This window comes from uncultured Chloroflexus sp. (assembly GCF_937951745.1).
Classification (GTDB): Bacteria; Chloroflexota; Chloroflexia; order Chloroflexales; family Chloroflexaceae; genus Chloroflexus.
In genome coordinates, this window is record NZ_CALFBQ010000051.1 from 1 (window position 1) to 42,946 (window position 42,946).

Annotated in this window: 34 protein-coding genes and 1 riboswitch; of the genes, 16 read left to right on the forward strand and 18 right to left on the reverse strand. The window is 60.2% G+C overall.

Going from position 1 to position 42,946, the window contains the following annotated elements; genetic code table 11:
- From cobI to ltaE, 17 genes are all read right to left on the reverse strand, one after another.
- Nucleotides 1-546, reverse strand: a 546-nt coding sequence (gene cobI, locus Q1A59_RS12745) for a precorrin-2 C(20)-methyltransferase (protein WP_299645086.1), incomplete at its 3' end; no start/stop codon positions are given.
- Between the two features lie 309 nt (nt 547-855).
- Entirely contained in the window at nt 856-2,073 is a 1,218-nt protein-coding gene (gene cbiE / locus Q1A59_RS12750; RefSeq protein ID WP_298406431.1) for a precorrin-6y C5,15-methyltransferase (decarboxylating) subunit CbiE, read from the reverse strand.
- On the reverse strand, nt 2,070-3,305 hold the full coding sequence (locus tag Q1A59_RS12755) for a cobalt-precorrin-5B (C(1))-methyltransferase (protein ID WP_298406429.1): 1,236 nt from the start codon (nt 3,303-3,305) through the stop codon (nt 2,070-2,072). Before Q1A59_RS12755 ends, cbiE begins: the two co-directional genes overlap by 4 nt.
- Nucleotides 3,306-3,517: 212 nt before the next feature.
- Nucleotides 3,518-4,177, reverse strand: a complete 660-nt coding sequence (locus Q1A59_RS12760; RefSeq protein ID WP_298406427.1) for a precorrin-8X methylmutase — start codon at nt 4,175-4,177, stop codon at nt 3,518-3,520.
- Nucleotides 4,174-4,698, reverse strand: coding sequence for an NAD(P)H-dependent oxidoreductase (locus Q1A59_RS12765; protein WP_298406425.1), 525 nt, complete (start codon nt 4,696-4,698; stop codon nt 4,174-4,176). The genes Q1A59_RS12760 and Q1A59_RS12765 overlap by 4 nt, the downstream gene beginning before the upstream one ends.
- Nucleotides 4,695-6,092, reverse strand: a complete 1,398-nt coding sequence (locus tag Q1A59_RS12770) for a sirohydrochlorin chelatase (protein ID WP_298406424.1) — start codon at nt 6,090-6,092, stop codon at nt 4,695-4,697. The genes Q1A59_RS12765 and Q1A59_RS12770 overlap by 4 nt, the downstream gene beginning before the upstream one ends.
- Nucleotides 6,089-7,033 (reverse strand): adenosylcobinamide-phosphate synthase CbiB, encoded by a 945-nt coding sequence (gene cbiB, locus Q1A59_RS12775; protein ID WP_298406423.1) that lies wholly within the window; start codon nt 7,031-7,033, stop codon nt 6,089-6,091. Before cbiB ends, Q1A59_RS12770 begins: the two co-directional genes overlap by 4 nt.
- Nucleotides 7,034-7,317: 284 nt before the next feature.
- Nucleotides 7,318-8,061, reverse strand: coding sequence for an energy-coupling factor ABC transporter ATP-binding protein (locus tag Q1A59_RS12780; protein WP_298490536.1), 744 nt, complete (start codon nt 8,059-8,061; stop codon nt 7,318-7,320).
- On the reverse strand, nt 8,058-8,831 hold the full coding sequence (cbiQ, locus tag Q1A59_RS12785) for a cobalt ECF transporter T component CbiQ (protein ID WP_298406420.1): 774 nt from the start codon (nt 8,829-8,831) through the stop codon (nt 8,058-8,060). Before cbiQ ends, Q1A59_RS12780 begins: the two co-directional genes overlap by 4 nt.
- 3 nt (nt 8,832-8,834) lie before the next feature.
- The gene (locus tag Q1A59_RS12790; RefSeq protein WP_298406417.1) at nt 8,835-9,134 is read right to left on the reverse strand and encodes an energy-coupling factor ABC transporter substrate-binding protein; all 300 of its coding nucleotides are present in this window, start codon (nt 9,132-9,134) and stop codon (nt 8,835-8,837) included.
- Nucleotides 9,131-9,871 (reverse strand): energy-coupling factor ABC transporter permease, encoded by a 741-nt coding sequence (locus Q1A59_RS12795; RefSeq protein WP_298406415.1) that lies wholly within the window; start codon nt 9,869-9,871, stop codon nt 9,131-9,133. The genes Q1A59_RS12790 and Q1A59_RS12795 overlap by 4 nt, the downstream gene beginning before the upstream one ends.
- Before the next feature lie 72 nt (nt 9,872-9,943).
- Entirely contained in the window at nt 9,944-10,999 is a 1,056-nt protein-coding gene (cobT, locus tag Q1A59_RS12800; protein WP_298406414.1) for a nicotinate-nucleotide--dimethylbenzimidazole phosphoribosyltransferase, read from the reverse strand.
- An 84-nt stretch (nt 11,000-11,083) separates the two neighbouring features.
- Nucleotides 11,084-15,316, reverse strand: a complete 4,233-nt coding sequence (gene cobN / locus Q1A59_RS12805; RefSeq protein ID WP_298406413.1) for a cobaltochelatase subunit CobN — start codon at nt 15,314-15,316, stop codon at nt 11,084-11,086.
- 169 nt (nt 15,317-15,485) lie between these two features.
- On the reverse strand, nt 15,486-16,094 hold the full coding sequence (gene cobO / locus Q1A59_RS12810) for a cob(I)yrinic acid a,c-diamide adenosyltransferase (RefSeq protein WP_298406411.1): 609 nt from the start codon (nt 16,092-16,094) through the stop codon (nt 15,486-15,488).
- Between the two features lie 117 nt (nt 16,095-16,211).
- A riboswitch (cobalamin riboswitch) is annotated at nt 16,212-16,357 on the reverse strand.
- Between the two features lie 76 nt (nt 16,358-16,433).
- Entirely contained in the window at nt 16,434-17,951 is a 1,518-nt protein-coding gene (gene ilvA, locus Q1A59_RS12815; RefSeq protein ID WP_298406409.1) for a threonine ammonia-lyase, biosynthetic, read from the reverse strand.
- Nucleotides 17,938-19,713, reverse strand: coding sequence for a sensor domain-containing diguanylate cyclase (locus Q1A59_RS12820; RefSeq protein WP_298406407.1), 1,776 nt, complete (start codon nt 19,711-19,713; stop codon nt 17,938-17,940). Before Q1A59_RS12820 ends, ilvA begins: the two co-directional genes overlap by 14 nt.
- Nucleotides 19,714-19,734: 21 nt before the next feature.
- The gene (gene ltaE / locus Q1A59_RS12825; protein ID WP_298406406.1) at nt 19,735-20,808 is read right to left on the reverse strand and encodes a low-specificity L-threonine aldolase; all 1,074 of its coding nucleotides are present in this window, start codon (nt 20,806-20,808) and stop codon (nt 19,735-19,737) included.
- 484 nt (nt 20,809-21,292) lie between these two features.
- On the opposite strand from ltaE, the gene bchM reads away from it, so the two are divergent.
- The 16 genes from bchM (at nt 21,293) to bchL (ending at nt 42,285) form a co-directional block, all read left to right on the forward strand.
- The gene (gene bchM, locus Q1A59_RS12830) at nt 21,293-21,973 is read left to right on the forward strand and encodes a magnesium protoporphyrin IX methyltransferase (RefSeq protein WP_298406403.1); all 681 of its coding nucleotides are present in this window, start codon (nt 21,293-21,295) and stop codon (nt 21,971-21,973) included.
- 44 nt (nt 21,974-22,017) lie between these two features.
- Nucleotides 22,018-22,353: a hypothetical protein gene (locus tag Q1A59_RS12835; protein ID WP_066789123.1), complete on the forward strand. Its 336-nt coding sequence runs from the start codon at nt 22,018-22,020 to the stop codon at nt 22,351-22,353.
- Nucleotides 22,354-22,415: 62 nt separating this feature from the next.
- Nucleotides 22,416-23,543, forward strand: a complete 1,128-nt coding sequence (gene acsF, locus Q1A59_RS12840; protein WP_298406399.1) for a magnesium-protoporphyrin IX monomethyl ester (oxidative) cyclase — start codon at nt 22,416-22,418, stop codon at nt 23,541-23,543.
- Between the two features lie 127 nt (nt 23,544-23,670).
- Nucleotides 23,671-27,408, forward strand: a complete 3,738-nt coding sequence (locus Q1A59_RS12845) for a magnesium chelatase subunit H (protein ID WP_298406398.1) — start codon at nt 23,671-23,673, stop codon at nt 27,406-27,408.
- Nucleotides 27,405-28,703 carry a BCD family MFS transporter gene (locus tag Q1A59_RS12850; protein ID WP_298406397.1) on the forward strand — a complete coding sequence of 433 codons (1,299 nt, stop codon included), beginning with the start codon at nt 27,405-27,407 and terminating at the stop codon, nt 28,701-28,703. Before Q1A59_RS12845 ends, Q1A59_RS12850 begins: the two co-directional genes overlap by 4 nt.
- Nucleotides 28,704-28,880: 177 nt before the next feature.
- Nucleotides 28,881-30,230 (forward strand): glutamyl-tRNA reductase, encoded by a 1,350-nt coding sequence (gene hemA / locus Q1A59_RS12855; protein ID WP_298406396.1) that lies wholly within the window; start codon nt 28,881-28,883, stop codon nt 30,228-30,230.
- A gap of 208 nt (nt 30,231-30,438) precedes the next feature.
- Nucleotides 30,439-31,413, forward strand: a complete 975-nt coding sequence (hemC, locus tag Q1A59_RS12860) for a hydroxymethylbilane synthase (protein WP_298406395.1) — start codon at nt 30,439-30,441, stop codon at nt 31,411-31,413.
- Nucleotides 31,410-32,165 (forward strand): uroporphyrinogen-III synthase, encoded by a 756-nt coding sequence (locus tag Q1A59_RS12865; protein WP_298406394.1) that lies wholly within the window; start codon nt 31,410-31,412, stop codon nt 32,163-32,165. Before hemC ends, Q1A59_RS12865 begins: the two co-directional genes overlap by 4 nt.
- Nucleotides 32,166-32,303: 138 nt before the next feature.
- Nucleotides 32,304-33,362 (forward strand): porphobilinogen synthase, encoded by a 1,059-nt coding sequence (gene hemB, locus Q1A59_RS12870; RefSeq protein WP_298406393.1) that lies wholly within the window; start codon nt 32,304-32,306, stop codon nt 33,360-33,362.
- A 61-nt stretch (nt 33,363-33,423) separates the two neighbouring features.
- Nucleotides 33,424-34,494 (forward strand): uroporphyrinogen decarboxylase, encoded by a 1,071-nt coding sequence (gene hemE, locus Q1A59_RS12875; RefSeq protein WP_298406392.1) that lies wholly within the window; start codon nt 33,424-33,426, stop codon nt 34,492-34,494.
- Nucleotides 34,491-35,807 carry a glutamate-1-semialdehyde 2,1-aminomutase gene (gene hemL / locus Q1A59_RS12880; protein ID WP_298406390.1) on the forward strand — a complete coding sequence of 439 codons (1,317 nt, stop codon included), beginning with the start codon at nt 34,491-34,493 and terminating at the stop codon, nt 35,805-35,807. The genes hemE and hemL overlap by 4 nt, the downstream gene beginning before the upstream one ends.
- A 166-nt stretch (nt 35,808-35,973) precedes the next feature.
- Nucleotides 35,974-36,882 carry an oxygen-dependent coproporphyrinogen oxidase gene (hemF, locus tag Q1A59_RS12885; RefSeq protein WP_298406388.1) on the forward strand — a complete coding sequence of 303 codons (909 nt, stop codon included), beginning with the start codon at nt 35,974-35,976 and terminating at the stop codon, nt 36,880-36,882.
- A gap of 209 nt (nt 36,883-37,091) precedes the next feature.
- Nucleotides 37,092-38,369: a ferredoxin:protochlorophyllide reductase (ATP-dependent) subunit N gene (bchN, locus tag Q1A59_RS12890; protein WP_298406386.1), complete on the forward strand. Its 1,278-nt coding sequence runs from the start codon at nt 37,092-37,094 to the stop codon at nt 38,367-38,369.
- A gap of 12 nt (nt 38,370-38,381) precedes the next feature.
- Nucleotides 38,382-40,019 (forward strand): ferredoxin:protochlorophyllide reductase (ATP-dependent) subunit B, encoded by a 1,638-nt coding sequence (locus tag Q1A59_RS12895; RefSeq protein WP_298482503.1) that lies wholly within the window; start codon nt 38,382-38,384, stop codon nt 40,017-40,019.
- Nucleotides 40,016-41,302 (forward strand): Coenzyme F420 hydrogenase/dehydrogenase, beta subunit C-terminal domain, encoded by a 1,287-nt coding sequence (locus tag Q1A59_RS12900; RefSeq protein WP_298405969.1) that lies wholly within the window; start codon nt 40,016-40,018, stop codon nt 41,300-41,302. The genes Q1A59_RS12895 and Q1A59_RS12900 overlap by 4 nt, the downstream gene beginning before the upstream one ends.
- Before the next feature lie 164 nt (nt 41,303-41,466).
- A complete protein-coding gene (gene bchL, locus Q1A59_RS12905) occupies nt 41,467-42,285 on the forward strand; it encodes a ferredoxin:protochlorophyllide reductase (ATP-dependent) iron-sulfur ATP-binding protein (RefSeq protein WP_298405967.1) in 819 nt (272 codons plus the stop codon).
- A 177-nt stretch (nt 42,286-42,462) separates the two neighbouring features.
- On the opposite strand, the gene pgl is transcribed toward bchL, so the two are convergent.
- Nucleotides 42,463-42,946, reverse strand: a 484-nt coding sequence (pgl, locus tag Q1A59_RS12910; protein ID WP_299645087.1) for a 6-phosphogluconolactonase, incomplete at its 5' end; no start/stop codon positions are given.

A 42,946-nucleotide genomic window follows, 5' to 3' on the forward strand; every position in this document is an offset into this window, starting at 1 on the left:
ACCGGCCTTCATCAACACCACCGTAGCAAACTCGGCGAGCAGACGTTGCAAGGCGGCAGCATCAGTCTCGTAGCTGGCCGGCAGCACAATCAGCCGCTCATCGGCCATAGCGAGCGGCACGCCAGCGGCGGCGGCAGCGGCAGCAAATGAGGTGACGCCGGGAATAACTTTGACCAGCAGCGCAGGCGCGCGCACGCGCAACTCGCGCCACAGGTAGAAAAAGGTACCATAGAGCAGCGGATCGCCGAGCAAGAGGTAGACACCGCGCCGATCAGCGCCGAGAGTCGCGGCCATTACTTCAGCGGCGGCTCGCCATGCAGGACGCAGTTGGCCAGAATCGCGTGTCATTGGCAGCGGCAACGTCACCACCGCTTGGCGGGATGGATCGATCCACGGCGTCGCGATGCGGAGGGCAATACTCGCATCGCCGTCACGGCTTTGGGGCGCGAAGATGACATCAGCGGTCTGCAAGGCGCGCAGGCCTTTGAGCGTGATCAATTCGGGGTCGCCGGGGCCAAGCCCGACCGCAGTGAGTTCAGCATTCATACCAATACCTAGCTGTAAGACGCGACGCAAGCAAAGGAGCAGAGTGTTTTAACGCAAAGGTGCGCAGAGCGCGAAGGGCGCAAAGATATTTTTGATTTTGCAACAAAAGTCATGTGATAACCATGGTCATCTAAATCTTGGCTACTTAGCATTTCTGTGTTTAGCAAATTATTCACAAAAACACGAATATGCACAACAAGTTCGAGATATGGTACAACCATACTGCGGCCAAACCACAAACAAATTTTGCGATCTTTGCGCCTTTGCGTTTGAAATCTGAGCGTTTTTGCGTTTGAACCATTAGCGTTTTTACTCACTTTGCGCCTTCAGCCATACCACGATAAACACCGGATTCAGCGCGGCGAAGCGCAGATCAGATTGGATCGGCGTGCCGCGGTTAACCTGAACTTGTACCATCCGCGCTGGAGGTAACAAGGCGAGTGTTTCAGCGAGATGGCCGGCAGTCACCAAATTAAGCACTAATCGACCACCGGGACGTAGTCGTTGCTGCGCTAGCATGATCAGCTCACGCAAATGACCACCGCTGCCACCGACGAAGATTGCGTCTGGATCGGGCCAATCAGCGCACGCTGCCGGCGCTTCGCCGTGGATTACCCGGACATTGGGAGCGGGGAAGCGATGCAGATTCACGTGAATATGTTCGATAAATTCAGCTCGCCGTTCAACCGCATAGACTTGTGCCAAAGGACAAGCACGGGCCGCTTCGATCGCCACCGCGCCACTGCCGGCCCCGATGTCCCACAACACTTCGCCGGGTTGCAAGGCTAGTTCGGCTAGACTGAGCAAGCGCACCTCGCGCTTGGTAATCTGTCCGGCCTCGGTGCTAAAGGCCTCGTCGGGCAAACCGGGAGGGATCGGACGCACAGGATGGTTGTTCCAGACCACCAGCACATTGAGCGGATCAAACGCGGCGGTGACGAGATCGGCAAGAGTCGCGCGTACTGTGCGCTGGCGTGGCCCGCCAAGCTGTTCACAGACCGCGCAACGGCTGGTGGGTTCCATACCGGCGGCGATTAACGTTTGCGCAATTATGGCTGGCGTCTGCTGGCGGTCGGTGAGAATAGCCACTTTGGATGCAGTCAACACTGCTGAAATGATAGCTGCTAATGGCCGGCCATGAGCACTGAGCAGCACAGCATCGTGCCACGGTTCAGCTAGCGCGGCAAAGGCGAGTTGGGCTGAGGTTGGCGCCGGCACAATCTCAAGCGCCGCTGGCGGAAACACCCGGCGCAAACTGGTGCCAATGCCGTACCAGAGCGGATCACCCGACGCCAGCACCACCGCCGTCTGGCCGGCTTCCCACGCCCGTTGCAACCGGGCCAACGCCGGCTCCACACTCGCTTCGACCACCAACCGCTCGGCGACCACTTCAGGAAATGCGGCCAGATGGCGCTTCCCACCTACCAGCAGATCGGCGCGGGCAATGCGTTGCAGAAGATTAGCCGGCAAACCATCTGCACCGGCATCGGTCAAACCTACCACCAGAATTGGTGTTCGCCGGCTCATAGTTCGTCCTCCACCGCTGTATCATCTTCAGGCAACGGATCAGTGGGTAGCCGCTCGATCAACGGCGGCGGCAGAGGCGATGGATGCAGGTGATCGGCAGCAACGGCGGCGGCGCGAGCTAGCACCGTGCCATCAAAATCGACCAGAATGGTCTCGAAATCCATCGTCCCGCCTTGGGCGGCAATGAAGCGCAGACACTGCTCAAGGGCTAAATCAACGATCCGCTGCAATGGCGCTTGCAGGCCATACTGCTGGCACAACTCGAGAAAATAGCGGCCAGTATGAGCCTGCTCCACCGCCTGCACCAACGCATCCGGCGCACCTACCTCACGGCAGACCTGCGCCAGAAAGGCGAAATCGACCTGATTACCAGCGACGTGAGTCTGCATATAGCCCTGCGCCGTCTTGATCATCTTGCCGATCATGCCCACAAACACGGCTGACGGCACCCCGTGCTCAACACACGTCTTCAACGCATCGCCGGTAAAAACGCTCAATTCAACAAAGGCGATCTCCGGCAGATCGGGAAAGATGCGCATCGCAAACTTCTCAGAACGGGCGCCGGTGCAAAGGATCATCTTCTGCACGCCATTGCGGGCTGCCATTTCGACCGCTTGGATCACGCTGGCCCGCCACGCGGCGGTGCTGTAGGGAAAGACCTTACCGGTAGTGCCGAGAATGCTGATCCCGCCAAGAATGCCAAGGCGCGGGTTGAGCGTCTTTTGCGCGATCTGCTCACCGCCGGGAACGCTGATGATCACCTCGATCCCGGCCTGTTCGAGAAACGTCTCGCCGCCGGGAGCGTATTCGCGTACCGCATCGATCACGTTGGCGGTAATTTGCTGGCGCGGCACCGGATTGATCGCCGGCCCGCCGATCGGCAGGCCCAAACCGGGCAGCGTCACCCGCCCCACCCCCTCGCCACCTTCAAGATGGATGCCCGGCGTATCAATTATCCGCACCAATGCACAGATTAACGCACCGTGTGTTACATCGGGGTCATCACCGGCATCTTTACGCATACAACAGTAGGCGCCTTCGGCATCGAGACGAGTAATGGTCGGTGTCATTGTGGCGGTTTCGCCAATCGGCAAGGTGATCGTCACCTGCGCCGGCCACTGCCCGCTGAAGAGAGCGATCGTCGCTGCCTTGGCCGCAGCCGCAGCGTTGCTGCCGGTGGTATAGCCGGTACGCGAACCGCGTTTGTTGCGAGGAGGAACCATATCAGCCATAGGTTACTCTATTTCAACACCCTAGACGCAAAGCGAGCAAAGACGCAAGGGGTTCAAACGCAAAAGTGCGAAGACGCGAAGTTTTTTACGGGTGGCGATAACGCCGCTTGTACCCTTGAACCAAACAAACCCTTTGCGTACTCTGCGCCTTTGTGGTAGAACCCTTCGCTCCCTTTGCATACTCTGTGCCTTTGCCCCTGTGCGCCTCCAAGCTACACTTCAGAGTTATCCTCGCCAGCCGCCAACCGCAGCAGCGCATTAACAATCGCCGCCGCCACCGGCGAACCGCCTTTGCGACCAACTGTCACGATCCACGGTACCTCAGAACGCGCCATCAGCGCCGCCTTACTCTCGACGGTGTTGACGAAGCCAACCGGCACGCCGATGATCAACGCCGGCTGCGCGCCATTATCGAGCAAATCAAGCAGCTCGAATAAAGCGGTCGGCGCATTGCCAACTGCGACAATCGCACCGGTAAGGTAGCCCTGATCGTGCGCCCACCGCAGTGCCGCAGCACTGCGAGTAAGCCCGGTCGCAACCGCGAGGTGGGTGACGTCCGGCAGGTCGTTGAAGCAATACACCGTGCCGCCGCAGCGGTGCAGCCGCCGCTGGTCAATGCCAACCCGTACCATCTGCACATCAGTAATGACCGCACAGCCGCGTTGCAGCGCAGCAACGCCGACTTCGATCGCACCGGAACTGGCTCTGGTAATCGTGGCGAACTCAAAGTCGGCGGTGGTGTGAATGATCCGCTCGATGACCGGCGCCAGCGGTTGCGGCAGTGTGATCCCGCCCTTGGTCAGCTCGGCACGAATAATCGCGAATGAGCGGGAGGCAATCTCGGCGCCAGCAACAGGCACGCGCTCATTCATAGGTTCGCTCCTCGGCGCAACTGTAAAGCGATCTGCGCCACCCGCCGGCCCAAAGCGCGCGCTTGCAGCAGATCGGCTTCGGTCAGGTCACCGACCGATGTCGCACCGTAATACGATCCTGCCTGCTCCATCAGCGGCGTCCACGGCAGCCCAACCACGATCATCCCGCTGCCAAGCATCCAGTGCAGCACTGAGAGCAGCGTAAACTCGGTGCCAGAATGGCGTCCGGCACTGCTAGTAAAGGCCGCGCCTACTTTGCCGGCTAAGCTTCCCTCTTCCCACAGATCGCCGGTGGTGTCGAGCCACCGCTTTAGCGTGCCCTTAATGCCCGTCCAGTTAGGCGTGCCGATAATGATCCCATCAGCTTCGAGCAGATCGGCTTTGGTGGCATGGTTGGGCTGACGCACCTTCACCTCGGCACCGGGAACGGTCGCTACACCGGCGGCGATGGCTTGGGCTAATTGGGCCACGTGATCACCCACATCGTGTAAGATAAAGATGCGGCACGTAACATCAGTCATTGGCGAATATGCTCCTTCCAGTAGTGGTAGGTCTTGGCGACGGCGGTCACGACATTCTTGATCTCGGCTGCGAGCCGGAACTGCGGCCCCGCCGGCAGCAGCAAGACCCGATCTTCACGCCGCACACTGACATTTTCCACGATAATTGCCCGCAACAGCCAGATCGCCATCTCTTCACTTTCGCAGACGAGGCCGATCCAACCGGGAGTAACATCGGTTTTAACCGGCAGATCGGTCACCATTGTCAACGCACGCGACAGTTCGGCGATCACGCGAGCGTAACCGGCAGGATCGGCCTGCACCGTAACCGGATCGACCGGCTCGAGCAGGGTGCCGCGGTGAGGCGGGCCACCGGCCAGCGCCAATTCGCAGAAAGGGTTATTGGGATCATCGCCACCCCACACCCGATTCCACGCTACTTGCCCATGCTCGTCGAACACCAGCGGCGCAGCGGTCATTGGCGCTGCGCTCACCGGACGGCCACTGCGGTAGCGTGGCGGCAAGATCGCCTCAAGTCCACGCGCCGGTGTCTCGCCGCGTAAGCCGTGCTCGTGATCGCTGGTTTGCGGACGGCCAAAATCGGCGCTAAAGCCGGGGAAGAGGCGACGGTACTTGCACACGTCGCAGTTGACCGCGACTTGGCCTTGCACCGCTTCGTGAAATCGCTGCTCGATAGCCGCGATCACCCCCTCGTGCAGACCAAGATGTTCGGTAAGCAAGAGATCGCGATCCGCGTACTTTCGCCGAGCGGCGTCAACCTGCTCCACAATCCGCTGCAAAATCCGTCCGGTAAAGAGGAGGTACGGAATAACTATCACGCGCCGCGCACCGAGTGCTATGCAGGCATCAATCGTTTCAGGCACACGCGGCGTTGTAATGCTGTAAAAGCCATACATGACACGTGCATAGCCACGCCCCTCCCACAGCAAGCGCGCCATCCGGGCTACGTCGGCATTGCTATCGGGATCACTACTACCACGACCGATGACGGCTAGTGCTGTCTCGGCGCGGGGTACCGGTGGGGCAGCCGCTTCAGCCGCGGCTAACCGGTCACCGAGGGCCTTGAGCAACGGATATTGGACGCCGAGCGGCGCACCATACTGGATGGTCAATTCTGACCAACGCGCACGCGCTTCACGCAGCGCAACCGGAATATCATTCTTCTGGTGGCCGGCAGCGCCAAGCAAGAGCGGCAAAGCGACAATGCGCTGATAACCGGCGCGAGCGCAAGCATCTATCGCTTGACCAATCGGCGGATCGGCCAATTCGAGAAAGCAGGGTTGGACAAAGACATCAAGCCGTTGTTGCACCAACGCGGCTAGTTGGCGGTATTCCTCTAAACCAGCAGTATCATCGGTACCATGACCAATCAGCAACAGCGCAGTAGCAGTCATTGTGGAGACCTCGATTCAGCGAAACGCGCGAACACCAAAGCGCCCAACAAACCGGCTGTTATCAGCGCCATAACCAACTGTCCCAACCGGCGTGCTTCGCCGATCATCGCGGCATTGGGCAGGCACTGGCCAGCGCCGAGCGCATAGTGATCGCGCTTGGTCAGAACGGTATCTAACGCGCCAGCCATTGCCGCCATTGGCCAGCCGGCGTTCGGCGAAGCGGTGCGGCGCGCGTCACGCCACGCCACCGCGAGCGCCGCCCTGCCGCGCCGGTTGGCAAGCTGCGCGGCCAGCGCAATCAGCAGGGCCGTCAACCGAGCCGGCGCCAGATTGAACACATCATCGCAACGGGCCACAACTTTCCCCAGATGTTCAAAACGCTCGGTGCGATAGCCCCACATCGCGTCGGCAGTGTTGGTGAAACGATAGATGACCATCGCCGGCAAACCACCGCTCAAGAATGCTAGCAGTGGCGCCACCACACTATCACTCAGATTCTCGGCCAGCGACTCGATCGCCGCACCGGCCACTTCAGGCGCGCTCAGATCATCGGTTGGCCGGCTCACTAAATGCCAACCGAGCAACCGGCGCGCTTCGGCTAGATCGCCAGCGGCTAAAGCCGCCTCCACCTCTGCCACTGCTCGATCAAGCCCGCGATAGGCCAACAATAACGACATTAGTACCCCTTGCGCCAGCCAATGACGCGGCGCAAGTGCACCAACGCCACCGAACGCCACCCAACCACCGGCTAGCCAAACCGCGCCCCATACCAATCGCGCCCCCGGCGAGGACGGCGCGAACTGTTCACCCCAGCGCAACCAGCGCCCCATTACCCCGACCGGATGCAGATGGTTGGGCGGATCGCCGAGGGCGGCATCTATGGCCAAGGCAGCTAACGCCGCTGCGGCGCGTTGTTGGATGAGGTTGGGTATAGGTGGCATAGATGATGTATCTATAGAATGCGTCAGTCAAACTGCCGCACTCCATCATATAGTTGCGACCAATTTCAAGAGATTCTCTGCGTCTTTGCGTTAACAACCCGTCCCTCCCCCAGCGGGAGAGGGGCAGAGGTGGGGGCCACCCCGCCAATTGCACCGATCCCTGACCGGCGACCCGCCACACCCTGATGCCCTACCATAACAAACTCCTACGCCCTTCACGCTCCTCTGCGTCTTCGCGTTAATCGCCCTCTGCGCCCTTAGCAGAGCCGGAGAGCCGTCTGGCGTTACGGCTCTTCCCACGCTTCCGGTGGCGCAATCAGTGCGCGCAACGCCGGATCGGCCCACACCTCCGCCGGTGGCGCAACCGCGACGATCCGGCCCTCGTGCAACACCACTACCAGATCGGCCCAGCGGCGAGCCAATACCAGATCATGGGTGGCCAGCACGACCGTTCCCCCTGCCACTACTAGTCGGTCAAACACGCGCACCACCTGTTGCCGCGCCCACAGATCGAGACCCGCCGTCACCTCATCAACCAGCAGGCACTGTGGACGCATCGCCAAGACGCCGGCCAGCGCCACCCGTGCCTTTTGCCCGCCGCTCAAGGCATGGGTGGGACGGTCGAGAAGATCGGTTACGTCACACAGCACTGCCGCTTCCTGCACCGCCTGCCGCGCTTCCTCGGCGCTCAGACCAAGATTGAGCGGGCCAAAGCTCATGTCTTGCCAAACGCTCGCGCTAAACAGTTGATCGTCTGGCGACTGCATCACCAACCCGACATGCTGGCGCAACCGACGGAGACCAGACCGCGAATAATCAACCGGCGCGCCATGTAGCCAGACCCGGCCCTGCTGTGGGCGAACGATACCGCTCGCCACGAGGAGCAGCGTGCTCTTCCCGGCACCGTTACGACCCAGTACAACGATACGCCGACCGGCAGAGATCGACAACGACACTGACTGCAAAGCTGGGGTTGGATGGCCCGGAAAGTGGTATGAAACTGCTTCCAGTGTGAGCACTGCGGTCATGTCCACCACCCCGCCACCACGAGACTGCCCCCGATCATCACGCCGATCAGCCAGAGCTGCCGGTCAACGGTATAGCTGAGCGGCAACACCCGCAGGTCGCCGGCAAAGCCGCGCGCCGTCAACGCCATCTCCAGCGCTTGGCTCCGCTGGTAGGCAACGATAAACAACCGGCTGCCCAGCAGCGCCGAGCTTCGCATCGTTGCGCGCCACGAAGCGTAACCTAACCGTGCCGTCTGCGCCGTGACCATCTGATCAAGCGTATCGAGCAAGACAAAGAGCGCGCGGTAGCTGAGCGCCATCAATTCGATCAACAACACCGGCGCGCGCAACCGGCGCAACAGCTCGATCAGATCAATCAGCGGCGTGGTCAGAATCAGACCATTGAGCGCCGCTGCCGAACCGAGCGCGCGGCCGAGCACGTGCAATGCCGTTTGCACCGATGCCCCGGTCGCACTCAGCCAGAGCGGCCCGAACGGGATCGCCAGCAGCGCCGCAGGCGGTGGTTCGCTCCCCACACTGACTGCGATTCCGATCACCGACAGCGCAAGAAAGACGCTTTCAGCCCCAATCACGGCGCCGACCACGCGCAGCGGTACCCGCGCATACCACACCATCACCGTCACCATCCATGCCAACGCCAACCACCCCACCAACGGTCGATCGAGGATCAGACAGAGCAGGATCGTCATACCGGCCAACGCAGCCTTGTGCAGCGGATCGACCGCGCGCAACCGATTGGCAAAGGCATACTGGTCAATGATGCGTAGCATGCCTCACCGATCACGTCGTTGCCGGCGACCATGCTGCCAGCCGAAGAAGTAGCCGATCATTCCCGCCCCTAACCCGGCTTGCACGGCAAACAACAGACTCTCGGTCTCGCTACCCGGTGGCTCAAATAACGGCGCAAACCACGGCTCGTAGTCAGGCGCAATCTCGCCAATGGCAACTTCAGCGGCGGCATCAGCCCCGCCAAACTCGCTGTCCCGGATGAGCAAGATGGGTGCAATCGCCAGCCCGATCACCACCAGCCACAACGCTACTACCACTGGCCAACGTAACGGTTTGGTTGTCATGATCGCACCCCCTTGATTGCAAGCGCCTGCAACTCGGCGGCAGCGTTGGTTTGCAACGCATGCATGATCAACACGGTCAGAATCCCTTCACTGATGGCGAGTGGAATCTGAGTCACGGCAAAGATCGCGCCAAACTTGGCGAAGGCAGCGAGGATGCCACCCGCCGGATCGGGAAAGGCCAGCGCCAGTTGCAACGAAGTGACGACGTAGGTTGAGAGATCGGCCAGCGCCGCCGCCAAAAAGACCACCAACCAGAACGGCGCCCGCCCAACCAACCCGCGCCAAATCAGCCACGCTACCCATGGCCCGACCACCGCCATACTAAACGCATTCGCGCCAAGCGTAGTCAAGCCGCCGTGGGCAATCAGCAGGGCTTGAAAGAGCAAGACTATCGAACCGAGCACACTCATCACCCACGGCCCAAACAGGATTGCACCCAGACCGGTGCCGGTCGGGTGGCTACTCGAACCGGTAACGCTCGGAAGTTTCAACGCGCTCAGCACAAAGGTAAAGGCGGCGGCGAAACCGAGCAGCAACCGTACCTCGGGTTTTTCGCGCACCATGCGCTGAAGCTGGCGAAACCCGATCACCCAAAACGGGATGGTGACCGCAAACCAAATTAATGCCCACAGCGGCGGCAAGAAGCCTTCCATAATATGCATCGCATACGCTGGCCGCGCTTCACCTACGATGAGCAGCGCTGCTCCAATGACGATCATGACCCAACGGTGCTTCATGCGTGGTTTCTCCCCATCATAGCAGTAGAATGACCATGCGCCGGTTGCCACGGGGCGCACCGCCCTGCGCCGCTACTGTTTTTCTGACACACCTGCCTCGGCAAATGTCGCCATCTCGTCGAGCACCTTGCACGCCGCCTGACAGATCGACATGGCTAACACTGCACCGGTGCCTTCACCGAGGCGCATATTGAGATCAAGTAACGGTTGTAAATCAAGATGCGAAAAGACAGCCGCGTGGCCTCGCTCCACCGAGCGGTGACCGGCGATCATATACGACGTAGCCGCGGGAGCTATCGTCGCCGCGATGAGTGCTGCCGAGCCGGCAATGAACCCATCGATCACCACCGGCACCCGCCGTGCCGCTGCGCCGAGGATCACACCCGCCAAGCCGCCGATCTCCAACCCGCCTACTTTTGCTAGCACGTCAAGTCCGTCGCGTGGATTGGGCCGGTGCAACGCCAGCGCCTGCTCGATCACGGCAATCTTGCGCGCCAAAGCAGTATCATCAATGCCGGTGCCGCGGCCAGTCACTTCTGCGGCGGGCCGCTCGGTGATCGCCGCTACTACCGCACTTGCCGCCGTTGTGTTGGCAATACCCATCTCACCGGTTGCAAGCAGGTCAACTCCATTGTCAATCGCCTCGTTGGCGCAGGTAATCCCGACTTCAATCGCTTGCCGGGCTAGCTCAAGACTCATTGCCGGCTCTTGACTGAAGTCGGCAGTGCCATAGGCCAGCTTGCGACTGACGAGTTCAGGATGCGACGGCAGATCGGCGGCAACGCCAATATCGACGACGATCACCTGCGCCCCTACGTGACGGGCAAGCACGTTAATCGCCGCACCACCCCGCAAAAAGTTAAGCACCATCTGCGGTGTCACTTCAGTAGGGAAGGCGCTGACCCCTTGACGGGCCACGCCATGATCGGCGGCCATGACGATAACCGCCGGCTTGGTGAGCCGTGGTCGCTCGCGCCCGGTTATGCCGGCAATCCGGATCGAGAGTTCTTCTAGCCGCCCCAATGAACCAGCCGGTTTGGTGAGGGTGTCTTGCCGACGACGTGCTGCCGCTGCTGCTTGATCATCGAGCGGGCCGATGTGGTTGATGGTGTCGGTCAAAAGGGTCATAGGTGTCTCCTGATACTATGAAAGTCGGATGCCCGATAGCTTTACGGATTGTTCGCCGAATACCTCATCAATAAGAGCTATCCACTAAAGGGAACGTAATCCTTCGCGCTGTTCTTCACCGTAAACCAACACTGCTGCGATAGCGGCTTGCGCCTCGGCGGATGGTTCACGCCACATACCGCGTCCGATTGCTTCGTTCAACCGTTCGGCAATTGCTTGCAACGCCCACGGATTAACCGCTTGCAGCCATTGTTGCACCTCAGGATCACGCACGTAATGTTCGGTTACTTGTTCGTACATCCAATCGGCCAACACCTGCGCGGTCGCATCGTAGCCGAAGAGATAATCAACAGTTGCGGCCAGTTCAAGGCCGCCTTTATAGCCGTGCCGGCGCATACTGGCAATCCATTTCGGATTAATTACTCGCGCTCGAAAAACGCGCCGCGCCTCTTCGCGCAGATCGCGAGTGCGGGGCCGCGCCGGATCGCTGCTGTCGCCGAAGTAACGAGCCGGGTTACGGCCGCTCAGTGCGCGAATGGCTGCGATCATGCCGCCGTGGAATTGGAAATAGTCGTCGCTGTCGAAGATGTCGTGTTCACGGGTGTCTTGATTTTTGGTGGCGACCTGCACCGTACTGAGCGCAGCGGCAAAGGCGGTCTCTGCCGGTACGCCTTGCTCGGTTGCGGTGTAGGCATACCCGCCCCACTTCAAGTACACCCGCGCCAGATCGGTTTCATCGCTCCAGTTTTGGCCGTCAATCAACTGGAGCATACCGGCGCCGTAGCTTCCCGGCGGACTGCCGAAGATGCGGTAGCGCGCCTCTCGCTGGGCAGACTCAGCATCTGTGCCGCTCTCGACCAACGCCTGTTCGGTCATCAAGACGTGTTTGCGCGGGAAGTTCATCGTCAGCGGTTCGTCAAGCGCAATCACTGCCTGTACCGCTTGATCGATCAACTCGATAAGATGGGGAAAGGCGTCGCGGAAGAAACCGCTAATCCGGCAGACGACATCGATCCGCGGGCGACCAAGTTCAGCGAGCGGGATAATATCGAAGCCGATCACGCGCCGATTCTCACGTTGCCAGCGCGGGCGCACGCCAAGCAGGGCTAATACCTGCGCCACGTCGTCACCGGCAGTGCGGATGAGGCTGGTGCCCCAGATGCTGATGCCGACACTTTCAGGGATGGCGCCGTATTCGCGCTGGTAGCGCTGGATCAGGTCGCGCGCCAGCCCTTGGCCGGTCTCCCACGCGGCGAGGCTTGGCACGCTGCGCGGATCAAGGCTGTAGAAGTTGCGTCCGGTCGGCAGAACGTGGGCCATGCCCCGCGTCGGCGCGCCGCTCGGCCCCGGCGGTACGAACCGACCACCAAGCGCGGCCAGCAGATGTACGATTTCGTCAGTTGCGCTCTGGCGTAAGCGCGGTACGATCCATTCGCAGGCGTAGCGCAGCGCCGCAGCAACCGGCTCGTGATCTCTATGTGCCGGCAAAGCATCTGTCAGCACACCAGCAACTGCCGCTGTCTCCCAACCAGCATCATTGAGCCGGCTCAATATTTGCCGGCAAAGATTCTCAAGAGCCGCGATGCAATCGGCATTGGTTGCCCACTGCTCGTCACCGAACCGCCGTCGGCCCGGCTGTTCCTGCAAGGTGCGCCAGTCTTCTCCCAACGCCGCCGCGACCGTTGCCGGCAAGCTCGGCGCGTGCAGGTTGGGCAAACGCAGCAGGTGGTACACCAGATCGACCAACTGCGCGCCAACGGGTACCGTGCCGAGAATGTGCAGACCATCGCGGATCTGCGCGCCGGTCAGTTCGCACAAATAGCCTTCGATGTCTTCGAGTAGGTGAGCAACCTCACGCCCTTCTAACTCGGCCAACACGGTGGGCGTACCGTCTTCAAGCACACTCCCATCCCACTCGTGCTTGTGATCGCCGTGATCGGCCTGTAACACATAGCGCAGATCGTCAGCCAACTGGCTGCGTTGCAGCACCTCCCAAATCTGGCGCTGCAAGAGCGGCAGCTTGCTCGGATCGAGCCGTTCCATACGGTAGTATTCATCGACCAATTGGGCCAATTCGGCCAAATCGCCATATGCGCCTGCGTTGGTCATCGGCGGAGTGAGGTGATCGATGATTACCGCATGGGCGCGCCGCTTGGCTTGGGTACCTTCACCGGGATCGTTGATGATGAAGGGGTAGATCAAGGGCAGATCGGCAAGAAATGGATCGGGAAAGCAGGTAGCGCTCAACCCAACCCCTTTGCCGGGCAGCCATTCGAGCGTGCCGTGCTTACCGAGATGGATGATCGCATCGGCGCGCCATTCGTCGCGTAGCCAGCGATAGAGCGCGTAGTAGTTGTGCGGCGGCGGCAGGTCGGGCCGGTGGTAGATGGCATCGGGATCCATATCGTAACCGCGCGGCGGTTGCAGCGCTACAAACACGTTGCCGAATTCTAACCCGGCCAGCGCCAGCGCGCCGTTATGCACATACGCGCTTCCCGGCGGCGGCCCCCATTGGCGGGTCATAGCCGCTTGCACCTCCGCCGGCAGCTCGGCAAACCAGCGTTGGTAGGTAGCCACCGGAATCCGGTACGATTGGGCCAACTGCTCGGTAGTCAACCACGTCTCGTCATACGAGCAGCGTGCAATCAGATCGGCGATCAGCCGGTCGCCGTTTTCCGGCAAATCGCCGACCATATAGCCAGACTCGCGCAAGGCGGCAAACAGGCGCATCAGCGAGGCCGGTGCATCAAGGCCGACCGCATTGCCGATCCGCTGCGCTTTGGCGTTACTGTTAGTCAAGATGACCGCGATCCGCTTCTGCGCATTCGGGATGCACCGCAATTGCGTCAACCGCCAGACCATGCCGGCCAGCCGTTCGATCCGCTCTTGATCGGGCAATGAGCGCGCCGCCGACTCGCCCGCTTGGGCTTTAAACGCCACCGGTATGCCAATGATTCGGCCATCAAGTTCAGGCAAGGCCACATTCATCGCCGTATCGAGCGGCCCCAACCCGCGCCCGTCGCGCTGCCATACCTCGCGACTGGTACTGCTGATCAACGCCTGCACGACCGGCACATCGAGTTGCGCAAATGGATGCGGATCACTATCGCCAAGCGCAAAGCTGAGCGTCGAGACGATCACATCAACCGGCCCGGCTTGGCGCAACAGATCGAGCGCCACCGGCAGGCCCGCCGTATTCACCTCTTTGAGCGAATGGGTGTAGACTGCGCGCACGCGCAAGCCGTGCGCTTGCAAGCCAGCGATCAGCGCATCGACAAAGGCGGTATTGCCGCTGAGCAAATGGGCGCGGTAGAAGAGTAGGCCGGCTACCGGCGCGTCATCAGCCGCCAGCGCCGGTTGGGCCACCTTGCCGCGCCGACGTAGTTTGGGTGGGGTGTAGATACCGTGGAGCGGCAATTCGACCGGCGGATCGTAGCCCCACCCGCTCGCCAACAGGTAATCGCTCAGACACTGCAAGCCGTTGGCAAGATTGGCCGCGCCGCCAGCCTGAAAATAGGCGCTCGCCAGCATCGCCAACGGCACGCCAACTGTCGAACGTGCCATCAGATCAGGGTCAACCTGCTCGACTGCCGGCACACAGAGTAGGAAGCCGCCCGTCGCCGCCGCCCATTGTTGCAGCCGTTCGAGACCATAGGCGAATGCTGCCGGACTGTGCAGGCGCGCTACCACGATCGCAGCCGCAGGCAGATACTGTTCGAGCAAGCGGTCAATCGCCGCCGGTTCGGCCAACCGGCCCACGTGCGCCATCCGCACCGGCGCAAAGCCGTCGGGCAACAGGTCGAGCGCCTGCTCGAGCGCGAGCAAGTCAGTATCGGCTTGGCTCAGCACGAGAATGCCATCACCAACCACTGCCGGTAGTCGTTCGGCGATCGTGGTCGGCGCACTCACGCCATCCCAGCTAAAGCCGTTGAACAGGTGCGGCGCCAATGCCGACGGTGGCGGCAGCGGATGATCGGCTGCCAGTAGCTCCTCAATAAAATCGTACAGAATCGGGATAAGCGCCGGATCGTTCAGCGAATGAAACCAGTAGGGCCGCCCATCCATCAGCAAAAGGGCCACATTCGCCAGTGGGCATGGCCCAAGACAACCGCCTTGGCTCAGATGCACCCGATTGCGCAGCCGCCGCCGCTCCCATTCGCGATGGTACAGATCAGTAGGTACCGGCGCAAAGCCGCGCTCGGTGTGGCCACAGCAGCAGCCGGTCGCACAGATGATCAGCATCCCGCGCCGGGCACCGGCATTGACCATCCGCCCATCGAGGCGCTGCACCATATTGCGTTTGAGCGATTCGACCATGGTTCCTCGCTGCTAGTGCCAAATTTACCGCCAAGAACGCAAAGGACGCGGAGGGGCGCTTCATTGGTCACACGCACAACCGAACTTGCTATTCAACTTCATCAACCTCTGCGCTCTCCGCTTCCCCCTGCGGTAAAAAACTACCTCAGCAGTCAATGCTCGCAAACCCTCAATACTCAATCCCCGGCTGAGCGCGAATACCCTGATCACGGAACGGATGCTTTATTTCCTGCATTTCGGTGACCAGATCGGCATACTCAATCAACTCCGGCGGCGCATAGCGGCCAGTAATGATCAGATGAAGCATCGGCGGCTTATGCACCTTCAGCCACTCCACCACCTCAGTGGCCGGCACCCAGCCGTAGTGCATCACATAGGTAAACTCATCGAGCAAAAAGACATCGAAGTCGCCGCTGGCAATCTGCTGCTTGGCCAACTCCCAACCGTGCAACGCCCGCGCCTGCGTCTCATCGAGATTGCGGCTCGTCCACGTAAAGCCATCACCGAGCGGCGTCAGGGTAATCCCCATGCGCTCAAGCGCGCGCAACTCACCAAACTTAGCCTGTTCGTGTTTGATAAACTGCACACCACCGACACGCATATTGCGCCCCCACGCACGCAGCAGAATACCGAGGGCAGCAGTAGTTTTGCCTTTTCCATTGCCCGTATTGACGATCACCAACCCTTTAGGCTGATGACTAGCCCGCACTGCCTTGCGGCGCGCTTCAGCTTCAGGCGATGAACCCGGCTCAGTTGGTGTTGTGGGTGTATCTTCCATACGTTGCGCCTTTACAACTAAAACAAGAACCCCAGCCACTTGCACTGGCCGGGGTTATGAAACGATGACGCGCAGGTATGCGCCTCCCGTTCATCCTCCTTGGCACGAGAAGGGCTGAACGAACCATTACATCGCGGCAGGCGTCCTGGCTTCCGACCGATAACGGCCGGTTACAGTTGCGGCACAGCGCTGGACTTGCACCAGCTTCCACCTTTACGCCCTAGCATCCGGGCTAGCGGGACACCGCGATGGGTATGGAATTGCGTATGTGCAATAATGCGTCAATTATAACACAGAATCGCTGATGCACTATCAATCGCAATGCTGCGCAAGCTAGTCTCACTTCAAAAACAGATGGTACGCCGGATTATCGCTCTGCTCTTGGTACGGATAGCCTAACCGACTCAGCGAAGCGTAAAACCGGTCGAGGTCAGCATCAGGCACCTGAATCCCCGCCAGCACCCGGCCATGGGCGCTGCCGTGATTGCGGTAGTGGAACAGACTAATATTCCACGACGCATCGAGTGACTCGAGAAACTGGAGCAACGCCCCCGGACGTTCAGGAAACTCGAACGAAAAGAGCCGTTCATCGGTCGCTTCTGGCGCGCGCCCACCAACCATGTGGCGCAGATGAATAATTGCCAGCTCATCATTGGTCAGATCGAGCACTGTGTAGCCGGCATTCCGCAACCGCTCGGCCAACTCGTGACGCTGACGCGCATCGGTCAGTTGCACACCAACAAACACGTTCGCATCGGGACGAGGTGCATAACGATAGTTGAACTCGGTAATGTTGTGCGGCCCAATGGTACGACAAAACTGCTTAAACGAACCGGGGCGTTCGGGGATAGTGACGGCAAAGAGGGCTTCGCGTCGTTCGCCAATCTCGGCCCGCTCAGCGACATGGCGCAGGCGGTCGAAATTCATATTTGCGCCACAGGTCAACGCCACTGCCGGCAGATCGGTGCCGTACTCGGCAATGTACCGCTTCAGACCGGCGACTGCCAACGCCCCCGCCGGTTCCATAATCGCGCGCGTATCTTCAAACACATCCTTAATCGCGGCGCAGACCTCATCGGTCGTCACGCGGACAAAATCATCAACGTAGCGTTGCACAATCGCAAAGGTATGCTCGCCGACGCGCCGCACCGCCACGCCATCGACAAAGATGCCGACCTGATCGAGCGTCACCCGATAGCCAGCCCGCACGCTCTGATACATCGCATCGGAGTCGTCCGGCTCAACGGCAATAATTTCGATATTGGGGTTAATACTCTTGAGAAAGATCGCAATACCGGCGATCAAGCCGCCGCCCCCCACCGGCACAAAGACCCGGTAGCGTTCGGACCGCATCTGCTGCGAAATCTCAAGCCCAATCGTTCCCTGCCCGGCGATCACCAGCGGATCGTCATAGGGATGGATGAACGTCAGACCTAATTCCTTCTGCAAACGATAGGCATGGGCCTCGGCGTCACTGTAACTATCGCCGTAGAGCACCACCTCGGCGTTGCGGCGGCGGCACGCCGCAACCTTTATTTCAGGCGTGGTCACTGGCATCACGATGAGGGTGCGAATGCCCAGTTGCTGACCAGAATAGGCCACGCCTTGGGCATGATTCCCGGCAGAAGCGGTAATCACACCGCGCGCCTTCTCGTCGGGACTCAGATGCGCCATCCGATTATAAGCACCGCGCAGCTTAAACGAAAAGATTGGCAACAGATCTTCGCGCTTAAAGAAAATCTGCGCCCCCAGCCGCGCGCTGAGCAGCGGCGCCGGTTGCAGAGGCGTTTCTTGCACCACATCGTAGACCCGGCTGGTCAGAATCCGTTGCACATAGGTAAAATCAGGGTTCGGCATATGTAGAAAGCTCCTGTGCGCCGCAGACACGGTTGCGCCCTCGCTGCTTGGCCAGATAGAGCGCCCGATCGGCATCAGCAATGAGGGAAGACGGATCAGGATGAGAAACGGCTTGAAAGGTCGCAACACCGATGCTGAGCGTTAGCGTAATCTGTTGCTCATCAACTAGAAACGGCGTAGCCATCACCGTCTGGCACAAGCGTTCAGCCGCTAACAACGCCGCATGATACGGTGTTTCCGGTAAGATCAAACCAAACTCTTCGCCGCCATAACGCGCTAGGATATCGGTATCACGCAGTTGTTGCCGGCACCGGCGCGCCAATTCGCGCAAAATATGATCACCGGCCAGATGGCCGTAGGTATCGTTCACCTGCTTAAAATGATCAATATCAATCATCGCAATACTGACCGGGGTATGATACCGGCGCGAACGATCGATTTCGTGTTGTAAATGTTGCAGAAAATGGCGCCGGTTCACCAACTCGGTAAGCGTATCGGTCATCGCCAGCGTCTGCATATGGGCAAAGCGCAGAGCATTGTACAGCGCAACCGCCACCGTCGCCGCTAGCATCTCGAGTGCGCTCAAATCAGACATGGTATAGGCATCGAGGTGATCGTGCCACGCCAGCAATGCGCCAATAATCCGATCACCAACCACGAGCGGCGTCGCCAAGAGTGATTGATGATCCAGATCGCCTTCGATCTCAAGCGCGGGTTGCATCGCCGGTTCAGGCAGCGCGTGCGCCCCTGACAGCCGCAGCGAGACGCCGAAACGAAGCACGTAGCCAGCAATACCTTGCGTAAGCGGCAGTTGCAACCTTGGTTGGCGGCCAGCCGTCGTTACCAGATAGACATACTCGACCATCTGCTGGTCATTCAACAGCGCAATGGTAAAACCAGCATGGGAGATTAACCGGTTGACAGCGCGATGGATTGCCTGATAGAGTTGTTCGAGATCCAGCGTAGCACCAATCTCAATACTGGCTTGATAGAGGGTGTAGCGTTCATCGGCATTGCGAATGGCGCGCTGGTATAGGCGGGCGCTTTGCAAGGCAATCGCAGTCTGGTGGGCGATAGCTTGCAAGAGATCGCGATCGCTCTCGTGAAAGGGCTTGTTACGGAAACGATACACCGCCAAGATACCCAACGGCGTCTTGCCATGGATAATCGGTGTCGCCAGCAGCGAAGAAACCCCAATACGCACTAATTCCGGCAATGCCATTGGATGATTGGCGTAGTCTGGAATGAGGATCGACTTCCCATTCTCGATCATCTGCCACATCAACCCGCGCCGCGGCTCTTTAAAGGGCGTCACCAGATCAACCGGCAGATTCACGAGATGGCCGGACAACAACCGATCGTGATCCGGATCGTACACCGGCAGCGCGCCAGCATCAGCATCGAGGAGATCCATTGCAAAACGCACCACATGTTCCAGCACATGGTTCATCTCAAGTTTGCTGGACAGGGTGAGCGCCATTTCACCGAGCCGGTGATCAACCAGCGGCTCTGGCGCCGGTTGCCGGAACGTGATCAGCAGACCGAACGGTACTCCCGGCGCTTGCCACAAAAACTGGCGTTGTAGCGCATATTGCAACCCGTTTAGAAAGACATCCGCGCCATCGGCAGCCTGAACAAGATCAGGCAGCAACGGCTCAACATACGAAAGGAGTGGCAGCATCGCCTCACTTACAGCGAGCATCTGGCAGTTGGGCGACAAAAGGATAAATAGTTCAGATGTACCAGACAGATCAACCTTCATACCCGCCCACCGGCAGCGAGACTACGCCAAGATATCAGTCGCGACGCTGATCACGCGCTCAATGTGCGCCCGTTCGATACCATAGTGAGTGACAGCGCGGATGCTCGTATTGCTCATGCTTCCCATCAAGATGCCGTATGCACGCAGCGCCGCCAAAAATGCGTCTACGCTCAGGCGTGGATGAAAAAAGGTGAAGCGCACAATGTTGGTTTGCACTTTGCTGAGATCAATCTGGACTCCCGGCAACTCGGCCAGACCAGCGGCGAGCAACCGCGCATTGGCATGATCTTCTGCCAACCGATCTACCATCTCGGTGAGGGCCACGATGCCCGCCGCAGCAATCACACCCGCCTGCCGCATTCCGCCGCCGAGCATCTTGCGCACGCGGCGCACGCGGGCAATCACATCGGCTGGGCCGGCCACCAGCGAGCCAACTGGCGCGGCCAACCCTTTCGAAAGGCAAAACATCACTGTATCGACATGCGCCGTCAGCTCGGTGACCGGTACGCCCAACGCCACCGCCGCATTAAAGATACGCGCACCATCGAGATGCACCGGCAGGCCATGCGCGCGGGCCAGCGTATGCACCTGCGCCAGATACTCCGGCGCCAGCACCACGCCGCCACGGCGGTTATTGGTGTTTTCTAAACAGATGACGCCGGGCGGGGCAAAGTGATTATCGTCAATCGTAGTAGCCGCCTCATCCAACACTGCTAAATCGATCGTGCCATCATCCGCGGTCGGAAGCGGATGGTACACCAACCCGCCCAAGGCGCTGGCGCCGCCGGCTTCATAATGGTAGATATGGCTCTCGTTGCCAAGGATCACCCGCTGGCCGCGTTGGCAATAGGCCAACAGCGCCGCCAGATTGCCCATCGTCCCGCTGGTAACCAGCACTGCCGCCTCTTTGCCAACCCGCTCAGCAGCTAAACGCTCTAGCGCATTGACTGTCGGATCCTCGCCGTACACATCGTCACCCAGTGCTGCATTGGCCATCGCTGACCGCATCGCTGGGCTAGGCAGCGTCACCGTATCGCTGCGCAGATCGATCCGATCATCCGGCGCATCGGCAACAGGCAAAACATAGCCTTGCATATAAGAAGGTATCCTCCATGGCACATCATTTACATAGCATTGCCTCATTATATCACGCGGCTCGCCGATAATTTCGTAAAACAACACCGGTCGCACTGCACTGTACGCAATGGAATTGATAGGCTGAATCGTGCCGCGCACCGCCTTGGCCGACACAGCCGTGTGCGGCTAGGTAGTGGTGATTTCACAACTCATGTAAAAAATTGCCCCGGATATGCACCGTGACATGTTATTTCCTAGCGAATAATACCGCATTATAACGCTCAATTCGCCATTTTTAACCAAACGCAAAGATTTTGCACAAAGATTGTCTATATTCCATGTTGTTGACTCTCATGCTACAATTTGCTTGAACGTTCGTAGTTTTGATTCCGTACTACAATTCTCGTCTGATATTGCGTTCACCTTTATTCATTCGGCACGCGGTCATTCTTTGTGAACGTAGTTCCAAGTTTGGACTACCTGCGAGCTAGAGGAGAACGACGTGCTAGAGATCTCACAGCACAAAGCTCAACTGCGCGACTACTTCAACGGTTTGGGCTTTGAACGCTGGTCAGCCATCTACGGCAACGCTCCGCTGTCCCTCGTCCGGCAAAGTATTCGCGAAGGCCACAACCGCATGCTGGCGGTTGCCGATGCGTGGCTTGCCGATCAACCGCCCCCAACCACGGCGCTTGATGTCGGTTGCGGCGTTGGTCTGTTCAGTCTCATGTTAGCCCGCCGTGGCTACCGAGTGCGCGCCGCCGATATTGCGCCGCAAATGGTTGCTGCTACCCAGCAGGCCGCCGCCGAAGCCGGCTTGGCAGATCGCATTGAGTGCATCGAAGCCGATATCGAGTCACTACGCGAACCGGCGCAGGTGGTGGCTTGTTTCGATGTCTTGATTCATTACCCACAACCGGCCTTCGGCCAACTCTGCACCCATCTCGCTAACCTCACCGAGCAGACTTTGCTGCTAACATACGCACCATACAGCTCGTTGCTCGCTACCCTGCACCGGATCGGCGGCTGGTTCCCGCACAGCCAACGCCGCACTGAGATTCAGATGATTCGCGACCAAGAGGTCGTTAGCATTCTGACCCGCGCCGGATTGCGCGTGCGCCGCGTCCATCCGATCCGCAGCCGGTTCTATCACGTTACGTTGATCGAGGCCAATCGGGTCTAGTTTCATAAGGTTGTAGTTCAGAAACGCGACTACAGGAGCGAGACATGCGACGATTGCTAGCATTGGTGGCCCTTGGCGCAGCGGCGTTCGCGCTGCACAAGTGGTATAACCGCGAGGTGTTGCTCGAGGGGGAGGGGTTTGTTCGCTTGCAGAGCGAGCACGAGCATTTCCATTTCCACGTCGATCTGCCGCCCGGTATGGAGATTCAGCCCGGCGATACGCTCGAAATTATGCATTTGCCGCCGACTGAAGATGGTCGCACCAACGGTGAGATCTGCTACCGCAGCCCGATCCGGCTGTATAAGGCAAGCTGGCTGCGCCGCTTTCTGACCAAGAAGAGTAGCCTCGTCGAGATCAACGAGCTGGTCGAGCATCCGTAAGGTTGGGGTTGGGCGCAACGCCCGTAGTAAGGAAATTTCGACAGATCGCAAAGGAGCGGAGCATGTTTTGGATCAATCCGTTGATGATGGAAATGCCCGGTGAGTTTAGCCGTACCACTCGCCACGCCCTCAAAGAAGCTATTCTCTCGCCTCGCTTTTACACCACCGATTTTAAGGCTATTGATAAGCTAGAAATCGACCGTAATGGCATGCGCGACGAGTTCGATTGGATTCGCGACGAGTTTGCCTACGACTACAACCGTACCCACTTCCGCCGCACCGATGAGTTTTTGCAGAACTTTGATGATATGCCCGAGCGCGATGCGTTTATTGACTTTCTCGAGCGCTCATGCACCGCCGAGTTCAGCGGTTGTCTGCTCTATGCCGAGATGGTCAAGCATCTGCACGATCCGACCATGCGGGCAATTTTCAAGTATATGAGCCGCGATGAGGGTCGCCACGCCGGCTTCCTCAACCGCACGATGGCCGACTTGAATGTCGCTCTCGATCTGACCGTCTTGCAGAAGCGCAAGAAGTATACCTACTTCCAGCCGAAGTTTATCTTCTACTCGGTGTACCTCTCGGAGAAGATCGGCTATTCGCGCTATATCACTATCTATCGCCATCTGGAAAAGAATCCGCAATACTGCATTCACCCGATCTTCAAGTGGTTTGAGCAGTGGTGTAACGATGAGTATCGCCACGGCGAGTTCTTCGCTATGCTGATGCGCTCGCAGCCTGAGATGCTCGAAGGGGCGAACCGGCGCTGGATCCGCTTCTTCTTGCTCGCGGTCTATGCGACGATGTACCTCAACGATGCCCGCCGGGCTAATTTCTACGCCGCGCTGGGTCTGAATTGGCGCGACTACGACCAGAAGGTGATCCGGCTGTGTAATGATATTTCGACCCAAGTCTATCCTGAGACGATGAATCTTGATGATCCGCGCTTCTTTGGCTACATGGATAAGCTGGTCGAGTATGACCGCAAGCTGCGCGAACTGGAGGGACGCAACGATCCGGTGGCATTGGCTCAGTCGGCTCGCCTCAAGGCGGCGATTGCGCTGCGCCTGCTGGCGATTTATCGCCTGCCCACCCGCAAGACGACCGAGGCGATTCGCTGGAAGGGGTTGCCCGGCTTCCCCAATTACCCCGGCCCCAATCGGCCGCAGCGGGTGATGGCAGCCGATTAGGGTTACAGAGCGCCTCGGTCCGAACGAACTATTTCCAAGCTCCGGCGGCAGGAGCAATTCCTGCCGCTGTGGGTTCGCTTTTGCTGAGAACACTGGTTTCGCCCGGTACGAGTGGTGAGGAACGCCAATGCATTTCGTGGTTCTAACCATCGACGGCAACCATCGTCCGGCGCTGCTGGCAGCCGCCGACCGCCTGCGCCGCGAGCATAAGGTCGCGTTGACGCTGGCGGTGTACGATGCGGCTACGTTACGCGACGCCGCCGGATGGGCCCAGCTCGATCGCGATCTAGCCAAAGCGGATTTTGTTTTCGGCGCGCGCCTGTTTAGCGAGGATTTGGTGCGCCCGCTGGCCGACCGGCTGGCTCACCTCGATAAGCCGACTTTGATCATTACCTCTAACCCGGCACTGATCCGCTGTACCCACATCGGTGGATTTTCGCTGCGCCGCGAGCACGATAACGAGCCGGGGCCGATCCGGCGCTGGGTGCAGAAGCTGCGCCCGCAAGGCGGGGCTGGTGAGGCCCGCCGCCAGTTGGCGATCTTGCGCAACCTGAGCAAGGTGCTAAAGGTGATCCCCGGCACCTCGCGCGATCTCTATACCTATATCACCAGCCACCAGTATTGGCTCAATGCTTCGCCGGAAAATCTCTACCGCTTGCTCTGCGTGCTGATTGCACGCTATGGCCCGCAGCCGCGGCCTAAACTACCCCAGCTCGACCCGCTGAGCTATCCCGATACAGCGCTCTACCATCCCGATGCGCCCAACCTATTCGCATCGCTCAACGATTACCGACGCTGGCGCGGCAAACGGATTCCCAATGGCGGCAGCGTTGGCATCCTCACCTTGCGCACGGTGGTACTGAGCGGGAATACGCCCCATATTGACGCACTGGCCCGCGCCATTGAGGCCCGCGGTCTCGAAGCGCGCGTCGCGTATGCTTCTGGTCTTGATATGCGCCCGCTGCTTGAGAAGGAACTGGCTGATGTTGATGTGCTGGTGAACGCAACTGGCTTCGCGCTGGTCGGTGGACCCGCCGAGAGCCAGCCCCAGCAAGCTGCCGAGGCGCTGACCCGGTTTGACCGGCCGTATTTCGGGCTAGTTCCGCTCGCCTTTCAGCGGATCGATGATTGGCGCACCGATGATAACGGTCTGGTGCCGGTGCAGCAGGCGTTGAGCGTGGCTATTCCCGAACTGGAAGGCGCTGCCGAGCCGATCATCTTTGGCGGGCCGGCTGCCGATGGCCAGCGCTTTGCCCCCGCTCAAGCCGAGATCGAACAGATTGCCGACCGAGTCGCGCGCCGGGTGGCGCTGCGCCGGATACCTAACGCGCAGAAACGCTTGGCAGTGGTGATCTACAACTTCCCGCCCTCGTTGGGGACGGTTGGCACCGCTGCGTATCTCGATGTGTTTGCTAGCCTCTTTAACGTGTTGCAGGCGCTGGCTGCTGATGGCTACCGGGTTGAGGTTCCTGCCAGCGTTGATGAGTTGCGCCGCCTGTTGTTGGCCGATGGTCCGGCCTACGGGGCCGACGCCCATATCGCCGATTGGCTCAGCCCCGATGAGTATCGCCGCCTCTTCCCGGCTTACACCGAGATCGAACCGTATTGGGGGCCGGCGCCGGGTGAATTGTGGCGCGATAACCGCGGCATCCGCATCCTTGGCCGCCAGTTTGGCAATGTCTTTATCGGCGTGCAGCCCAGCTTTGGCTACGAGCGCGATCCGATGCGGTTGCTGCTCGCGAAAGATGCTGCGCCGAATCATGCCTTCGCCGCGTTTTATACGTGGCTGACGCATAAGTTCCGTGCCGATGCGGTCATACACCTCGGCACCCACGGCGCGATGGAGTTTATGCCGGGTAAGCAGGTTGGCCTGAGCGCACGCTGTTGGCCCCTGCGCCTGATCGGGCCGCTGCCCAACTTTTATGTGTACAGTGTCAATAATCCAAGCGAAGCGGCGATCGCTAAACGACGCGGCGCGGCGACACTGGTGAGCTACCTTGTGCCGCCGGTGCAGCAGGCTGGTCTCTACAAAGGGCTGCGCGCGCTGCGCGATGCAATCGAGCAATACGAGCGCAACCCCGATCCGGCGCTGGTGGCCGATCTGCGCGATCGGGCGGCACAACTGGGCATTCCGATGGAGGCCAGCGGCGATGATTATGCTGATGTCGCTGGTTTGGCCCACGAGTTGCTACGCATCGAGCAGCGCATGATCCCGCTCGGTTTGCACGTGCTCGGCCAACCGCCCGCCCCTGCCGAGCTGGCCGACTTCTTGCTGCTGTACGCCAGTTTGCAGCCCGATGGCGGCTTGCCGGCCCTGATTGCGCGCGGGATGGGGATCGACTACCAGCAGCTTTGTCGCCGGCTGAGCAGCGATCTCGCCGCCCAGAATCAGATGCGCGAGATTGAAAGCCGGGGTCGCGCGGCGATGTTGGCCTACGCTGAAGCGCCTGATCCCGATACGGGCGCCCGTGCAGCCGCTGCCCAATTGACCGATCTGGTTCCTGCCTCGGCACTACGCCCACTTTGGCCAAAGTTGGCCGAACTGCGCAACGGCCTGCTCGCCAACCACGAGCTGCGCAACTTGTTGCACGGCCTACGCGGCGGTTTCATTCCACCCTCACCTAGCAACGACGCGGTACGCAACCCGGCGGTGTTGCCCACCGGCCGTAATCTGTTTGCACTCGATCCCTACCGGGTTCCAACACCGGCAGCTATGCAGCGCGGCGAGGCTTTGGCAAACGAGCTATTGGACCGGCTGCGCGCCGAGCAGGGGGCATGGCCGCAGAGCATCGCCATCGTGCTGTGGGGCACCGACAACCTCAAGAGTGATTGCGAAGGGGTAGCGCAAGTGTTGGCGCTGATCGGCGCCCGCCCAGTGATCGATGAATTGGGCAACGTGGCCGATATTGCCCTCCGGCCATTAGCTGAGCTGGGCCGCCCGCGCATTGATGTGGTGGTGACAGTGAGCGGCATCTTCCGCGATCTGCTCGGCAACCAGATGCGCTTGATTGACCGCGCCGCCTATCTCGCGGCAGCGGCTGATGAACCGCCGGAATGGAATTTCGTGCGCGCCCACGCGCAAGCACAAATGGCTGAGAGCAGCGTCACACTGGAAGAAGCGGCTATCCGCGTCTTCGCTAACGCTCCCGGCAGCTATGGCGCGAACGTCAACTTCCTCGTCGAGAGCGGCACGTGGGAAAGCGAGGATCAACTGAGCGACGCCTTCCTCGCACGCAAGAGCTTTGTCCGCACCGCCAACGGCCAATGGCGCGAAGCGCGCGGTTTGCTCGAAGGGGCGTTGCGCCACGTACAGGCCACCTTCCAGAATATTGATAGTTTTGAGGTGGGCTTGACCGACATCGACAACTATTACGAGAACCTTGGCGGCATGGCCAAGAGCGTCGAACGAATCCGCGGTGAAGCGCCACCCATACTGGTCGCTGATGCAATCAGCGCCCCGGGGTCTAGCCGTGTGGCCTCCATCGAGACCATGCTGCGGCTGGAAACCCGCGCCAAGCTGCTCAACCCGAAATGGCATGAGGCGATGCTGGCCCACGGCTTCGCCGGCGTGCGCGAAATCGAGGCCCGCGTTGGACACACCTACGGCTGGAGTGCCACCGCCAACGCGGTCGAAGATTGGGTCTACGACGAGATCGCTGCCACCTACGCGCTCGATGATGCGATGCGCGAGCGTATGGCTGCGCTGAACCCAGCCGCTGCCGCCGGCGTCGTGCGCCGGCTGCTCGAAGCCGCCGGACGCGGCTTCTGGGCCGCCGACGAAGCCACCCTCAATCGTCTGCAAGAGATTTACCACGATCTTGAAGATCGGCTCGAAGGCATTACCGAAGAGAGGAGTGTGGGATGAGCTGGTTCAAAATGATACGTCTTGGCATGCTACATGTAGCCGTTGCTATCAGTCTGGTACCGATCACTGGCGTGCTCAACCGGATTATGATCTACGAGCTGGGCATCATGGCCAGCGTCGTCGCGGCGCTGATCATCCTGCCACACCTCTTCTCACCGATACAGGTCATCATTGGCCAGTTCTCTGACCGGCATCCAATCTGGGGCTATCGCCGCACACCTTATATCGCACTCGGCATTTTGCTCTGCGTTGTTGGGGCAGCGTTGACCCCGTTTGCCGCCTTCGCGATGGACGCCAATTTCTGGCCGGGGTTGATGCTGGCACTGCTCATCTTTGGTATGTGGGGCATTGGCTTCAACACCGCTGTCGTCTCATACCTCTCGCTGGCGAGCGATATGTCGCCCTCGCACCTGCGCTCGCGCACGATTGCCATCATGTGGTTCATGATGATCACCGCCGTGATCGGCACCGCGATCGGGGCCGGACGGGCGCTGGAGCACTACACCCCCGAACGGCTGATTGAGGTGTTCGCGATCGCTGCTGGGATTGCGCTCACGATCGGCACCCTTGGCTTGATCGGCCTTGAACCGCGCAACGCCACCCCGGTCAGCCACGAAGAGCGCCATAGCGCTGCCGACTCGGTGCGCACAGTGCTCGGCGATCCGCTGGCACGCCGGTTCTTTATCTATCTGATGTTCATGCTGGCTGCTATTCTCGGTCAAGATGTGCTACTCGAGCCGTATGGCGCACAGGCGTTCGGTCTCAGCGTGCGCGAGACCACCCAGTTGACCGCGATATGGGGCGGCGCGACGCTACTGGCACTGCTTTTGCACGGTATCTTCTTTAGCCGCTGGCTGACCAACAAGCGCGGGGCGATGTTGGGCGGGGTCATTGCCGCTACCGGCTTGACCCTGATTGCGCTTAGCGGCATCCTGCACATCCAACCACTGTTTGTACCGGCAATCGCGCTCCTCGGCTTCGGCACCGGCATTGCCACGGCGACCAACCTTGCCCTCATGCTCGATATGACCACGCCGCAGCAAGTTGGCCTCTTCATCGGCGCGTGGGGCGTCGCTGATGCGGCGGCGCGCGGCTTAGGCAACTTGCTGGCCGGCATCATTCGCGATCTCGCCGCCCTTGTCGTTGGCCCCACTGGTGCCTACGCCACGGTCTTCTTAATCGAAGCACTTATCCTATGCACCGCGTTGGTCATGCTACGCGCGATTGATGTCAGCGCCTTCCGCAGCCAGCGTCGCGAGCTGGGCCAATTGGTAGCGGTGATCGGCGATGCATAGAAAAGTATAGAAATACACAGATTTTGAAACGAAATAGGAGTATAATAAGACAGCCCGCGCCATTGCAACGGCGCACCGGCGCGGGTGTACTGGGCCATTTGCTGCCACAGCCCGGTTGGATGGAGGAGATCGTCACACTGTTACCGTAAAAGCCTTGCAGAGCAAAGGATCAGGCGTATGAATCTGTTCCTTGCCGGTCTCGATCACACAACCGCGCCGGTCGAGATTCGCGAACAGCTTGCTTTCAGTCAAACTGATTTGCCATCAGCATTGATGCAACTGACCAATCCCGACAACGGCGCTGCGCCACTCTTTACCGAGGCCGTCATTCTCTCGACGTGTAACCGCGTTGAGATCTACGGGGTTGCTAGTCCGGGCACTACTGCCCAACACGTGGTTGATTTTCTAGCCACGTTTCACCGGCGACCTGCCGATGCGTTCGTCCACACGCTTTACTTCTATCAGGGAGAAGCGGTTGCTCGCCATCTGTGCGCCACGGCAGCCGGTCTCCGCTCGCTGGTGCTCGGCGAAGCCCAGATTCAGGGTCAGGTGCGTACCGCTTACGAAGCAGCGCAACGGATCGGTAGTGTTGGCTCGATCTTGCATCGCTTGTTTCAGATTGCCTTGGTCGCCGGCAAGCGGGTGCGCCACGAAACGACCATCGGCAAAGGTGCGGCAAGTGTATCGCAGGCCGGGGTTGAATTAGCTAGGCGCCGGCTCGGCGATCTGCGCGGGCGCGAAGTGTTGCTGATCGGCGGCGGCGAAGTGAGCGAACTGGCGGCGCAGAATTTGATCGCTAACGGCGCTGACCGGTTGACGATCGTCAATCGCACGTCGTCCCGCGCCGCGGCGCTGGCCGAGCGCTACGGTGCCGAGATGCTCGATTTCGGCGCGTTGCCCGAAGCCCTTGCTCGCGCTGATATTGTCATTAGCTCGACTGCGGCGCCGGTGCCAATCATCTATCGCCACCATGTGATCGAGGCGCTTGACCACAAGCTGCGCGTTCGCGCTTGTGGCGATTGCGATCCGCCAGCGATGTTGTTGATCGATCTGGCCGTGCCGCGCGATATTGCCGCCGACGTCGCCACCGTGCCCGGCGTCCATCTCTTTACGGTCGATGATCTGCGCGAGGTGGTCAGCCATACGATCGAGCTGCGCAGCGCAGTGATTGAGATTGCCCAGAAGATTGTCGAAGAGCAGGTGCAGGAGTTCCTCGACTGGATGCGCACCCAAGAGGCGTTGCCGGTGTTGACGATGTTGCGCCAGCGCGCCGAGGAGGTGCGCAACGAGGAATTGGCGCGCGCACTGCGCCGGCTGAACAATCTTTCCCCCGAACAGCAGGCCGTCATCGAGGGCTTGTCACGCAGTATCGTCAATAAGCTGCTGCACCCACCCACCCGCTGCTTGCGCGAAGCTGCCGCGCACGGTCAGGGCAAGCGCTATGCAACCATTCTCGCCGAATTGTTTAACCTCGAACATGTAGGTGAACGAACCGCGAGCATGGTAGGAAATACGGAACCATCGTAACCAAGAATCCGGTATTGGCCATTGATACGTATGTCATTGCGAGCCGAGCGTAGCGAGGCGCAGCAATCTCTCGTCCACCGGCCTGTCCGATTTATGTAGTCGCGAGAGTTTGTTTGCAGAGGTGTAGCGTCGCTATGCCCTCCTGCGCAACGACACGACGGCGTACAGCATATGTTGGTGACGTTACCTTAGCACTTTGCGAGGAAGTATGGCACGCTTGCTTCTTGGCACCCGCGGCTCGGCGCTGGCCCGCACCCAATCAGAGTGGGTGGCGCATGCGCTCCGCGCTGCCTTCCCCGACCTTGTGGTGGAACTGCGAATTATTTCAACGACCGGCGACCGGGTGCTTGATGTGGCTTTAGCGGCAGTCGGCGACAAAGGGCTGTTTGTGAAGGAGTTGGAGCAGGCGCTGTTGGCTGGCGAGGTTGATCTGTGCGTGCATAGCGCCAAAGATATGCCGACCGAGACGCCAGAAGGTTTGGTGCTGGCGGCGTTTCCAGTGCGGGAAGACCCGCGTGACGCGCTGGTGCTGCGTCACGCGGGTATGGGTTCCGATCTGCATACGCTGCCTCAAGGCGCGCGAGTTGGCACATCGAGCCTGCGCCGCGCCAGCCAGTTGCGCTATCACCGGCCCGATCTGCAACTGGCCGATGTGCGCGGCAATGTCGATACCCGCCTGCGCAAACTGGCTGAAGGCCAATACGACGCGCTGATTCTGGCTACCGCCGGTCTGCGCCGGTTGGGGTTGTGGGATGGTACGCCCGGCGCAACAATCGGTGAAGCTGTGGTGTATCCACTCGATCCGTTGGTGATGCTGCCGGCAGTGTCGCAAGGCATTTTGGCAATCGAGACCCGCACTGCTGATTCTGCTACCCGCGCCTTCGTTGCGGCCCTCGACGATCCGGCAGCACGTGCAGCGGCGCTGGCCGAACGCGCCTTGCTGCGCCGGCTTGAAGGTGGTTGCCAAGTGCCGGTAGCGGCCCACGCGGCTGTCACCGAGAGCGGTCTGCGCTTGCGCGGCATGATCGGCGCGCTCGACGGGAGCGCGTTGGTCTTCGCCGAACAGACCGGCGCTACCGAGCAAGCCGAAGCGCTAGGCATTGCCGTGGCAGAAGCGTTGCTGGCCCAAGGCGGCGAAGCCATTCTGGCCGTGATCCGCAGCCAGTTGGAGGCGCGGCGATGAGCGCCCTCGCTGGTCGCCGGATTGCCATCACTCGCCCGGCTGGGCGCGGCGATACGTTAGCCGAGCGGTTGCGCGCGCTGGGTGCGATCCCGTTGCTGATGCCGTTGATTGCATACGCGCCGCCCACTGATCCGGCCCCGCTGCAACAGGCGCTGAGCCGGTTGGCCGCCGGCCAGTACGATTGGCTGGTCGTGACCAGTCGCCAAGCTGTACAAGCGTTGGCTGACGCAGTTGTGCCCGCTACCACCGCAATCGCCGCCGTCGGCAAGGGCACGGCTGCTGATTGCCGGCGGGTCTGGGGGCGTGAGCCGACCAGCGTGCCTGATGAGGAACTCGGCGCGGCCTTGCCCCAAGCGATGGGCAATCTTGCCGGGATGCGCGTGTTGCTGCCTTGCGCCGACATCGCGCCTCCCAGCTTGACCGAAGCCTTGCAAGCGGCGGGGGCGAGCGTTGATCGCGTCACTGCGTACCACACCATCGCCGGCCCCGGCGCTACCAATCTTGCCGCCGCCCTCGACCGCGGCGAAGTCGATGCAATTGTCTTGGCCAGTGGCTCGGCAGTACGCCAGTTGCGCGCGCTGATCCCGCCGCACACCCAGCCGCCGGCGTTGGTTTGCATCGGCCCTAGTACGGCGGCGGTCTGCGCTGCTATCGACCTGCCAGTAGCTGCTGTTGCCGAGCGGCCTAACGATGATGCGCTCATCACTGCGCTGGAGCAGGCATTGATTGGGCAAGGATTCGCCCGGCCCTGAAAGGCCGGGATCGTGAATGCAACCCCCGCTGGGGGAGGGGCTAGGGGTGGGGGTCACCCCAAGCGGGCTGGCGGCAAATGAGCAGAAAGCTTCTACAGATTGTACGACTACGGTTCTCTAAAATCACGGAGTGAACCCATGGAAACGCTCTCGTCACGAACGCCGTTAACGAACGGCACCGCCAACCATCTGCCAACGCCGGTGCAACGTCCGCGCCGGTTGCGCATCAGTCCCGCGCTACGCGATCTGGTGCGTGAAACCCGGCTGACGCCCTCGCAACTGATCGCGCCAATCTTTGTCCGTCACGGGCACGATCTGCGGGTTACCATTCGCTCGATGCCCGGCCAGTACCAGATGTCGCCCGACCAAGCCGCACGCGAGGCGCTTGAGCTAGCTGCTCGCGGTATTCGCGCCATCTTACTGTTTGGTATTCCGGCACGTAAAGATTCCTGTGGCAGTGAGAACCTTGATCCCGATGGGATTGTTCCCCAAGCGATTCGGGCAATCAAAGACGCTGTACCGGGCATGGTCGTGATCAGCGATATGTGCTTCTGCGAATACACCCATCACGGTCACTGCGGTGTGCTCAATTCGCCTGACCGCAGCGATTTCCAACCGCAGCTCGGCGAAGGTTATTTGCTCAACGATGCCACCCTCACCCTCCTCGCCGAAGCATCGGTTGTCCATGCCCGCGCCGGCGCCGACATCATTGCACCGTCCGGCATGATCGACGGGATGGTCGCCACGATTCGTACTGCACTTGATACGGCTGGGCTTAGCCACGTCTCGATTATGAGCTACGCCGCCAAATATGCCAGCGGGTTCTACGGCCCCTTCCGCGATGCCGCCGAAAGCCCGCCCCAATTCGGCGACCGCAGCCAGTACCAGATGGATCCGGCTAATGCTCGCGAGGCGCTACGCGAAGTCGATCTCGATGTGGCCGAAGGCGCCGATATTCTCATGGTCAAGCCGGCGCTAGCTTACCTCGACATTATTCGCCAAGTGCGCGACCGCCATACCTTGCCACTGGCCGCCTACCAAGTCAGCGGTGAGTACAGTATGGTCAAGGCGGCTGCCTTGCAAGGCTGGCTCGATGAACAGCGCATCGCGCTTGAGACGTTGACTGCCATTCGCCGCGCCGGGGCCGATATGATTATCACCTATTGGGCCAAAGAGGCGGCAGAGTGGCTGGGTTAGATAGATGCTGCTGAGCGAGGACAAGCGTTCGCTGCGGTCATTCTGAAACAGTGAGGAGTCTATGCGAGATCGTTTCCTGCGCGCATGCCGCCGCCAACCGGTTGATCGCACCCCGATTTGGCTGATGCGCCAAGCGGGCCGCTATATGCCCGAATACCGCGCCGTGCGCGAGCGCTACGGCTTTTTGCAGATGGTGAAGACACCGGAAGTAGCCGCCGAGGTGACACTGCAACCGATACGGGCCTTTGGGGTTGACGCAGCGATCATCTTCGCCGATATTTTGCCGCCGCTCGAAGGGTTGGGCTTTCGGCTTACGTATGAAAAGGGTGAGGGGCCGGTGATCCATAACCCGATCCGCCAGCCACGTGATGTCGCTGGCCTCCATAGCAGCGATCCGCGCGAGACGGTTGCCTACACGCTCACCGCTCTGCGGCTGGTGAAGCGCGAATTGAACGGCTTGCCGCTGATCGGCTTTAGCGGTGCACCCTTTACGTTGGCGAGCTACGCCATCGAAGGCGGCGGCTCGAAAGAGTATCGCTTGACCAAGCGCTTTATGTACGAGCAACCGGCGGCGTGGCACGACTTGATGGAACGGCTGAGCCAACTGGTGGCCGAATACTTGATCGCGCAGGTCGAGGCCGGCGCCGACGCGGTGCAGATCTTTGATAGCTGGGCCGGCGCACTCGCGCCGGCCGACTACCGGGCCTTTGTGCTGCGCCATACCCAGAACGTGGTCGCGACTATTCGCGCCCGCCTCGGCGAAGCCGCGCCACCGATCATCTACTTCGGCACCGATATGGCCGGCCTCGCCGGCGAATTGCGCCAGATCGGGGCCGATGTGCTCGGCGTTGATTGGCGAATCGATCTCGATGTGGCGTGGGCGCAGTACGGGTACGAGCATGCGGTGCAGGGCAATCTCGACCCCATGACCCTCTTTGCGCCACGCGAATTGATTGCGGCCCGCGCCCGCGAGATTTTGCAACGTGCCGCCGGTCGCCCCGGCCACATCTTCAACCTCGGTCATGGCATTTTGACCGAAACGCCGGTCGATCACGTGCGCTATCTGGTCGAGTTCGTCCAGTCGTTCCCCTTGCCCACCGAAGCACCTGCGTTAGAGGAGGTTATGGAATGAGCGTCACCACCGAGCGCTACGCTCGCTCGCAAGCCAATTTTGCCGCTGCCCAAGCCGTTATTCCCGGCGGGGTCAATTCGCCAGTGCGCGCCTTCCGTGGCGTCGGCGGCACGCCGATCTTTTTCGATCGCGGGCAGGGGGCGTATGTTTGGGATGTCGATGGTAATCGCTACATCGACTATGTGCTCTCGTGGGGGCCGCTGCTGCTCGGTCATGCTGACCCAGCAGTGGCACAGGCGATTGCCGAACAAGCCCAGCGCGGCACCAGTTTCGGCGCACCAACCGAACTCGAAACCGAGCTAGCCCGGCTGGTAATCGAGCTGGTGCCGTCAATCGAACAGATCCGCTTTGTCAATAGCGGTACCGAAGCCACGATGAGCGCCTTGCGGCTGGCCCGTGCCGCCACCGGTCGCCGCCTGATCGTCAAGTTTACCGGCTGCTACCACGGTCATGCCGATATGCTGCTAGTGCAAGCCGGCAGCGGTGTCGCCACCCTTGGCCTGCCTGACAGCCCCGGCGTGCCGCCTGCCGTCGCCGCTGAGACGATCACCGTCGAGTACAACGATCTCGACGCAGTAGCAACCCTCTTCGCCAATCGCGGCCACGAGATTGCTGCTGTTATCGTCGAGCCTATCGCCGCCAATATGGGGTTCGTTCTCCCCAAACCCGGCTTCCTCAGCGGCTTGCGCGAAATCACGCAGCGCCACGGTGCCATCTTTATTCTCGACGAGGTGATGACCGGCTTTCGCGTTGCCCCCGGCGGCGCGCAGGCATTGTGGGGGCTTGACCCCGATCTGACCTGTTTGGGGAAAGTGATCGGCGGCGGCCTACCGGTCGGCGCGTATGCCGGCAAACGTCAATACATGCAACTGGTCGCACCGGCAGGGCCGATGTACCAAGCTGGCACCCTCAGCGGCAATCCACTGGCGATGATCGCCGGTTTGACCACACTGCGCACGGCATTCGCCAATGATGGTACTGCGTTCGAACGGGCTGTCACGCTGACTACCAATCTCGCCAACGGCCTGCGCGAACTGGGAACCCGCTACCGCATCCCGTTGCAAGTCGGTAGCGTCGGCACCATGTTCGGCTGCTACTTCCTGCGCCATCCCGACGCCCAGATCACCAACTACGCCGAAGCTAAGGCCAACGCCGACACCCAACGCTACGCCCGCTTCTTCTGGGCAATGGCGGAACGCGGCGTCTACTTGGCACCGTCGCAGTTTGAAGCCGGCTTCGTTAGTACTGCGCATACCAGCGCTGACATCGACCAGACACTGGCGGCAGTGGAAGAGGCCTTCGCGCAGATGTGAAAGGCAACAAAAGATTACGCAAAGGCGCAGAGAGCGCGAAGAAAGGGAAGGTTTTGTGGTAATCACCCAATTGAGGCGGGCAGCAGATTGTGGAGCCACGGTAGGGCTACGGGGTGAAACACCTTCCCACCTTTGCGTTTACAGCATGCCTTAAAGGAGAAGAGAAATGACCGTAACCGACACTCGGATAATCGTGCATGACTTAATGCGCGATGGTCAACAACGGCTCTGCACTGCGTTTGAAGCGACCGATGGTCAACAACGCTTTATTGCCCAAACTTGGGAACGGCCCGGCGGCGGCGGTGGTACGGCCCGTGTTATGACTGAAGGTGCCGTCTTCGAGCGCGCCGGCGTCAATGTTTCGGCAGTCTACGGCGAAGAGGTACCGCCGAGCATCTGGCAGCACCGCCCATCAACTCGCGGCCAGCCCTACTTCGCCACCGGCATCTCGATGGTGTTACACCCGCGTAATCCCTACGTACCGGCGTTTCATGCCAACTTCCGCTACTTCGAGGCCGGCGACGATTGGTGGTTCGGCGGCGGCATGGATCTGACACCGAGCTACGGCTTTGAAGAAGACGCCCGCCACTTTCACGTCACGCTGCGCGACTACTGCACCCGCCACCCAATCGCCGACTATCAAACGATGAAAGAGACCTGTGATCGCTATTTCTACCTCAAGCATCGTAATGAAATGCGCGGCATCGGCGGCATCTTCTTCGACGATCTCCACCCGGAAGGGCCAGACGGCTTCGAGCGCGCGTTTGCGTTCGTCAGCGACGGGATCACCACTATTCTCGACGCCTACCTGCCAATTGTACGCCGGCGGATGCACACCCCTTACGGCGAGCGCGAACGCTCGTGGCAGCTCTATCGGCGCGGCAGGTACGTCGAATTTAACCTGATCTACGACCGCGGCACGCTGTTTGGCTTGCAAACCAGCGGCAACATTGAGGCCATCTTGATGTCGCTGCCGCCGCTGGCCCGCTGGGAATTCAATTTTCAGCCTGAACCCGGATCGCCTGAGGCAGCGATGGCCGAATTCCTTAAACCACGCGATTGGGCGGTCCTGTAGGGCCACACGGCGACGCGGCTCGATCAAGCCACACTGCGGTACCTCTTGGTGGAGCCGCACCGCAGTGTGGCTCCACCATCAATCGCTATTACCTCCTATGCACCAATTTTGCACTGGATTTGTTTATACTTCACCTTGTTGCTTTTTATGCTACAATGTTATTAAAGTCAGTAGTTCCAAATCGGCACTACACCCTGCGAGGAGGCGCTATGCACAAGGCGAGCACCATCCGCGAGGATGGCCTCTACCACTCGTTCTGCGGCTTAGTTAGCGTCGGCTGGCTCTACCAGAAGATCAAGGATAGCTTCTTCCTCATCCTTGGCACCCACACCTGCGCCCACCTGCTCCAAAATACGCTCGGCGTAATGATCTTCGCCCGCCCGCGCTTTGCCGTCTCATTGCTCGAAGAAGCCGATCTCAGTTCGTCGCAGCCTAATATTTCGGCCCAAATCGAAGAGATCAAGCGCGAGCACCATCCTTCGGTAATCTTTTTGCTCTCGTCATGCACACCCGAAGTGATGAAGGTGGAGTTTGAAGGGTTAGCGGCCTCGGTCAGCACTCCCGAAGTGCCGGTGCTGTTCGTACCCGCCTCCGGCCTCGACTATACCTTCTCGCAGAGCGAGGATTCGGTCTTGCAGGCCCTCATCCCGTTCTGCCCGCCGGCCCCGCCCGAAGATAAGCGCGTCGTTTTCCTCGGCTCGGTCAACGACGCGATTGCCGATGACTTTTCGCTCGAAGCGGCCCGGCTGGGCATTCCGGTGGCCGGTTTCTTGCCCGCGAGCCATTTTACCGAGCTGCCGCCGATCGGGCCGGGCACCGTCATCGCTCCACTCCAACCCTACTTGCACAAAACCGCGACCCAACTGCGCAACGAGCGCGGTTGCACAGTGCTTTCCTCGCTCTTTCCATTCGGCCCCGACGGTACCCGCCGCTTCTGGGAAGATTTGGCCGCCCAGTTTGGTATGAAGGTCGATCTGAGCGATCGCGAGGCGGCGGCGTGGGAGCGTATCAAGCGCCATACCGATCTGTTGCGCGGCAAGAAGATTTTCTTCGCCAGCGATACCCTGATGGAGCTGCCGCTGGCGCGCTTCCTCAAGGCGTGCGGCGCCGAGGTGGTCGAGTGCTCGACTCCCTATATTAACCGCCGCTTCCACGCTGCCGAGCTGGCTGCGCTGGAAGGCGTGCGGCTGGTCGAACAGGCCAATTTCCATCGCCAGTTGCGCACCATCGCCGAAACCAAACCCGATCTGATTATCTCGAATATCATCACCACCAACCCGCTGGTTGGTCAAGGCGTGGTCGCCAAGTGGGGCACCGAGTACTGCTTCTTGCCGATCCACGGCTGGGCCGGCGTCAATGCGCTAGTGACGTCGTTCACCCGTGCGCTCGAACGCCACGCCAAGCTCGATCCGCTCGGCGCTGACCCGATCTGGTTAACCGGTATGATGCCTAGCTCCCCCGGTGGCGTCATCTCGTTGCAGTCCTAAAGGAGACAATCCATGCGGCTAGCCTATTGGATGTACGAGGGCACGGCCCATCACGGCGTTGGCCGGATTGCCAATAGCATGCGTAATGTCCACGCCGTCTTTCACGCTCCACAGGGCGACGATTATGTCAATGCGATTTTCGCGATGCTTGATCGCACGCCCAACTTTCCGGCGATGACGACCAGCGTGGTTAGCGGCACCGATCTGGCCCGCGGCACGATCCGCTTGCCCGAAACGCTCAAGCAAGTGGAAGAGCGCGTCCGCCCCGATTTGATCGTGGTGGTGGCCTCATGCTCGACGATCTTGCTGCAAGAGAATCTAGAGATTGCCGCTAAGCATGCTGGCTTGCAGTGCGAGGTCATGGTCTACGACGCCAACCCGTACCGCATGCAAGAGATTGTCGCCGCCGAGAGCCTGTTTACCGATCTGGTTAAGCGGTTTGCCCAACCCCAACCTCGCACCGAGCACCCGACCGTCAATATTCTTGGCCCGGCTTCGCTCGGCTTCCACGCCCGCCACGATCTGATTAGCCTGCGCCGCATGCTCAAGACGCTCGGCATCGAGGTGAATGTGGTTGCGCCGTGGGGGGCCACGATTGATGATCTGCGCCGGTTGCCCGCAGCGTGGCTGACGATCGCTCCCTACCGCGAGCTTGGCCTGCGCGCTGCAACCTATCTCGAAGAGCAGTTTGGCGTGCCGGCTCTGCTCGATGCACCGATCGGCGTCCAACCTACCTTGCGCTGGATCGAGCGTCTGCGCGAGTTGTTGGCCCAAGCCGGCGTCACTATTCCCATGCCGCCGTTGACTGCCTTCTCGCTCGATGGCATGTCGGCTCCCTCCGCTGTGCCATGGCTGGCCCGCACCGCCGATATGGATAGCTTCTCGGGTAAACCAGCGTTCGTGTTCGGCGACGCAACCCACGTAGTTGGGATTACCCGCTTCCTCAGCGACGAGCTAGGTATGCCGATTGCCGGCGCCGGTACGTATGTCAAGCATCAGGCCGATTGGGTGCGCGAGCAGTTGGCCGGCTATGTCGATGATCTGCTCGTGACCGATGAGTTTCAGACGGTGGCAAACCGCATTGCCGAGCTGCGCCCTGAATTGGTCTGCGGCACTCAGATGGAGCGCCATACCTCGCGCCGCTACAATCTGAACTGTATGGTAATTTCGCCGCCGACCCACATCGAGAACCATTTGCTTGCCTATCGCCCCTTCCTCGGTTTCGATGGCGCCGATGTGATCGCCGATGAGGTCTACACGACCTGTACGCTCGGTATGGAGAAGCACCTGATTGATCTGTTTGGAGACGCCGGCCTTGATCTCCCCGAGCAGGCCAAAACCGCTGCACCGCCTGAACCGGCACCGGTGGCAGTTACTGTTGAGAGTCCGAAACCGGTCACTGAGCCGGTTGTCGCGACAGTGGCTGCACCAGCGACGGTTGCCGCTCCGGCCAGCGTCGCTCCGCCACCTGCCCCTGCCGCACCGGTCGATCCGGTTTGGGCCGCTGACGCGGAAGCAATGCTCAAGAAGGTACCATTCTTTGTGCGCGGACGGGTACGGGGGAATGTCGAGAAGTATGCGCGCCAGCACGGCCATGCCGTCATTACCGCCCAAGTGCTGCTGGCCGCCAAAGAGGAGCTTGGTGCATGAGCACTGCCCTTTCACCTAGAGCGCCGCGCCGACCCCAACCGCCGCGCCAGTTGGCCGAGATTGCGCTGCTGGCTCGCGACGAGCGGCTGGCTGGCCGGCCCAAGCTGTGCAGCGATTGCGGCATCTGCACCGGTGAGTTGCGCCCATTTATGGCGCAGAGCTGCGTCTTCGTTAACAACCGCGCTGAGGAGATCGAGCGCCGCTTGCACGGGCGTAACCGGCACGACGGCGACGAGTTGCTCTTCGGGATTTACCGCGAGCTGCGCGTCTTTCGTATGAATCCGCCGGTGCCTGATGCGCAATGGAGCGGTGCCGTTACTAGCCTCGGCGCGCTCTTGCTCGAACGCGGACTGGTGGAAGGAGTCGTTACCACCGCTGCCGCTCCCGGCACCCGCTTCGCGCCGTTGCCGATCCTTGCCCGCACCCCCGATGAGGTCCGGGCCACGCGCGGCAATAAGCCATGCCTTGCTCCTACGCTCGACATACTCACGCAGGTACGTCAGGCCGGTTTACGCCGGATCGCCTACATCGGCACCGGCTGCCAAGTCCATGCCTTGCGCGCGATCGAGGATCAGCTTGGCCTCGAGCGGCTCTACGTGATCGGGATTCCCTGCACCGACAACACGACCTATCCTGATTTACAACGCTTTTTACAGGTAGTCTCGCGCTCGCCAGAAACAGTCGTTCACCACGAGTTTATGCAGGATTTCCGCATCTGGCTTAAGCACGAAGACGGATCGATCGAGAAGGTTAACTTTGTCGATCTCGATGTTAGCAAACTCGGCGGCGAAATAGGGGTGTTTCCACCAGCCTGTTTGAGCTGCTTCGATTATCAGAACGGGCTGTCAGACTTGACTATCGGCTATATGGGGGCGCCGCTGCCGCCAACCGAACGTTGGCAATGGACACTCATCCGCACTGAGCGCGGGGCCGAATTGTATAACCTCTTGCGGCCCTACGTTGAAGAGCGCGCACCGATTAGTGGCGGCGACCGCACCCGCGGGATGCCGGTCTACATCCAGATGTTGCGCAAACCACCGCGACGGGCGCCGTGGATTATTCGACAGTTGGTTGCGTTCATCCAGCGCCGCAGCGGGCCAAAGGGCCTCGAATTCGCCCGCTCGGTGATTGAGATGAAGTTGCTGCGCAATCTGCAATTCGTGCGCGAACGGCATGGCCGGCTCGAACGTCGGATTGTGCCCGGTTACGTCTACCGTGCCTTGGCTCGCTACGCCGATGTCTATCGGCGCGAGTTTGGTCGTGAGTTAGAACCATCGGCTTAGGTGATTAGATAAGGCAGACGCAAAGTTGTCGCGCGACGGTCCAAGCATAGCATCAGAGCACTGATGATGCACCAAACAGCTATCTGCGCAGCTTTGCGTTATTACCCTTGGTTAGCGTTCGGTATTCGATGCCGGCATTGCCGGCCTACGAGAAGGAGTTGTTCATGTCCCTCATCCTCGCAATTTACGGCAAGGGTGGGATCGGCAAGTCGACCACCTCGGCCAACCTGTCGGCGGCTATGGCGCTCAAAGGCGCCAAAGTGCTCCAGATCGGTTGTGATCCAAAGCACGATAGCACTTTTCCACTTACCGGCCACCTCCAGCCGACCGTGATCGACGTGCTGGACAGCGTGAACTTCCATCTTGAAGATGTCAGCAAAGAGGACGTAATCCACACCGGCTTTGCCGGCGTTGATACACTCGAATCGGGCGGCCCTCCTGCCGGCAGCGGCTGCGGCGGCTATGTCGTCGGCGAGACGGTGAAGCTGCTGAAGGAGTTCGGCCTCTACGACAAGTACGATGTGATCGTCTTCGACGTGCTCGGCGACGTGGTGTGCGGCGGCTTCTCTGCTCCGCTCAACTACGCCGACTACGGCCTGATCATCGCCTGCAACGACTTCGACAGCATCTTTGCCGCTAACCGGCTCTGCCTCGCCATCGCGCAGAAGTCGCAGCGCCATAAAGTCAAGCTGGCCGGTATCGTTGCTAACCGGGTCGATTACGAATTCGGTGGCACTACCCTGCTCGACCAGTTCGCTGAGAAAGTCGGCACCAAGGTGATTGGGCGTGTGCCCTATCACGACCTCATCCGCCGCTCGCGCCTCGCCGGCAAGACGTTGTTCGAGATGGAGGGGCCGGGCAAAGAGGAATGCACCCGCCCCTTCGAGGAGATGGCCGAGTATCTGCTCGCTCAACCGCAGGCTACTGTCCCCAACCCTTACCACGACCGCGCCATCTTCGAGGCAATCGGCGGCTGGCGTTAGGAGCATTTGGCCCATTCGGAAAACAAAAAAGGCCACGGATGAGCACAGATGGTGACGGCTGCTCGCGGATCACTAGCCGTGCTAATCCGTCACATCCGTGCCAATCCGTGGTCTATTCAGAATATTGGCCACAGATTACAACCACTCACCATCCGAGGCGTGTTCGGGAATGAACTCTCATAAATCCCCAACTCGTTCCCCGGCTGCCTGATCGAGCAGCCAAGCCACTTGTCCGTTCACCGGCTGGATCAAGCGGGTTGGTTGTTCGAGTGGGTCGCTCGTCTCCGCCAACGCTGCTGCCACTGCTGCCGCTTTGTCGCTCCCACTAACGACAAACAACACTGTGCGGGCAGTGTTTAATGCCGCCGGCGTGAGACTCAGCCGCAACGGTGGCGGCTTTGGTGCATCGGGTACCACCACCACCAATCGGTCGGCCAACGCAGCTAATGTCGGATGGCGCGGAAAGAGCGAGGCGGTGTGACCATCTGGCCCCATCCCCAATACCACCAGATCAAATTGACCACCGTGCGCAGTCAGCAGTGCCGCCGTTTGTTGTTGGTAGATCGCCGCTGCCTGCTCAGGGTCGCGATAGTAGGTTGGCACCGGAAAAACCTGCTCGGCCTGCACCGGCACGTGATCGAGCAGCGTTTGGCGAGTGGCG

What these genes read in the sequence shown, in the direction of transcription:
- cbiE (WP_298406431.1), bottom strand. Translation starts at nt 2,073, where the DNA reads ATGAGCCGGCGAACACCAATTCTGGTGGTAGGTTTGACCGATGCCGGT.
- Q1A59_RS12755 (WP_298406429.1), bottom strand. Translation starts at nt 3,305, where the DNA reads ATGGCTGATATGGTTCCTCCTCGCAACAAACGCGGTTCGCGTACCGGC.
- Q1A59_RS12760 (WP_298406427.1), bottom strand. Translation starts at nt 4,177, where the DNA reads ATGAATGAGCGCGTGCCTGTTGCTGGCGCCGAGATTGCCTCCCGCTCA.
- Q1A59_RS12765 (WP_298406425.1), bottom strand. Translation starts at nt 4,698, where the DNA reads ATGACTGATGTTACGTGCCGCATCTTTATCTTACACGATGTGGGTGAT.
- Q1A59_RS12770 (WP_298406424.1), bottom strand. Translation starts at nt 6,092, where the DNA reads ATGACTGCTACTGCGCTGTTGCTGATTGGTCATGGTACCGATGATACT.
- cbiB (WP_298406423.1), bottom strand. Translation starts at nt 7,033, where the DNA reads ATGCCACCTATACCCAACCTCATCCAACAACGCGCCGCAGCGGCGTTA.
- Q1A59_RS12780 (WP_298490536.1), bottom strand. Translation starts at nt 8,061, where the DNA reads ATGACCGCAGTGCTCACACTGGAAGCAGTTTCATACCACTTTCCGGGC.
- cbiQ (WP_298406420.1), bottom strand. Translation starts at nt 8,831, where the DNA reads ATGCTACGCATCATTGACCAGTATGCCTTTGCCAATCGGTTGCGCGCG.
- Q1A59_RS12790 (WP_298406417.1), bottom strand. Translation starts at nt 9,134, where the DNA reads ATGACAACCAAACCGTTACGTTGGCCAGTGGTAGTAGCGTTGTGGCTG.
- Q1A59_RS12795 (WP_298406415.1), bottom strand. Translation starts at nt 9,871, where the DNA reads ATGAAGCACCGTTGGGTCATGATCGTCATTGGAGCAGCGCTGCTCATC.
- cobT (WP_298406414.1), bottom strand. Translation starts at nt 10,999, where the DNA reads ATGACCCTTTTGACCGACACCATCAACCACATCGGCCCGCTCGATGAT.
- cobN (WP_298406413.1), bottom strand. Translation starts at nt 15,316, where the DNA reads ATGGTCGAATCGCTCAAACGCAATATGGTGCAGCGCCTCGATGGGCGG.
- cobO (WP_298406411.1), bottom strand. Translation starts at nt 16,094, where the DNA reads ATGGAAGATACACCCACAACACCAACTGAGCCGGGTTCATCGCCTGAA.
- ilvA (WP_298406409.1), bottom strand. Translation starts at nt 17,951, where the DNA reads ATGCCGAACCCTGATTTTACCTATGTGCAACGGATTCTGACCAGCCGG.
- Q1A59_RS12820 (WP_298406407.1), bottom strand. Translation starts at nt 19,713, where the DNA reads ATGAAGGTTGATCTGTCTGGTACATCTGAACTATTTATCCTTTTGTCG.
- ltaE (WP_298406406.1), bottom strand. Translation starts at nt 20,808, where the DNA reads ATGCAAGGCTATGTTTTGCCTGTTGCCGATGCGCCGGATGATCGGATC.
- Q1A59_RS12835 (WP_066789123.1), top strand. Translation starts at nt 22,018, where the DNA reads ATGCGACGATTGCTAGCATTGGTGGCCCTTGGCGCAGCGGCGTTCGCG.
- acsF (WP_298406399.1), top strand. Translation starts at nt 22,416, where the DNA reads ATGTTTTGGATCAATCCGTTGATGATGGAAATGCCCGGTGAGTTTAGC.
- Q1A59_RS12845 (WP_298406398.1), top strand. Translation starts at nt 23,671, where the DNA reads ATGCATTTCGTGGTTCTAACCATCGACGGCAACCATCGTCCGGCGCTG.
- Q1A59_RS12850 (WP_298406397.1), top strand. Translation starts at nt 27,405, where the DNA reads ATGAGCTGGTTCAAAATGATACGTCTTGGCATGCTACATGTAGCCGTT.
- hemA (WP_298406396.1), top strand. Translation starts at nt 28,881, where the DNA reads ATGAATCTGTTCCTTGCCGGTCTCGATCACACAACCGCGCCGGTCGAG.
- hemC (WP_298406395.1), top strand. Translation starts at nt 30,439, where the DNA reads ATGGCACGCTTGCTTCTTGGCACCCGCGGCTCGGCGCTGGCCCGCACC.
- Q1A59_RS12865 (WP_298406394.1), top strand. Translation starts at nt 31,410, where the DNA reads ATGAGCGCCCTCGCTGGTCGCCGGATTGCCATCACTCGCCCGGCTGGG.
- hemB (WP_298406393.1), top strand. Translation starts at nt 32,304, where the DNA reads ATGGAAACGCTCTCGTCACGAACGCCGTTAACGAACGGCACCGCCAAC.
- hemE (WP_298406392.1), top strand. Translation starts at nt 33,424, where the DNA reads ATGCGAGATCGTTTCCTGCGCGCATGCCGCCGCCAACCGGTTGATCGC.
- hemL (WP_298406390.1), top strand. Translation starts at nt 34,491, where the DNA reads ATGAGCGTCACCACCGAGCGCTACGCTCGCTCGCAAGCCAATTTTGCC.
- hemF (WP_298406388.1), top strand. Translation starts at nt 35,974, where the DNA reads ATGACCGTAACCGACACTCGGATAATCGTGCATGACTTAATGCGCGAT.
- bchN (WP_298406386.1), top strand. Translation starts at nt 37,092, where the DNA reads ATGCACAAGGCGAGCACCATCCGCGAGGATGGCCTCTACCACTCGTTC.
- Q1A59_RS12895 (WP_298482503.1), top strand. Translation starts at nt 38,382, where the DNA reads ATGCGGCTAGCCTATTGGATGTACGAGGGCACGGCCCATCACGGCGTT.
- Q1A59_RS12900 (WP_298405969.1), top strand. Translation starts at nt 40,016, where the DNA reads ATGAGCACTGCCCTTTCACCTAGAGCGCCGCGCCGACCCCAACCGCCG.
- bchL (WP_298405967.1), top strand. Translation starts at nt 41,467, where the DNA reads ATGTCCCTCATCCTCGCAATTTACGGCAAGGGTGGGATCGGCAAGTCG.